The sequence below is a fragment of the Methyloceanibacter sp. genome (assembly GCF_050728395.1).
Classification (GTDB): Bacteria; Pseudomonadota; Alphaproteobacteria; order Rhizobiales; family Methyloligellaceae; genus Methyloceanibacter.
Genome location: NZ_JBOHJB010000002.1, coordinates 1 through 54,494, shown reverse-complemented (window position 1 = coordinate 54,494; position 54,494 = coordinate 1). Strand labels below are relative to the sequence as shown.

Below are 54,494 nucleotides of genomic sequence, written 5' to 3'. Positions count from 1 at the left end.
ACTCATCCCACCTCCCTTGGGCGCTTCGCCACTTTCGCACAGTGACGGGCGCCTAGCTTGCGCGCGGAGCGCCAAGCTCTCGCGACGATCCTTCCCCATCGGCCAGCAGCGATAGGCACTTGCCGTCCGGCGCGCATATCGTTCTGTCCGGCATCCAACTGGTGCTAGCCGGAATTGGCGTTGGGCTGCTGGTAGCGGCGCCCATCGGACCGGTCAATGTCCTTTGCATCCAGCGGGCCGTAACCAATGGATTCTGGGGCGGTCTCGCCGCCGGTATCGGCGCCATGCTTGGCGACGGGCTGCTCGCGGCCATCGCCGCGTTCAGCGTGACGGCGATCTCCGACGTGTTGATCGCCTATTCAGGGCCGATCCAGCTCGTTGGCGGCGTGCTGCTGATCGTCTTCGGCATCGGGCTCCTGTTCGCGCCTCCCATGCTGTTGATCGCGCCAGGGCAAAAGTCCCACCTTTGGGATCATTGGGGCATCATTCCCCAGACCTTCTTTCTCACCATCTCAAATCCAGGCGCCATTCTCGGCATGCTGGCTTTGATCGGCGGCCTCGGTTCGCTGATCGGCGGTCTCGACACCTATCTCGAGGCGCTGCTGCTCGTGGTGTCCGTCATGGGGGGTAGCCTGTTGTGGTGGCTCGGGCTGTCGGAGCTGATTGCCACCATCAGGCACCGGCTGACCGAGAGCAGGCTCAGGCTCATCAACCGCATCGCCGGGACGCTCTTGATCGCCTTCGGCGTCGTGCTCCTAGTCAACGAGCTTGTTCTCGGCTGGGGCTAAAGCCGGCTATTGCGGGGTCCGATTCAGCGTGAACTCGCCGTGCTGGATGCGGCGGGAGAGCCCACCGGTCATCTTGGCCACGGCGTCCTCGCCGTAAGCCGCGACGAGATCGGCGAGTGCCGCGAACAGCGCGGCGTTGGCGAGCATCTCCGGCTCGATGCCGTCATGCAACGCCTCTTCCCACGCATCGAGGATGTATCTCAAAGCCTCTTGGCTCCGAGCCTTGTCCTTTGCGGTCTCTCTTGCACGCTCTGCCGGCTGCAACGGCGTATCCCCTGTTCTTCGCGATCCCTTGTGCTTAAGCCAAAAACTGGCACGGACGCGCGCTAAACGGGGGAAAAAGGCGAACTAACGGTTAATCGGAACGGGTTCGAGGCCCCTTTCGGGGCCATCGCCGAGGGGGCCTACCTGGCCCTGCCGAAGAACGGAATGCCTTGCTGGGTTTCCTCGGGCTTCGCCTGATTGGCAGCCTTGCGCTTTTTCCGCTTGGGCTTCTCCGCGCCGTCGACCTGACCGGGCTCGGGAGCGGCTGTCTGGCCCTGGCTGGCTTCGGTCTGGGGCGTCGCTCCGGTGGCTGCGGGCTTGGTGGCCTCCGCAGGTTTTGTCTCTGGGGTTGACGTGGCGCCATCCGTCGCTGCAGGTGCATTGGCGGCGGGAGCCGGAGAGGCGTCAGTTGCGGTGGTTGCCGACCCCGGTATCGCGTCGTTCGAACCGCGGCTTGCGTAATGCGATGGCTTGGCAAGCGCCGCAGCGATTTGCGCGCCTTCGACCGAGAAGCGGGTGACGGCGAGCGTGGCCGAGGAGGTGCAGGCGCGGTAGGTGCGGCGATAGCCCCGGTAGCCGTCATTGAAGCTGTTCACGAGCTTGGCGCGGCGAACGGCGGTCGAGCCTTCGTTCCTGACGATGTCCTTCATCTGATCGCGCCAGAGTTGGCCTTCCTGGGCACCGCATAGCTCGCGCAGATAGTGGACGGCGCCAAGGATCTCGGCGAGCCGCAGCAGCTTCGCGTCATAGGGCCGGTCGTCCGGCGGGGGCGGCGCCGAGCTTTCCCGCGGAATGATGGGCGGCAGATCATCTGCCGGGGCCTTCGGCTTGGCCGGGCGGGCCTTCTGACGCTTCGGCTGGTCTTGCTGGAAGAATGGTGACCAAAAGAACTGTGCCTCGGCCACTGGCGCCCAGCCGAGCATCGCGACGGCGAGCACGCAGGCCCCGAATCCAAGCGCGGGCGTCCTTCGTTTCATGCAATCTGAGTAACGCGGTTTGGCGGCGAAAGCTAGGCGCGGATGCCTTTGGATTTAGCCCGCGGCAACGCGAATGAGCCCGCTTTTGCAGGCCCTCCGGGGAGGCCGCCAGGCGCCTCGCGGCTTGCTCGCGTTTGGTGCCAGCCCCATCTATCGGCCGATGTGCTCCCGCTACAGCCTCACCTCGCCACCGGAAGCGGTGCGCGCCACCTTCGCCTATCGCGACACGCCAAATTTTCCGGTCCGTTACAATATCGCGCCGACGCAAGACATCGGCGTGGTGTGCGTCGACGCCGACGGTCAGCGGCGCTTCCGCATGATGCGCTGGGGCCTGCTGCCGTCCTTCGTCAGGGATCCCAAGGCCGGTCCTCCCATGATCAACGCGCGGGCCGAAGGCATATCGACCAAATCAGCCTTCCGCCGCGCCTTCGCCGAGCGGCGTTGCCTCGTGCCGGCGGACGGTTTCTACGAATGGACCGGACCGAAGGGCGCGCGTCGCCCGTTTCTGCTCCGCCCGCGCCAAGGCGGCCTGATTGCCTTTGCCGCCATCTGGGAGCGCTGGCGGGATCGCGCCGGCGGCGAGATCGACTCGGTCGCCATCATCACATGCGACGCCAATGCCGCCGTGGCGCCTTTGCACGATCGCATGCCGGTGGTGCTGGGACGTGAGCATTTCGAGGCCTGGCTCGACTGCAAGGCGATGGAGCTCAAGGCCGCCCAAGACATGCTGCGGCCGGCGCCCGGCGATCTCTTGGAGGCGATCGAGATGCATCCGCAGATCAACGATTCGCGCCGCGACGAGCCCGGCATCCAGCAGCCGCAGCAGACGCAGCTTCTGTTGTGAGCGGTACTTGCCCTAAAGCAGCTTGCCTGGGTTGAGGATCCCGTTCGGATCGAAGGCCTGCTTGATCTTGCGCATCATCTCAAGCTCGATCGGCTGCTTCGCGTGGCGTAACAGATCGCGCTTCATCCGCCCGATGCCGTGCTCGGCACTGATCGAGCCACCGAGGTCGAGCACGATCTCATGCACCGCGGCGTTGAGCGCCTCCCAATTGGCGAGGAACACAGCGCGATCCATCGAAGGCGGCTGGCTCACATTGTAGTGAATGTTGCCGTCGCCGAGATGTCCGAAGGGCACCGGCCGGGCGCTTGGGATCATCAACTCGACGAGCTGATTGGCGCGGGCGATGAACTCAGGCACGCGGGCGACCGGCACGGCCACGTCGTGCTTGATGGAGCCGCCCTCTTGGCGTTGCACCTCGCTCATCAGCTCGCGCAGGCGCCAAAGCTCGCGCTCTTGCGCCAGCGATGCGGCGATGACGGCATCGTCGATCTCCTTTGCCTCGACAGCTTCGCCGAGCAGCGCCTCGGTGACGCGGGCGACGTCGTCACCCTCCCGCGGGCTCGAAAGCTCCAACAGCACATACCAAGCGTGGGGGGAGCGAAGCGGATCGCGGGCGTCGCTGCCATGCTTCAGCACGAAGTCGAGGCCAAGGCGCGGCATCAGCTCGAAGGCGGTGAGCGCAGGTCCCGCCAAGGCATAGGCGCGGGAGAAGAAGGCGGTGGCGGATTCAAGGTGAGAAAGCCCGGCGAACGCCGTCACCGTCTCGGCAGGCTTCGGGTAAAGGCGCAGCACGGCAGCGGTGATGATGCCGAGCGTGCCCTCGCAGCCGATGAACAGGTCCTTGAGGTCGTAGCCGCTATTGTCCTTGCGCAAGCGCTTCAGCCCGTTCCACACGCTTCCGTCGGCGAGCACGACTTCGAGACCGAGGGTGAGATCGCGGGCGCTGCCATAGGAAAGCACCGCCATGCCTCCGGCATTGGTGGCGAGCACGCCGCCGATCTGGCAGCTGCCTCCCGAGGCGAGGCTCAAGGGAAATAGCCGCCCGGCACTCGCCGCCACTCCTTGCGCATTGGCGAGCACCAGGCCTGCTTCGACCGTCATGGTGTTGCCTTCGAGGTCGATGTCGCGGACATGGGTCATGCGGCTTAAGCTGACCACCACTTCATGGCCGCTTTCGAATGGGATTTGGCCGCCGACCAGTCCGGTATTGCCGCCTTGCGGCACGATCGCCGTGCGCGTTTCGCTGGCGCGCTTCAAGATCGCCGCCACTTCGGCGGTCGAGCCCGGCTTGAGCACGAGCGCCGCCTTGCCGAAATAGCGGTCGCGCCATTCCACGAGATAGGGCGTCATGGCCTCTGGCTCGCGGACCGCGTGGTCCTCGCCGACGATGCGGACGAGCGCGTCGAGCGTCGCATCGCTCGGCCGCCGAGGTTGAGGATGGTCGCCCGTCATGGAAGATCGGCGCCAGCGGTCAAGGTGGCAGGGATGCGCGCACGCTTGAGCCGGTCGTTGATGGCTTCGCCGAGACCATGATCGGGGATCGGCATGACCGCGATGGTCTCTGCGCCCGTGGCATCGAGCGTCCTGAGCGCGGCGAAAAGATTCGCAGCTGCCTCGGTCAAATCGCCGCGCCGGCTGAGATTGATCGTTGGACCGGCGAAACCGGGCGCGTTCGGGCCGAAGGCGAGAAACGCTTCTCCGTGGCGCGGCTTGCTCGCGTCGAGGCGGAGCGGCGTCGCCGGCGCATAATGGACGGCGAGCTGACCCGGCGAGGTCACGTGGCCGCCAGCGTCGGGCGCGGCAAGTCTATGGCCTAGCACCTTCTCGATCTCCTGCCGCGGAAGCGCGCCCAAGCGAAGCAGAGTCACTTTGTCTCCCTCGACCCCTAACACTGTCGACTCGAGCCCGAGCGTGCACGGGCCCCCATCGAGAATCATGGCCGGCAGGCGCCCAAGCTCGGCCTCGACATGGGCGGCGGTGGTCGGGCTTACGCGGCCGGAGCGGTTGGCGCTCGGTGCGGCGATTGGCAGCTTCGCTGCTTCGAGCAGCGCGCGGGCAACCGGATGACTTGGAGAGCGAAGCGCGATGGTGTCGAGGCCGGCGCTGATGAGATCGGGAATGCCGCAGTCTGATCTCCGCGGCAGCACGAGAGACAGAGGCCCTGGCCAGAAGGCTTTGATGAGCCTTCGCGCGGTTTCGTTGACGACGGCGCAGGCTTGAGCCTCTTCCTCCCCAAGCACATGCACGATCAGAGGATTGAAGCGGGGCCGGTCCTTGGCGGCAAAGACCTTGGCGACCGCCGCCGCGTCGAGCGCATTGGCGCCGAGCCCATAAACCGTCTCGGTGGGAAAGGCGACGATCTCGCCCTTGGCCAGCGCCTCGGCGGCGCGGTCGATTGACTGTTTCGTTGCGGCGACGATCGTCATGGTAAATCTGCTGGGCAACCTTGGTTCCTCAAGTTTGCCCGTATATGATGAAGCGCTATTGCACTCTAGGCCGAAATCCGATGACCCGCAGCGTTACCGTCAAAGCGGCACATGATGCCGAAGCCGGTGTCTGGTATGTCGAAGAGAGCGATCTTTTCGGCTTGAATGCCGAGGCCGACACGCTTGAGGAACTCGTCAACAAGCTTCCGGCGGTCATCTCAGACCTTCTCGAACCCGAAGACGGCGAAGATGCTGAAACTCCGGTTGAGCTTGTGGTCCAAATCAGCACGCGCATCCAGCTCAGTTCCGACGCCGCGTGAAGGACTACGGGAAAGCATTAAGGAAGATACTAGACGAGAATGGCTGTGCGTTCGTTCGCCACGGTCGTGGCGACCATGACGTGTGGGAAAACCCGGCATCCGGGCGCCGCTTTGCGGTGCCGGTCAAGATCAGGTCGCGGCACCTAGCGAACAAGATTCTTAAAGAGGCTGGATTGGAGAAGGCCTTTTGAGCGCGATGCCAGCACGTTGACCAATCGGTGTCGGCGGCTCACGATCCCCCGGAAAATGCCCACCCTGCTCCTCACCCATCCCGACTGCCTGCTGCACGACATGGGCCAAGGTCACCCTGAGCGGCCGGATCGGCTGCGTGCCGTCGACCACGCGCTCGCCGGCCCCGCCTTCGCCGCGCTGAAGCGCGAGCAGGCGCCGCTTGCCGATCTCGCCGTTATCGAGCGGCTGCATCCCTCCCGCTATGTGGAGGCGATCAGGGACGCCATCCCGCGGCAGGGTCTCATCTGGCTCGATCCCGACACCGCAATTTGCCCGAGGAGCTACGATGCGGCCCTTCGGGCGGCCGGCGCCACGGTCTACGCCATGGACCAGGTGATGACGGGCGCCGCCAAGAACGCCTTCTGCGCCGTGCGCCCCCCAGGACACCACGCCGAGCCCTCGCGCGCCATGGGCTTCTGCCTGTTCAACAACGTTGCCGTCGCCGCGCTGCATGCCCGCGCCGCCCATGGCGCCGAGCGCGTGGCGGTGGTCGATTTCGACGTGCATCACGGCAACGGCACGCAGGACGCGTTCTGGTCTGACCGGGATCTGTTCTACGGCTCCACGCACCAGATGCCGCTGTTCCCCGGCACCGGAGCGTTGAGCGAGACCGGAGCCGGCAACATCTTCAATGCGCCGCTCAGCCCGCTCGACGGCAGTGCGCGCTTTCGCGAGGCGTTCTTGAGCCGCATCCTGCCGGCGCTGCACGATTTCGCTCCGGACGTGCTGCTGATCTCGGCGGGGTTCGACGCCCATCGCGACGACCCGCTTGCCCAGATCGAGCTCACCGAGGAGGATTTCGCCTGGGTGACCGAGAAGCTCATGGAGATGGCCGAGAAGCATGCCGGCGGCCGGGTCGTCTCCGCGCTCGAGGGCGGCTACGATCTTCAGGCGCTCGGGCGCTCAACCGCCGTCCACGTGCTGGCCCTGATGCAGGCTTCCTCTTGAGGATTACCCGCTTCTCGGTTCGCGATTAGCGCCAGAAATACTGTGTCCAACAACGATAGCGGTCGCACAGGTTTTGATAGTTGAGGCGCGGGTAGTACTGTCCGATATAGGTTCGGCTGTAGGGTGAGCCGCGCCACGGTTGATAGCTTGGAACAGGACGATAAGTGTATGAGGTCTGGGCTGCCGCCGGATCGGAGGCGACAATGGCGCCCGACAGGGCGGTGAGGACGAGCACAGAGCCAAGGATCAATCTCTTCATGAGAGGTCTCCTTTCAAGGTTTGCCTGGTCTTAAGGATCATTGGACCGAAGCACATCGACGCTATCCCCACTGCGTTCTGGAAGGCTGTGGGAATTGGCACACCGAGGGACCGGGGGTGGCTGTTCGATGGCTTCGGGTGCTAAGGGAAGCGCCTTCCTCTTGAACCTTGCCGTCCCGAAGGGCTAAAGGCTCAGCATGGCCGAAACATCAGAACATGCCGACATCAAGGATATGAGCTTCGAGCAGGCGCTGAAGGAGCTCGAAGCCATCGTCGACCGCCTGGAGAAGGGCGATGTGGAGCTTGAGGCCTCGATCCTGATCTATGAGCGGGGCGAGGCGCTGAAGGCGCATTGCGACGCGCTTCTGCGCAAAGCTGAAGCCAAGGTCGAGAAGATCTCGCTCAATTCGAACAATCAGCCCACCGGCACCGAGCCGCTCGATGTCGAGGACTAGCTCGCTTTCCAGCTCGCCTCGGTGACGAGCTGGCGCAGCCAATCGGCTTCAGCCCCGAACCTTTCAAGATGCGACAGGCTTCTTGCTTGAAACTCCGACGCCTTGCGCCTCGCACCTTCCACTCCGAACAGATCGATGGCAGTGCATTTGCCGGCATCCTTGCCCCGCTCCTTGCCGACTTCCGCCACGCCGGCAACGACATCGGCGACATCGTCGAGGAATTGGTAGGCGTAGCCGAGATCGACGCCGGCAGCCTGCAGGCTCGCGGCATCTTCATCGTCGGCGCCGGTCAGGATGCCACCCATCTTGGCCGCGGCCCCATAGAGCGCCGCGCTCTTCAGCCGGTAACAGGTGAGCAGGCGCGCTTCTTCGCAAGTGCCGCCATCCAGGTCCTGACGCATGTCGTGCACCTGGCCTTCGATCATCATCATCCCAGCCTCGCTCAGCTCGAGCGCAGCCTTAATGCGCGCGGGCGCAGGGACAGCGGGGATGTCGAGACTGATCCGATAGGCGAGCGTCACCAGGAACACCGGCGTCATGTCGGCAGCCCAGGCCGGGAAGGCGCGATGCGTGCAGGGCTTTCCCCTCCTGACGGTCGCGTCATCCATGCTCGGCAGATCGTCGAGGACAAGGGACGCCACGTGCGCTAGCTCCACGCCGCAGGCCGCTGGCAGGACGCGTTGCAGCGCATCGTCGCGAAAGATCTTGCCCGCGGCAACGGCAACAAGGGCGCGCCAGCGATGCCCGCCGCCAAGCACCGCGTAGCCGGCGGCGCGGGCGACATCGGTATCTGGAGCCTTGGCAAAAAGCTGGGCGAGGAAATCTTCCACGGCGCGGCGCAATTCCGCCTTGGCGACGTCGAAGTCCTGAACGGCTTCGCTCGGCGTCGACAGAATGGCGCGTGCCATGCGCGTCTCCCCAGACCCGAGGCGAGGTTAGGGGAAAATGCTGGACGGCGCGAAGCTATTTCTCGCCAAAGAGCTAATGCAGCATGGTCACCTTGAGCTTTAGCCCCCGCTTGGGCCGCAGCGTGATGCGGGCGAGCGGCACCGGAACCTCGCCTGCGGGAAGCTCAAAACGGGCCCCGGCAAGGAAGGTTGCGAGCATGGCCTTGGTCTCGAGCATGGAGAAGGCTCCGCCGATACAGCTTCGCGGGCCGGTACCGAAGGGCATATAGGCGCAACGGTGGCGCCCGGCGCGTGCTTCCGGGGCAAACCGGGACGGGTCGAAACGAAGCGGATCAGACCACAGAAGCCGGTGCCGGTGAACGACGTAGATCGGAATGACCACGGTGGCGCCGGACGCTAGCTCGACCTCGCCAAGTTTGACCGGCCTTCGCGTAATCCGCATCAGGCTCGGAGCCGGCGGATAGAGTCGCATCGCTTCGAGGAACACTGCCTCCAACAGCCCAAGCTGCTCGAGCTGGTTCGCGCTCAAAGGTCCGGCGCCCAAAGGCCCGGCTCCCATGACGTGACGCACCTCCTCGCGAACCTTGTCCTGCCACTCTGGAAAAAACGCGAGCACATAGAGGGCCCAGGTGAGGGCCTGCGCCGTCGTCTCCTGCCCGACCATCAGGAAGGTGACGACATTGTCGATGATCAGGCTGTCGGACATCTTGGCGCCGGTTGCTTGATCACGCGCCGCCACCAATCTCGACAGCAAGTCGGCGCCGTCGCCACGGCCCAGCCGGCGGTTGGCGAGCACGCGCGCGGCCACTTCACGGAGATTGTCGCCAGCCCGCCGCATGGAACTGCTTCCAGGATGCGGGGTCCATGCCGGCAATTTCAACGCGGCATAGGCGATCTTCCACGTCGTCGAGCTGAGAAAGGCTGTACCCGCCTCCGACACCATCTTGCGGTCTTGCGTGCGAAGATCGGCGCCCAAGATGGTGTCCTGCAGCGCCTGCATGGCCGCTTCGGTCATATCTTTGCCGATGATTTGCAGCGAGCCCGGTCCCGCCTTGCGCCAGCGAGCAAGCACGGGTTCGCAAGAAGCGGCGAAGGCTGGCGCATAGGAGAGGAGCGCCTCGGCGCGGAACAGCGGCGCGGCGATGCGCCTTTGCCAGCGCCAGTCGTCGCCCTCGGCGATGAGCAGCCCCTTGCCACCGGCGCGGCCGAGGACATTGTCGTAGAGCGGGCTCTTGGTGAAGGCGTCGCTGTCGTCCAGCAAAATTTGCTGGGTCAGCTCCGGATCGGTGACGAAAACGGTCTCGAGGCCAAAGTCGCGGTAGACCACGATCGGCTCGTCGTAGAAATCTTCGCCCCAGCTCGCCACCGGGTTGCTCACAAGACGCGCGAGCAGGCGGAGGAACGGCAGCCGCCCGGCCGGCGGTTTCGGCACTTCGACTATGGTCGCATCCAACGCCATGGCTCCATGACACAATTCGGACGGCCTGCTAGGCTAGTTGAAACCCGAGGCCTGGGTCGATAAAGGTCCTGTCACAAAAAAGAGAACTTCAAGCCATTTCCTTGTGTTCCGGGGAGCTGATGAGCGCCGAACATCCAACGCCGCTGCTTGACCGGGTGCGCACCCCAGAAGATGTGCGCGCCTTGGACGACTCCGACCTGCCGCAGCTTGCGGCTGAGCTTCGCCAGGAGACTATCGACGCGGTGTCGGTGACTGGCGGGCATCTTGGCGCGGGCCTCGGCGTGGTCGAGCTCACCATCGCGCTGCACAAGGTGTTCGACACGCCGCGCGACAAGCTCGTGTGGGATGTGGGCCACCAGACCTATCCGCACAAGATCCTGACCGGAAGGCGCGACCACATCCGCTCCTTGCGCATGGGCGGAGGCCTGTCAGGCTTCTGCAAGCGCGATGAGAGCGAATACGACACCTTCGGCGCCGGCCACTCCTCGACCTCGATCTCGGCAGGACTCGGCATGGCGGTGGCGCGCGATCTCAGCCGCAGGAAGCAGAACGTGGTCTGTGTCATCGGCGACGGCGCCATGAGCGCCGGCATGGCCTATGAGGCGATGAACAACGCCGGCGCCATGGATTCCCGGCTGATCGTGATCCTCAACGACAACGACATGTCGATCGCCCCTCCGGTGGGCGCCATGAGCGCCTACCTCGCGCGCCTGATCTCAGGCGAGACTTACCGGCAGTTACGCAATTGGGCGAAGCAGCTCGCCAAGATCCTGCCCAAGGCGTGGGAGCGCCGGGCGGCGCGCGCCGAGGAATACACGCGTGGCTTCTGGACCGGCGGCACGCTGTTCGAGGAGCTCGGCTTCTATTACGTGGGCCCGATCGACGGACATAATTTCGATCATCTGCTCCCGGTGTTGCGCAATGTGCGCGACACGCAGAACGGCCCGATCCTGATCCACGTGGTCACGCAGAAGGGCAAAGGCTACGAGCCCGCGGAGATTTCCGCCGACAAGTTCCACGGCGTCAACCGCTTCAACGTCATTACCGGAGCGCAGGAAGCGGCAAGCAGCGGCGCGCCGAGCTATACCAAGGTATTCGCCAACGCGCTGATCGAGGAGGCGAGGGCGGATGAGAAGATCGTCGCCATCACCGCGGCGATGCCCTCCGGCACGGGGCTCGACCGCTTCGCCGAAGCCTTCCCCGACCGCGCATTCGACGTTGGCATCGCCGAGCAGCACGCGGTGACTTTTGCCGCAGGGCTCGCGGTCGAGGGCTACAAGCCTTTCGCCGCCATCTATTCGACCTTCCTGCAGCGCGCCTACGACCAGGTCGTGCACGACGTCGCCATCCAGAGCCTGCCGGTCCGCTTCGCCATCGACCGTGCCGGATTCGTCGGCGCCGACGGCCCGACCCATGCCGGAGCCTTCGACGTCACCTATCTCTCCTGCCTGCCCGGATTCGTGGTGATGGCGGCGAGCGACGAGGCCGAGCTCATGCATATGGTGGCCACGGCAGCCACCATCGGCGACCGGCCGTCGGCCTTCCGCTATCCCCGCGGCGAAGGTACCGGCGTGGCTTTGCCGAAACGGGGCGAGGTCCTCCCTCTGGGCAAGGGGCGAACCCTGCGCGAGGGCTCTGCCGTCGCCATCCTCTCCTTCGGGGCCAGGCTCGGCGATGCGCTCAAGGCCGGCGACCAGTTGGCTTCCTTCGGACTCTCGACCACGGTTGCCGATGCGCGCTTCGCCAAGCCACTCGATGAGGACTTGGTGCGGCAGCTCGCATCCCACCACGAGGTGCTGATCACCATCGAGGAAGGTGCGATCGGCGGCTTCGGGTCGCAGGTGCTGCATTATCTTGCGCGCGAGGGCCTGCTCGATCGGGGGCTGAAGGTGCGGACCCTGACGCTCCCCGACAGCTTCATCGAGCACGACAAGCCGCAAGCCATGTACGCACGCGCCGGCCTCGACGCTTCCGGCATCGTCGCCGCGGTGTTGGCGGCGCTTGGCAAGGATCTCGGCGCCGCCGAGGCGGCGCGCCTCGCTTGAGGCTATTCGAGCTTGCAGTTCTCGACGAATTTGCCGACCGACTCAGCCCTGCCCACCTCCGACATGGTGGCGCTCGCCTCGCCCATCTTGATGGTCAGCGGGCCGGAATCGCGCAGCACTTCGAGCACCGGCTTCACGTTGATATCGCTCGCTTCGCCGAAGGTCTTGCCGGTCGTCTCGTTTTTCCCAACCTCGCCGTCGACCGGCGATTGAGCCTTGGCAGAAGACAGCTCGATGGTGAGGGGGTCGCCGGGCTTTGCGTCGGGGATCTCCTTATGCACGTCGAGCACGACGATATTCATGCCGCTGAAGCAGGACAGCATGAAGAGCGGATTTTGCGCCGGATCGAGCGGACCATAGGCAAGCGTGGTCAATCCGCCGCCGGTTTTCTCCGTCCACATCAGGACTTGCTCGCCGGCGCCCGCGAGCGGCAGGGTCGCGAGCATGGCGACGACCGCCAGAAATAGACGCGGGCCTAAGCGCGCCATCGACGTAAAATGCTTCGGCATCGGCTTGCGGTCACCTGAGCAAAAACAGATGCGGGCGGCCGGATAAGGTCCGTCGCCCGCGCCTTGCTAGTCGATGCCGCGGGGCTTGGCAAATATGTCCGGTTTCGGGGGGCGCTTTAGGGCCGCGTGCCTTCTCCCTGCCGGAAGTGGCCAGCCTGCATGGCCGAAATCGCCAGGTCGATTGCCCTCTCTCCGAAACCACGGAAGGCCGGATCGAACTCGAAATAGTTGCAGGTGATCTCCTCGCCGGCGGCGATGTCGACGATGGCATAGCCCGTGTCGAAGACCCGGAAATCGGTGTTCGGCCGCTCTTTGTGGTTCATGAACTTGCCGTCATCGCAGTCGATGATGCGCACGCCGTCGATTTCCAGATGTGGATAGCTGTAGCGCGCGACATAATCCTGCATGTGCGCCGGCAGCACGGCGATCTCGTGCGTGTAGACGAAGATGTCGAACTTCGGGTTCAGCACCCAAAGCTGGCTGCCGCTCGGAATGAATTCGCCGGCAAAGATGCCGAGGCCCTGAATTTCGCTTGGCGCGACATAACTACGGACGAGCATCATGTCCGTTCTCTCCGCTTGGCTCTCAGTTGGGTTGATGATCAGAGGTTGGATGCTGGCTCATGCGAGATTGCCGTTCGCGCCGTGCACGAGCGCGAGAGCGGCCCGCTTGCGTACCCGCCGGCGCGGGGATTGCTCGGCTTGCAGGGCGGCGATGCGGCGCTGCAGATAGGGCGAGAAATGGCCGGCATAGCGCTTCCACAACGAGGGATCGCGCCAATCGTTGCCGGTTACGCGACCGCGGCAATGCGAAGAGCCGCAGGCGCAGTCGAACTCGTCGTAAGGCGAGCCGTCGCACATGGCATAGTCGATGGTGACCTCGTCGCCAGGCTGGATCGCGTGCATGGCGACGATGGTGATCTGTCCGTTAAGGCCGGCATTCGGTTCGCAGCTATGGTTGATGTAGTCCGGCGCCTCGTCGGGGTTAAGCGAAGCGAGGTAAAGACCCTCCTCGACCTGCGCGGTGTGACGGCGGATGTCTTCGGAGAGGTCGTCGAGCTCCTCGGCGGAGACCAAGCGCCCACTCCACACAGCAATGACCTCGCCGGGCTCGATCAGTTCCCGAGCGAATACGGCCTTGCCACCGGCCACGTCACGATTTCGGACTTCGCACTTTTCGGTGAGGTAAGCCGTCGTACTTTGGCTCACGAGACCTCCGCGAGGGCGCGCCGAGCGGTGCGCTTCGCAGTATATAGTTGGCGGTGCCGTCCGCTCCCGGTTCGTCATCCGCGCGCGAGACTCCCCCACGCGGGCGGAAGCATATGAGAAGCCCATATGAGCATCTACAAAAAAATGCGGCTCGACCGAATTTTGGTGGACAGGGGTCTGGCCGTCACCCGCTCGCGCGCTGCCGACCTGATCCGCCTCGGGGCGGTGAGCGTGGACGGCCAGCCTGCGCTGAAGCCCGGGGCGCTGATCGAGCCCGGCGCGCGCCTCATCGTCGACGGGCAGGCCTCTCCCTTCGTCTCGCGCGGGGGGCTCAAGCTCGCCGCCGCGCTCGATGCCTTCGGCCTCAACCCCAAGGGCCTCGTCGCGCTCGATATCGGCGCTTCGACGGGCGGCTTCACCGAGGTGCTTTTGCAGCGCGGAGCGACCTGCGTCTACGCCGTCGATGTCGGGCGCGACCAGCTGCATGCCAAGCTTCGCGACGACCCCCGCGTGGTGGCGCTGGAGGCAACCGACGCAAGGGCCCTCGGCACGGAAGTCATCGAAGGCCCGGTCGGCGCCATCGTCGCCGATGTCAGTTTCATCAGCCTGACCAAGGCCTTGCCGGCGGCCCTCAACCTCGCGGCGCCAGGCGCCTGGCTCGTCGCCTTGGTCAAGCCGCAGTTCGAGGTGGGGCGCAAGGCCGTGGGCAAAGGTGGCATCGTGCGCGACGCTCAGGCCAGGGCGAGAGCGGTGGCGGAGGTGCGGGCCTTCATCGACTCTGCGCCAGGCTGGAAAGTGTTTGCCGAGATGCCCTCTCCTATTCCGGGCGGAAGCGGCAACGAGGAAGTGCTGATCGGCGCCAGCCATGGAGCTTGAGGTCAGGATCGAGCGGCTCGGCGCTCAGGGCGACGGCGTGGCACAGGGCCCTGACGGGCCGCTATTCGTGCCCTTCACGCTTCCCGGCGAACTGGTGAAGGTGGAGGCCGAGCCAGGTGAAGCCCGCGCCGAGGCGCTTGCCATCCTCAAGCCGAGCCCTGAGCGCATCGCCCCGGTCTGCCGATATTTCGGCAACTGCGGCGGCTGCGCCCTCCAGCACATGGAGGGCCATGCCTATCTCGCCTGGAAGCGCGAGCAGGTGATCGCGGCGCTCGCCTCTCGCGGGCTTGAGGCGCCGGTCGAGGAGGTGCGCGCCGTGCCGCTCGCAAGCCGGAGGCGGGCGGCCTTCACGCTTGGCCGCACGGCGCAAGGCATCGCCTTCGGCTATCGCGCCGCGCGTTCGCAGACAATCGTCGACATTGCCGCCTGCCCGGTGCTCAGCCCCAACTTCGCCGGACGGCTGCCCAAGCTCAAATCCGCGCTCGCGACGCTGCTTGGCGGGAGGCGTGAAGCGCGCGTCACCGTGACGGAAGCCGATCAGGGTCTCGATCTCGTGGTCGAAGGCCTACGCCCCTCGCCTTCGCTGTTCGCCAAGCTCGCCGCGGCGGGCGCGAGACTCGGGGCCGCCCGCATCACGGTCGACGGCGAGAGCGTCATTCTCGCCAGCGAACCCTCCGTTTCTCTTTCGGGCACGCAGGTGAGGCTGCCACCGGGAGCCTTCCTGCAAGCCTCGCGCGAGTCGGAGGCGGCGCTGGTCGCTCTGGTCAAGGAAGGCGTGGGCCGGTCAAAGCGCGTGGCAGATTTGTTCGCCGGCATCGGCACTTTCACTTTCGCGCTCGCTGCAAGCGCCGAAGTCGACGCCTATGAGCAGGATGAAGCGGCTGTTGCGGCGCTTGGCCAGGCGGCGCGGGGGACGCCGAAGCTCAAACCAGTGCGGACGCACACGAGAGACCTGTTCCGCGTGCCGCTCGGGGCGCGCGAGCTTGCCCGCTACGACGCTGTGGTGCTCGACCCGCCGCGCGCCGGCGCCAAGGCCCAGGCCGAGACGCTCGCGGCGTCGTCGGTGCCGAAGGTGGTCATGGTCTCGTGCAATCCAGGCACTTGCGCCCGCGACCTGCGCATCCTCGTCGGCGGCGGCTACCGCATCGCGCGCGTGGTCCCCGTCGACCAGTTCCTGTTCTCGCCGCATGTCGAACTTGTGGCGGTTCTTGAGCGCTGAAGCCAAGTGCCAATTGGCTTGTGACACCGCCGCCTCAACAGGCGTCACCCCGGCGAAAGCCGGGGTCCAGTTTTGACTAGCGCTTCGCGCGCTGGATACAGGCTTGCGCCGGTATGACGAACACGCTAGCCGGCGAGCAGCCGATCGACGTAAGTAGGCACGATCCCCGTCGCCGGGCCTTCGAGCCGCTCAAGGAAGAGGTCGGCGCCGTCGGAAGGCTCGAGATTGAGCTCGACGGCATGGGCGCCTGCGGCGCGGGCCTCCATCACGAAACCTGCCGCCGGATAGACGGTGCCGCTCGTGCCGATGGAGACGAACAGGTCGCAGGCCCCGAGCGCCTCATAGATGCGCTCCATCTCCCGCGGCATCTCGCCGAACCACACAACGTCCGGGCGCATGGCGGCTTCGCCGCACCTCGCGCAGAGCGTTTCGATGGACAGATCCTCTTTCCACGGCGCACTTGTTCCGCAGGCGGCACAGAGCGCTCGCTCGAGCTCGCCATGCATATGAATGAGGTTCTTCGTGCCGGCCGCCTCGTGCAGGGCGTCGATGTTCTGGGTGACGGCAAGAACGTTGCCGCCATGCTCGCGCTCGAGCCTGGCAAGGGCAAGATGGGCGGCGTTGGGCAGCGCCTGCTTATGCCAGGAGCGGCGAAGATTGTAGAACTCATGGACGCGGACGGGATCGCGGGCAAAGGCCTCAGGCGTCGCCACGTCCTCGATCCTGAAATTCTCCCAAAGTCCGCCAGGCCCTCGGAAGGTGCCGAGCCCGCTCTCGGCCGAGAGCCCAGCCCCGGTCAGGATGACGATGTTGTGGTACGCGCTCATTCCGCTTAGCCGCCCTCCAGCTCCCCCTCACCCTTTCCGCCAAAGCGACTTGCTGCGCAAGTCGGGCGGAAAGCCCTCTCCCCACAGGGGAGAGGAAGCAGTGACGCCGCCGCAAGTTCCAACCCTCTCCCCAGCGGGGAGAGGTCGGTGCGCCTCAGGCGCGCCGGGTGAGGGGGATCAGAACTAGAAGTTTGTGCGCTCGTCAGCCTTTGCCGGTCTGGCCGCGGTGGCGGAGGTAGTGGTCGGCAAGCACGATCGCCATCATCGCCTCGCCGATCGGCACGGCGCGGATGCCGACGCAAGGATCATGGCGCCCTTTGGTCGACACCTCGGTCTCGTTGCCGGCGGCGTCGATGGTGCGGCGTGGCGTGAGGATCGACGAGGTCGGCTTCACCGCGAAGCGCGCCACGATGGGCTGGCCGGTGGAAATGCCGCCAAGAATGCCGCCGGCATTGTTGGTGAGGAACTCAGGGGCGCCGTCCCGCCCGATTCGCATCTCGTCGGCGTTCTCTTCGCCCGAGAGCGCCGCCGCGGCGAAGCCCGCGCCGATCTCCACGCCCTTCACCGCATTGATGCTCATGAGCCCGCTGGCGATGTCCTGGTCGAGCTTGCCGTAGACCGGCGCGCCGAGGCCTGCCGGCACGCCTTCGGCCACGATCTCGATGATGGCGCCGCAAGAGGAACCTGCTTTGCGCACCTGGTCGAGAAACTCACCCCATTTCTTCACCGCCTTGGCGTCGGGAGAGAAGAACGGGTTGCGCTCGACTTCTGACCAATCCCAAGTGCGGCGGTCGATGGCGTGAGGGCCCACCTGCACCAGCGCGCCGCGCACGCGCATGCCAGGCACCACTTTGCGGGCGATGGCGCCTGCCGCCACGCGGCTCGCGGTCTCCCGCGCGCTGGCCCGGCCAGAGCCACGCCAATCGCGAACGCCGTATTTGACGAGATAGGTGTAGTCGGCGTGACCGGGGCGGAACTTGTCCTTGATGTCACCGTAGTCTTTCGACCGCGCATCCATGTTCTCGATCTCGAGCGCGATCGGGGTGCCGGTGGTCACCTGCTCTCCGCTCGCCTCGTCGGTGAACACGCCGGAGAGGATGCGCACCTGGTCGGGCTCCTGGCGCTGGGTGGTGTAGCGCGATTGGCCTGGCCGCCGCTTGTCGAGATAGGTCTGGATGTCGGCAACTTCGAGCTGGATGCCGGGCGGGCAGCCGTCGACCACGCAGCCGATCGCCGGCCCGTGGCTCTCGCCCCAGGTGGTGATGCGGAATAGATGGCCGAAGCTGTTGTGCGACATGGATTGAACGTAGCCAGCTTCTAGTTAAGGCCAGGGAAAGGGTCAAACGGCAGCAAGGACGCCAGCCCACCGAAAGGGTGTGCGTGAGAATAATTCAACTTATGGTAACATACGCCTCGCGCTGGTTGTGCATCCCATCGCGCAGGATGCGTACTCCGGGGAGGTGCAAATGTTGCCAACGACCTTACGCGATGGCGCCTATCTTCCGAAGCGAGTGAAGGAGGAAATCGATTTCGATGGACCGATCGAACGCGGCGCCAAGAAGATGCGCGCGCAGCGGGTCCAGGAATTCCTCACCTTGAACGGCTTCGCCGTCTCGGTCGACGGCGATTTCGGCCCGGCAACCGAGAAGCGGGTGCGCGACTTTCAGACCGCGCGCGGGCTGCCTGCGACCGGCGTCGTCGACATAAAGACGCATGAGGAGCTCGTCGCGCCCATCGTGAAGGCCCTCAATCCCATTGCGGCTGGGGGTAAGAGCCTTTCTACCCTCGCGGCAGCCTACGCCAAGCAACACATCAAGAGCCATCCAATGGAGGCTGGCGGCGACAATCGAGGCCCCTGGGTCAGGAGCTATCTCGATTGGGACGGAAAAGACGCAAGATGGTGCGCGGGCTTCGTCTGCTTTGCGCTCGAGCAAGCCGCGCACACGCTCGGCGGCCAGCTTCCCATCGACTCCTCATCGTCCTGCGATGTGTTGGCGATGGAGGCCAAGACCGCCGGTAAGTTCGTTCCCGAATCGCGCGTGAAGTCGGGAGCCTTCGCCAAGAAAGATCTTGTGCCCGGTAGTTTCTTTCTTGTCCGCAAGGTTCCCGGCGACTGGGTGCATGTCGGCATCGTGACCGCGCCCAGCAAGGAATCGTTCGACACCGCCGAGGGGAACACGGATAGCGGCGGCAGCTCGAACGGCTTCGAAGCGGCCGAGCGGGCGAGAGATTACCGGAGCAAGGACTTTATCGTTTGGTAGCAGGCGCGTGTGGGAGACGGCGTGGCCCGTTACCACCCTACAGACGTGCATATTCACCGCCGCGGCGCGATGAGGCGTCCGGCTCATGTCAAAGAGCATTCCCCCTGATTGGGGGCGGCGCGCCGAAAGGCGCAATCCGTTTGGTGTCCGCCTCCGTTGCGGAAGGCGGCGGGCGCTTTTCGGCGCGCCGGTAGCGGCGTCTTGTCGACGGCGGGCCGCGCTTTCCGCTTTAGACGTTCCGCCAACTCGGCAAGAAGCCGGTAGCGGCCGTCGAAACGTCAGCCAGCTCCTGGCGGGGACTCCTATTGGTTCCGGGCGGAGCCCCGCCGCCGCCCGAGTGCCTTGTGGCGACAAGGCCCGCAGGCGCCGCACTTCGTCCCGCCATAACGAACGCCTCGCGATGACGCCCCATGCGGACGAAGTGTGTGCATGATTGGATGAGCGCAGAGCGGCGGGGATATTTTTTTTCTACCCCCTCTATTGGTAGGTCGCATCGACATACTGCTGCCCGCTAGGCGTCAAGTCCGGGAATCTGGCAACTCGATACCGAGGAAGGCATTGGCACATTCATAGTGCCAATTCGTCCTCGTGGTCGTGCGAAACCTCTTCAAGACGCACCCGGGCGCCTCGGGGGCATGCTGCGAGTTGTAGAAGACCAACCGTTCTGAACGCAGACCGTTCGTCAACTTGCAAAACAACGGCACGTAATCCCTGCCCCCAAAAAAGACGATGGGCTCCGTGACATCGTCAGGGAGTAGACACAAATCGCGATAGATGTCCCTTTGTCGTCTACGCGCGTGGGGCGCGCCGCTCACACTGAAAGTAATATCGTAGGCGGGCGTCAAGTACGAGGCGCCGACCAAGCCCCAACCCGCAGAAAGAACGTATGTCTTGCTGAGCCCAAAGCGGTGCACCAGCCGGCGATAGGTCGGATTCTCATAGAGCTCGAAGGCTCGGCACAGTCCGAGCGGGTTATCGCCCGGGGCGGCGTTGTATTGCTTCAGGCGCTCGCGCCACGTTGGGCCTGTGTCGGAAGGATCATCCGGGCGGGCATACGCGTCGCTCTCGTCTGAAGGCGCTTTGGAGGGATCGGCCACGAAAAGAATCGACTTGCCCTGCTCTGTTCTCAGACGCCCGGCGTCGGATCGTTTGCGACCTGCGCACTGAATGATGAGGATCATGTCGCCGTTTCCGCGTGGCGGGTCAATGTTTCTATCCTGTCTAGAAAGGCGGGATCATAGTCCTCCTCGACGTGATTTGAATTCCAGAGGCCTGACATGCGCACACGTTCGCGATCGCAGTGATGTCCAAGCCATTCAGATGATTGCGCGTCGAGAGGCGGCTTCTTGAAATTGCTAAGTAGGGCAATTGCATTGCGCTCGACATATCCGCGCAGACTTCCTGCACCCGGCTCGTCGTCGATATCAAGCCAAAGGAAAGGCATCGCTCCAATGACTTTACTCACCTCGCATTCAAGACGAAATTCGTCCGCACGAACTTCTCTCGGTGCCGTGTTCCCCACGCCCCATGTCGAATATTCATAACCTCGCTGCCGGATCAAAGCCGAGCCGACTATCAGTCGAAAGATTGAACCTCGATGATTGCCTCCGCCGGATTTGTGCTGACCCCGGTGTTGAGCCAGGCGCGTCGAAAGCTGTGTTGTGGAACCGGGCTTGAGGGCATGAGTGCCAACGCGCACGATTCGCGGCCCAGCTCCACTGTCAGTGCGACTCTCGCCTTCTTCCATAAAAAAGTAGACGCCCCTTCGCGGCCAGTCCAGCCGACCCACGCACTCACCGAGGGTCCGTGCAGCTTGATGTTCCCGCAGCGAGTTCAGAACTGAATAGAATCTCTCTAGGTGAGCTAGGCGTTTTTTGGGCATCAGGATGCAAGCAACCGAGCTGTCCTTGTCGTCCTTAAGCCCTACTCCTTCACCACCGAGATATCAGGGGCGTCCTCGTTCTTCATGCCGACCACGTGGTATCCGGCGTCGATATGCAGGATCTCGCCGGTGACCCCGCGGCCCAAATCCGACAGGAGATAGAGCGCGCCGCCGCCGACGTCTTCGATCGACACGGTGCGGCGGAGCGGCGAATTGTACTCGTTCCATTTGAGGATATAGCGGAAGTCGGCGATGCCTGAGGCCGCGAGCGTCTTGATGGGCCCGGCGGAGATGGCGTTGACGCGGATATTCTCCTTGCCGAGATCGGCCGCGAGATAGCGCACGCTTGCTTCAAGCGCCGCCTTGGCCACGCCCATCACATTGTAATGGGGCATCACTTTCTCGGCGCCGTAATAACTGAGCGTGAGGAGGGAGCCGCCATTCGGCATCAGCTTCTCGGCGCGTCTGGCGAGCTGGGTGAAGGAGTAGCAGGAGACGAGCAGGGTCTGGGTGAAATTGTCCTTGCTCGTGTCGACGTAGCGGCCGTCGAGCTCTTCCTTGTCGGAGAAGGCGACGGCATGGACGAGAAAATCGATGGTGCCCCAGGCGCCGGCCAATGCGTTGAACACCGCCTCGACGCTTCGCTCGTCGGTCACGTCGCAAGGGAGCACGAGCTTGGAGCCGATTTCGGCCGCAAGCGGCTCGACCCGCTTCTTGATGGCGTCGCCCTGGTAGGTAAGCGCGATCTCAGCGCCATGGTCGCGGCAAGCCTTGGTGATGCCCCAGGCGATCGAGCGGTTGTTGGCGACGCCGAACACGACGCCGCGCTTGCCCGCCATCAATTTGGCAGCTTCGGCCATTGACCCTCCGGCTTGGAAAATGACGGCGCTTTATAATGCGCCGGTTCCCGGGCTGGAAGGCTTTTCGCTTGGGGATTTTGAGGCCATCGGCGTGGCACGCGGTCCTTCTGCTAATCGTCATCGCCATCGACCGACCGGCCGACGTGTTAGAGTCGCCCCTTGGCCGCTCAGAAAGGAGCCATGCCGCAGTAACCCCGCGCAAGCGGAAATTGTCATGAGTCGACTCAGATCGACTACGGCAGCCCTGTGCCTTGGTCGCGAGCGATGCAGGAGGCGCAAACAGATGACCACCAGACGACACTTCATGATGTCCGTTCCTGCTGCAGCGGCGGCCTTCGCCCTGGCGGACAGTTTTGTCCTAGACGCGAGCCCGGCGCGCGCTCAACAAATCGACCCCTTGCAAGGACATTTCCATCCTAAGGGGAAGGCGCCGTCAAAGTTCACGCTCGAGGTGTTGGAGAAGGCGAAGGCGACTCTGCCGTTCGCCGACAAAAGAGATTTCGAGGAGCAGAAGAAGGGTCTCATTGCTCCTATGAAAGACCTCAAGATCATGGCGGACGCCGGCCATGTCGCCTGGGACATGGAGCGGTTTCAGTTTCTGGATGAACAAGAGGAGTTCGACAGCATCCACGCCTCGCTGCTCCGTCAATCCAAGTTGAATAACAATTACGGGCTGTACGAGGTGATCCCGGGCATCTACCAGGTCCGCGGATTCGACCTGTCCGACATCTCGTTCGTCCGGGGCAAGACCGGCTGGATCGTGTTTGATCCATTGGTGACCGCTGAAGTGGTTCGCGCAGCGTGGAAGCTGTTCCAGGAGCACGTTGGCGAGGGCCTTCCCGTCTCGGCCTTAATCTATTCGCACACTCATGGCGACCACTGGGGCGGTGTGCGCGGCCTTGTGGACGAAGCGGATGTTAGGTCGGGGAAGATTCCCGTCATCGCTCCCGTCGACTTCATGGACTTCACAGTCTCGGAGAACGTCTACGCCGGCAACGCCATGAACCGGCGGCTGTTCTACCAGTACGGCCTGCTGCTGCCTGCCAGTCCGCATGGCTATGTCGGCCAGGGCCTGGGCCAAGCCGTCTCAGCCGGCGCGGTCGGCCTTGTTGCACCCACTCGGTACGTGGAAAAGGCCATCGAGGAATTCGAGGTCGATGGCGTCAAAATGGTCTTTCAAAACACTCCGAATACGGAGGCCCCGAGGGAGATGAATACGTACATCCCCGGAATGAAGGCGCTGTGGATGGCCGAGAATGTCATCGCCTCGCTGCACAACATCTACACGCTGCGCGGCGCGCCGGTGCGCGATCCGTTGCGCTGGTCGAAATACATCGGCGAGGCGCTCTACCGGTTCGGCCTGGATGCCGAGGTAATGTTCGCCTCGCACCATTGGCCGCGCTGGGGGAATGAGCGCATCCAGGAGGTGCTGCGCGGTCAGCGCGACCTCTATGCGAACATGAACAACCAGGTTCTGCATCTGGCCAACCAAGGCGTGACCATCAACCAGATCCACAACGTCTACGAGGTCCCCAAGGGCCTGCAGGAAAAGTGGTTCTGCCGCGGCTACCACGGCTCGCCGCAACACAACAGCCGCGGTGTCATCCAACGCTATCTCGGGTTCTGGGATTGCAACCCGACAACGCTCATTCCGCTCTCGCCGGGCGAGTCCGCGCCTCTCTACGTGGAGATGATGGGCGGCGCGGCGAAAATCCTAGCCCGCGGACGGGAGCTGCATGACGAGGGGAAGTACCTGCTCGCCACGGAAATCGTGAACAAGCTGATCCAGGCCGAGCCGGACAACGAGGCCGCCAAAGACCTGCTAGCCGACATCTTCGAGCAGATCGGCTACCAGCAGGAGAACCCAGGACTCCGCAACAGCTTCCTTGCCGGCGCATACGAGCTCAGGACAGGGATACCGCAGGGCGAAACCGCCAACTCGAGCAGCCCCGATGTGATCCGGGCGATGTCCACCGAGCTGTTTCTTAACTTCCTCGGCATTCGCATGGACAGCCGCAAGGCCGAGGGCATGCGGTTCACGATCAACCTGATCACGCCTGATAACGGCGAGAAGTTCCTGATCGAGCTGGAGAACGCCACGCTCACGAATATTGCAGGCTTCCAGGCCGACAACCCCGACCTGACCCTCACCATCAACCGGTCCGATCTTGAGCAAACGATGATGGGGGCGAAAACCCTTGAGGCTCAGATTGCCAATGGAACGGCGAAAGTTGAGGGCGACGCAGGATTGCTGACACGGCTCGCGTCGACCATGGTCGACTTCGACCCACGCTTCGAGATTATGCCCGGCACAAAGGCCCGGGAACCTGAAGCAACTGGATACGTGGAATCCGGCATCCTAGGAAACACAGATCCTTACGAGGCTATTCCGCGCCAGACGATTGCGGAATAACGGACGCGAGGGTAGGAGGTGCCCATCTGCCGACAAGCGCCCGTCACCCAATCGCGCGCGTCTTCCCGCCGTTGAAAAATATCAATCAGCCTTGGAGCGACCAGGCGCCGCCCTCTTCGCGGCAGGCGATGCCCTCGACCTCGCGCACAAAGGTGCCGAGCGACAGCGAATACGTGAGGTGCCGGCACACCCTGCCCTCGTCGTCGCGAAACGCCGAGACCGGCTTGATCACGCCGGTCAGCGCGCGCGACGGCCTCTTCCAAATAAGGGTGCCCCCGTCGCCAAGCTCGGTCAGCGCCACCTGAAGAGCATTGAGCGCAACGGCCCGGTCGGTGCCGTCAAGCTTGGCGCGGAGCTCGGCGAAGGCCGCCGGCTGCTTAGCGCCCCCGGTGCTTTCGGTGTCGATGACCACCGAACCGGTATAGGCCGGTTCCTCGGCGAAGAGAGAAAGAGAGGCGGGGGCGATAACGAGAAGTGCAAGTGCCCCCGCCCCAATGATGATAGGAGCGTTGCGATGGACCGTACGCATAACCGATCGTCCCCCCAAACTGGTGCCTCAGCACCAACTATCAACGGGGATGAGGGTGCAGTATCAGAGTGAGGAAATCGTAAACGTCCGTTTCGCCGCGGGACGGCGGCAGCGACAAGAAGCGAACGGCCAAGAGAGAGCTATGACCAAGTTCGGCGAGCAGGCCCCCGACTTCACCCAAGCTACCGATCCCTTGGCGCTGTTCGCCTTCTGGTTGGCTGAGGCGGTGAGAGCCGAGCCCGAGGACCCGAACGCCATGGCGCTCGCCACGGTCGATGCCGATGGGCTGCCCAATGTGCGCATGATCCTGCTCAAAGGCTCAGACGAGCGCGGCTTCGTCTTCTACACCAATTGCCAAAGCGCCAAGGGGCTCGAGCTTATTGCGGCGCCCAAGGCGGCCCTCCTCCTCTATTGGAAGAGCTTGCACCGTCAGATTCGCGCGCGCGGACCGATCGAGAAGGTGAGCGACGCCGAAGCCGACGCCTATTTTGCCACCCGCTCGCGGGAAAGCCGCATCGGCGCCTGGGCCTCGCAGCAATCCCGGCCGCTTGCGAGCCGCGGAGATCTCGATGAAGCGGTGGCAAAGCGAATATCGGAGTTCGAGGGTAAGGACGTGCCGCGGCCAGGCTATTGGCGCGGCTACCGGGTGATCCCGCTCGAAATCGAATTCTGGCACCACCGGCCGCACCGGCTGCATGACCGCATCGCGTTCCGGCGCGCTTCCCCCGACGCGCCATGGGTCAAGACGCGGCTCTATCCGTAGTCCCGTTCAGGACCTATCCTGCCGGTCATGGCGCAGATCCCCAATGAAGAGCGCAAGACGCTGATCCTCACCGGCGCTTCCCGGGGGATCGGCCATGCCACGGTAAAGCGCTTCTCCTCGGCAGGCTGGCGGGTGATCACCTGCTCGCGCCATGGCTTTCCCGAAGACTGCCCCTGGGAGGCCGGGCCGGAGGACCATATCCAGGTCGACCTCGCCAATCCCGACAATACGCTGGAAGCCATCGCCGTGATGAAGGAGCGGCTGAAAGCGCAAGGCGGCAGGCTGAACGCGCTGGTCAACAATGCGGCAATCTCGCCAAAGGGCGAGGGGGGTGCGAGGCTCGGCAGCATCGAGACCGATCGCCGGGACTGGATGACGGTGTTCCAGGTGAATTTCTTTGCCCCCATCATGCTCGCCCGCGGGCTGATCGAGGAACTCCACGCTGGGTCAGGCGCCGTGGTCAATCTCAGCTCGATCGCTGGCGCCCGCGTGCACCCCTTCGCCGGCTCCGCCTATGCCACCTCAAAGGCGGCGCTCGCCGCGCTCACCCGCGAGATGGCGGCAGACTTCGCCCCGCTCGGAATTCGCGTCAACGCCATCTCGCCTGGCGAGATCGACACCGCGATCCTGTCGCCTGGCACCGAGAGACTGATCGCCGATATCCCGATGCGGCGCCTCGGGCAGCCTGAGGAGGTGGCCAAGGCCATCTATTTCCTGTGCACCGAGCAATCGAGCTACATCAACGGCGCCGAGCTTTCCGTCGACGGAGGGCAGCATGTGTGACGATCCTCCCGAGTACATAGAGACGCTCGCCAAGCTAAGAGCAGAGATTCAGCTCGGCATCGACGAGCTTGATGCCGGTCTCGGAGAGACGCTCGACATCGAACGCTTTCTCGCTGAACTCCGAACCCCTCACCCGTCGCGGACCTGAAGGTCCGCGCCACCCTCTCCCACAAGGGGAGAGGGGGTGAGTCCGCTGCACCGCGCAGCACAAATCCCTTTCCTCCTCGTGCGGCTAACGAATCCGTAGAGGCAATGCCACAGCCTCCCCCTCTCCCCTCGTGGGAGAGGGTGCCTAACGCCGGACAAGTTCGGCGTTAGGCGGGGAAGGGGCACGATAAGCAAGTGTGGACCTAAGTTAAGTCAGCCTTTACCCTTAGGCCCTCAGCATGGCCCTGCCCTCGCCTTGTCCGGCAAAGGCAGTCGTTTTCCTAGTTTTGCGTAACCGAGTGGTGGCATGGGTGTGGGTGGGACGCGGGGGCGAAGGCTCCCGCTCGACGAGGTCATTGTCGGCGACTGCATCGAGGAGCTGGCCAAACTCCCCGAGCAATGCGTCGATCTCGTGTTCGCCGACCCGCCTTACAATCTCCAGATCAACAACGAGCTGCTCAGGCCGAACAACACCAAGGTCGACGGCGTCGATGACGATTGGGACAAGTTCGGCAGCTTCGCGGCCTATGACGACTTCACCTGCGCCTGGCTCAGGGCCTGCCGCCGGGTGCTGAAGCCGGAAGGCTCGCTGTGGGTGATCGGCAGCTACCACAACATCTTCCGCGTCGGCACCATTCTCCAGGACCTCGGCTTCTGGGTGCTGAACGACGTGGTGTGGCGCAAGACCAACCCGATGCCGAATTTCAGAGGCCGCCGCTTCACCAATGCGCACGAGACCTTGGTCTGGGTCTCCATGGGACCGAAGGCCCGCTACACCTTCAACTACGAAGCGATGAAGGCATTGAACGACGAGCTGCAGATGCGCTCTGACTGGCTGTTCCCGATCTGCTCGGGCCCTGAGCGCCTGAAGCAGAACTGCGGCCGCAAAACCCATCCGACGCAAAAGCCGGAGGCGCTGCTCCACCGCATCATCCTCGCCTCCAGCAACAAGGGCGAGGTCGTCCTCGATCCTTTCCTCGGCTCAGGCACCACGGCGGCGGTGGCCAAGCGCCTTGGCCGCAAGTTCATCGGCATCGAGCGCGAGCAGGCTTACGCGGAAGCTGCGCGGGCGCGACTCGAAGCCGTGACGCCGCTCAAAGTTGCCTCAGTCGAGACCGTCCGCAGCAAGCGGGCTGAGGCGCGCATCCCCTTCGGCGCGTTGGTCGAGATCGGGCTGATCTCTCCCGGCACCGTGCTCTATGACGCCCGCGCCCGCCACGAGGCCGAGGTTCGCGCCGACGGCAGCATCGCCTCGGCCGGCGCCCAAGGCTCTATCCACAAGATCGGGGCGCATGTGCAAGGCGCTTCGGCCTGCAACGGCTGGACCTTCTGGCACTATGAGGCGAACGGTACGCTCAAGCCGATCGACGCCTTGCGCGAAGTGGCGCGGCGGCAGCTCGAGCCAGAGGCTTAGCCTCCAAAGCGTGGGCGAGCACTTTCCGCATCACGCTTGGCAACGCCGCGCGGTGCAGATCGCGGAGCTGGACCCAGCGGCAACGCTCCGGCTGCGCGGCGTTGGCGGGCTTCGCGTCCGATGCGACCTCTGCCAGATAGACGGCAAGCTCCAGATGAAAATGGGTGAAAATATGCTCGACGAGCCCCGGCACCTCGCGCCATGACGCTGTGAGCGGCGCGTGGTCAAGATCGAGTTCGCTCCAACTACCCTCCATCCAAGGGGAGGATGGAGCCTCCAACATGCCGCCGAGCAGTCCTTTCAGCGGCCGCTCCCGTAAGAGCACCGCATTGTCATCGCGGAGCGCGACGAAGGCGTGGCCTCGTCGCGTCGGCCGCTCCGCCTTCTCTTCGCGATAAGGCAGACCCTCGGCCAAGCCTTGGGCATGGCCGGCGCAGCCTGAAACGAGCGGGCAGAGGCCGCAGGCCGGGCGGCGCAGGCTGCACAGCGTCGCGCCCAAATCCATCAGGCCTTGCGCAAAGTCTCCGGCGCGCTTTGCCGGCGTCAGTCTCAAGGCAAGCGCTCTGATCTCGGCCTTGGCCGCAGGCAGCTTCGTGGTGACCGCGAACAGCCGCGCCACCACGCGCTCGATATTGCCGTCGATGGGCGTGGCCTGTGCGCCGAAGGCGATAGCCGCGATCGCCGCAGCGGTGTAGTCGCCGATGCCGGGAAGCGTGCGGAGCTCGGCTTCGGTCTTCGGGAAACTACCGCCGAGCCGCTCCACCACCTCGCGGGCGCAGGCATGAAGGTTCCGCGCCCTGGCGTAGTAGCCAAGCCCGGCCCAGGACGCGAGAACGTCGCCAAGCTCGGCTGCTGCCAGCGCCCTCACGTCAGGCCAACGTCGCAGGACGTCGGCGTAGCGCGGCAGCACGGCCTTGACCGTGGTCTGTTGCAGCATGATCTCGCTGAGCCAAACCCGGTAAGGGTCGGGGGTCACGCCGGGCGCGGCGCGCCAGGGCAGGATCCGCCGCTCGCGGTCGTACCAGGCGAGCAGCGCGGATGCATAATCTTCGCTGTGCAAATCAGGCGCTCCGGCGGCATGCCTCGCTTCGCCCCATGGTGTAGGATCGAGCGAGGCGAAAGCAAGGAAGCGCTTCCGCCGTCCACCGCTAAGCGGGACACGCGATGCCGAACAACGAGCGGAAAACCTGGGTTAGGGCGACGGGCGGGGCGCGCGCCATCGGCGCCTATGTGGCGAACATGCTCGACCCTATCGCCCGGGCGCGCGGCTTCGCCATCACGTCGCTGTTGAGCGAATGGCCCGCGGTGGTGGGCGAGGAGCTTGCCCGTTTCACGGCGCCGGAGAAAGTCCTGTGGCCACGGCGGACCGAAGATGGGGAGACTGCCTCCCCGCAAAGGGCCTGGCGAACCGATGGCGCGATTCTCGTGCTCAAGGTCGACGGCCCCCGCGCCATCGAGGTGCAGCACCGCGCCGAGCAGATTTTGGAGCGGGTGAACGTCTATTTCGGCTACCGGGCCATCGCCCAGCTCCGCTTCCTCCAGGCGCCCCTGCCCAAGGCCAAGACCGAGGCCCCGGCGCCGGCGCCGGCAAGCGTCGAGGAGCCCTCCCCTCCAGCTGGCCTTACCGATACCGGGCTTGCGAGGGCCCTTGGACGGCTCGCAGCCGGCGTCCGCGGCAAGACCCCGGGACCTTGAGACGGCGCTCGACACGGCATCTTAATCAAGCCGGAGCTTTCGTCGCTCCTCGCTGGAGGCATTCCAGCGTCGGTTTGGTCAGCGACCCCTCAGTTGGCGGTGCGGGACCAAACCTCGACCGAGCCCCTTTATCTCGACAAAGCGAGAAGTGGCGCGGCGTGCAATCTTGCGGGCTCTTTCCATCTTGGTCATTGCACCGCCATGACCAAGCAATTTGGATGGCCCTGCGACTTGAGTTGCGTGCAGAGCCTGAGAGCAGTCTCTTTGTCCGAGACCGGTCCGATGCGGAGCCGATACCAAATGCCCTTCGCGCCGAGGTCAGCTTTCTGCACCATAGGTCGGTATGGCGCGAGTAGCGTTGGATATTTCTGTGCCATATCAGCAAATGCGAGAAGCGCCTGGGTCTGGCTCTCCTTTGAGTCGACCTGGATCACATAACCTGCGACCGCCTCTGCTTGCGTTGACGGAGGCTGAGCTTGCAAGGGGGCAGAGTTTGGTCCCCCGGATGCATCGGCAATTGGCCAGCCACAAGCTTGGCTCAAGGGCTTTAATGCGTTTTCGAGGCCCGCGATGACGAACTCCCCATTTACGGGACTTTCATTGTAGGGCGTTGCTCTAATGAATAGGCGTTCTCCTCCGACTAGGCTCCTTAAGAACGGGATCGCATTGCCACCGCCCCAAAGACCAAGACCTTCATGATTATTGGATTCGTCGAATTCTTTCGTCTGCGCCTGTCTCTTATCGATCCTGTAGGTAATTTTGCCCCCGCCTTCCAATGAACTCATAAATTCACCGGCAAAACGAAAGAAAAGGTCCGTCTTGTTTTCGCGGCATGCGATGTAAAATTCCATCGGGCCCTTCTCGCCAAACCGGCCCACAATCGGCTCTGTAGAGTCCAGGCTCAGAAAGACATTTGTCGAATCGTCGATTTTTGAAACATCAGTTGTCATCTTCCATTGTCCAGTTCCGGACAGTATCGTGTTGACCGGGGGCGCAGGGGCATTGTCAGCAGCCAATGCATCGAAGCACGCCACCCGCTTTACGCTGTCCTCGATGCGCGAGCACTCGCGTAACTGCTGTTGCATGTCACCGGCTGACGAAGGAGTCGGCTGGCCAACAGCAACCCCACCGGCTAGCAACGCCCCGGTCAGAGAAAATCTGGCCGCAAACTTGCGGTACGAAACACGTTGTTTCATGGGGGCCCCCGCCCTGTGGTTGTAGTCTACAAAGTGAAGGGTGGGAGAGTCTCGAACTTATTGTTCCGGGCTCTTTGAGCTACGTCAGCCTTAGTTGGCACGTGCTCCCAAGCGAAGCTAGTGCCACAGGGGCCCACAAGGGAGAAAGCTTTGACTAAGCCCGTTGTACATATGCCGCACATCGGACGCCAAAATCACCCGCGAGACATTGTGGCTATCGTGGTTCCGCCATAAAGAACTGGCCAGAGAACGGGAAACGACCGGAAAGCAAGCGAGCGGAGAAAGCCAAGTGACCGAGACCGAAAAAGCTGCCCCCAACAGGACCCTGTATATCGTGCTCGGCCTCGTGCTGGCGGTGGCCGTCGCCGCTGGCGTCTATTACTGGCGGGGAGGCTTCGACCAGAGCGGCGCCAGAGTGGCGGACAAGGACAAGGTCGACCCTGATGTGGCCGTGCTCCTGGAGCCAGGACCGCTCCCCGACATCGTCGTCGGCTCCGCCGACGCGCCCAACTCCATCGTCGAATACGCCTCAATGACCTGCCCGCATTGCGCGCAGTTCCAGACCGTGGTGTTTCCGCAGTTGAAGACCAAATATATCGATACCGGCAAGGTCCGCTACATGCTGCGCGAGTTCCCGCTCGACAACCTCGCCGCCGCCGCTTTCATGCTCGCGCGCTGCTCCGGCAACGACCGCTATTACCCGATGGTCGACGCCATGTTCTCGACGCAAGAGAGTTGGGCGGCTCCGGGCGTCGACGCCAAGGAGAAGCTGCTGCAGATCGCCCGCCAGGCCGGCATCTCCAAGGATGAGTTCGACAAGTGCCTGGCCGACAAGGAGCTGTTCGACAAGCTCTTGAAGACTCGCGAGATCGCCAATGAAAAATTTCAGGTCGACTCGACGCCGACCTTCTTCGTCAACGGCAAGCGGCTCAAGGGCGACCACCAGCTCAAGGATTTCGACGTGGCGCTGGGCGAGGCTCCCGCCGACGCCGACGCCGACGCCGACGCCGACAAAGGGAAGACCGAAGGCTCGACCCCGCCCCCGTCAGGGCAATAAGCATCGCGGAACAGGCGCCAGGATGAGACGGCCAGCGATCTTGCTCCTCTTTGCCGTCGGGGTCGCGCTTTCAGGGTGCGGCGGAGGCGTGGGTCCTACCGCAGACGCCGCCGCCGACAAGGCGCTCAATGTGCCTCCGGTCGCGGAGCTGATGGCCGACGGGCCGCTCGGCGAGCGGGCACTCGGCAGTCCCAACGCTCCCATCACCGTCATCGAGTACGCCTCGCTCACCTGCCCCCATTGCGCCCATTTCCAGAAGGAGGTGTTTCCCCGGGTGAAGAAGGAGCTGATCGATACCGGCAAGATCCGCTTCATCGTGCGGGAGTTCCCCATCGGTCACACCTCAGGGGCCGCCGCCATCATCAATCGCTGCGCGCCGGAGGACAAATATTTCTCGTTGTTCAACGCTTTCCTGCTCCGCCAGCCTGAATGGGTGAGCCAGGAGGTGCGCCCGGACGCCATCTATTCGGTGGCCAAATCGAGCGGCATGTCGCGTGAGACGTTTGACAAATGCCTCACGAATCAAACCATTATCGACGGGCTCACGGAGGTGAAGCAGCGGGGGCGGAAATTTGGCGTGGTCGGCACGCCCACCTTCTTTGCCAATGGCCGCAAGGCGCAAGGCTTCATCACCTTCGAAGAGTTCAAGGCTCTGCTTGGCCCGCAGTCGTCGACGTGATCCTGCGGTGCTGAGATGCGTTGAATCGCGCGTCGCTTCCCATGTCCTAAGGCAACACGCAATTGAAGATCACCCGTCTTCGCCTTCTCGGCTTCAAGTCCTTCGTCGAGCCGACCGAGATCCTGATCGAGCCGGGGCTCACCGGCGTGGTCGGGCCGAATGGCTGCGGCAAGTCGAACCTGCTCGAGGCGCTGCGCTGGGCCATGGGCGAGACCTCCTATAAGAGCATGCGCGGCTCGGCCATGGACGACGTGATCTTCGGCGGCTCGCAATATCGTCCGGCGCGCAATACCGCCGAGGTGACGCTGTTCATCGACAATAACGCGCGCACCGCACCGGCGGAGTTCAACGACGCCGACGATTTGGAGGTGACCAGGCGCATCGAGCGCGAAGTTGGCTCGGCCTACCGGGTCAACGGCAAGGATGCGCGCGCCCGCGACATTCGCCTCCTGTTCGAGGACGCCGCGACCGGTGCGCGTTCTCCCGCGCTGGTGCGCCAAGGCCGGATCGGGGAGATCGTCAATTCCGCGCCGCAGGAGCGCCGACGCGTGCTAGAAGATGCGGCCGGCATTGCCGGCTTGCACAGCCGGCGCCACGAAGCCGAGCTTCGCCTCAAGGCCACCGAAGCCAATCTCGAGCGCCTCGGCGATCTTATCGGCGAGCTCACTACGCAATTGCAGGCGCTGAAGCGCCAGGCCCGCCAGGCCCAGCGCTACCGCGAGATTTCCGGAAAAATCCGCGAGACCGAGGCTTTGCAGCATCATCTGCACTGGGTTTCGGCCTGCGCCCATGTTGAACAGGAAGAGGCAGCGTTTCAGGCCGCCCTCGGCATGGTCGCCCAGGAAACCAAGGCTGAAGGCGAGGCGTTGCGCCAGCAGGCCGAAGCCGCCGAGGAACTTCAGCCCTTGCGCGACGAGGAAGCGGCGCGCGCCGCGGTGCTGCATCGCTTGAGCGTCGAGCGCGATGCGCTCGAGCGCGAGGAGGCGCGAGCCAAGGCGCGCCAGGCGGAGTTGGAGACGCGGCTGGCGCAGGCCTCGCGCGACCTCGCCCGCGAGGAAGAGCACATCGCCGAGGCTGAAAACATGTTGCGCGGACTTGGCGAGGAGGGGCGTCGCCTTGAGGCGGCAAGCTCTCGCGACCGTCAAGAGCCGCTATTGCGCGAGGCCGCGGCAAGGGCCGGAGAGACGCTTGCTGCCGCCGAGCAGGTGTTGAGCCAGGCGACCACCGGGCTCGTCAAGGCTCGCGCCGAGGGTGGTCGTCTTGAGAGTGAGAAAACCAAGATCGAGGAGCGCTTGGCCCAGCTGGAAGCCCAAGCGAGCGAGCTCGGACAGAACCTCGCCCAGCTCGAATCCGAAGCTGGAAGCGACACAAAGCTCGCCGAGCTCAATGCCGAGCTCGCCAGGCTTTCGACTCTCGTCGAAGGGATCGAGGCTGAGCTTGCCACCGCCGAATCCGATGAGGATGCCGCGCGGTTCCATGAAGCAAAGATGCGCGCTCTGGCCGCTTCCGCCAAGCTTGTTAGCCAGGAAGTAGAGACCGAGCTTGCCACGCTGATCAAGCTGCTCGCGCCGGTTCATGACGGCGAATGGATTCCGATCGTCGATGAGATCAAAGTTGATTCCGGTTACGAGCAGGCGCTTGGGGCGGCCCTTGGCGACGATCTCGACGCCGCTGACAATGAGACGGCGCCGGCCCATTGGCGGTTCGCGGTAGCACGCGCAGGCGATCCAGCGCTCCCTGAGGGCGCAACCCCGCTCAGCCAGTTCGTCCAAGCGCCAAGGGCTCTGGCACGCCGCCTCGCCCAGATCGGCGTCGTCGCGGCAGAGCGAGGGCGGGATTTGCAAACAGAGCTTGCCCCTGGGCAGCGGCTCGTGTCCAGGGAGGGCGATCTCTGGCGCTGGGACGGCTATAGCATCAGGTCCGGTGCAGCGAGCGCGGCCGGGGCACGGCTCGTCGAGCGGAGCCGGCTCGAGGCGCTCAAAGACGAAAGAGCCAAGGCTGAGGCCCATGCAAGCGCCGCTGAGGCTGAACTCGCCGAGGCCACGGGCAAAGCCGAGAGTGCCGGGCAGAAGACCAAGACTCTTCGCCACAGGGCCAAGGAGGCGCACGGCGAGCTTGACCGCACGCGCGACGCAATCGCCGCCGCCGAGCATGCGGCCCAGTCCAACAGTAAGCAGCTCGGCGCCCTCGCCGAAGCGATCGCGCGAACCCGCGCTGCACTTGACGAAGCGCGCCAACAGGGCGAGCAGGTCAAGACCGCCTTGCTTGGTCTTGTCCCGCTCTCTTTTCTCGAAGCTTCACTCGAGAGCGCGCAAGCGAAGGCCGCTGCGAGCCGCTCGCAAGCGGCCAGGGCAGAGGCGGCATTGGAAGGCTTCGAACGGGAAGCGCGGCTGAGGCAGGAGCGGCTCGAGGCGATCGCGGCCGAGCAGGAGCTCTGGCAGAACCGCATCGCCAAAGCGCGCGAGCAGATCGAAACCTTGCGCGCGCGCGAGGCCGAGACGCGTGCCGACCTTACCGCGCTCGCCAATCTCCCGGCAGAAATCGAGCAGCGGCGCGGGCGCCTGCTCGATGCCATCAATGCTGCCGAGCGCGAGCGGAGCAAGGCCGCCGACGATTTGGCGATCGCCGAGACCGAGCTCAAGCGCCGCGAGAAGGCCTTGCGCGAGGTGCAGGAGAAGCTCGCGGGCGCGCGCGAGGCGCGGGCGCGCAGCCAGGCGCTGCTTGAGTCGGCGCGCGAGCGCCGCAGCGAGGTCGCCCACGCCATTCGCGAGCAGCTCGATTGCGCGCCGGAAGCATGCCTTGCGCTTGCCGCCATGAAGCCCGGCGCTCCCCTTCCCGCCCTTGCCGAGGTCGAGGGGCGGCTTTTGAAGCTCAGAGGCGATCGTGAGCGGCTTGGCGGCGTCAATCTGCGCGCCGAGGAGGAAGAGGCCGACATTGCCACCCGGCTTGAGGAGATGGAGCGCGAGCGCGCCGATGTGGAACAGGCGATCGCCCGCCTCCGCCAGGGCATCTCCAATCTGAACCGCGAAGGCCGCAAGCGGCTGCTTGAGGCCTTCGACAGCGTGAACGAACACTTCCAGCGCCTGTTCCAGACCTTGTTCGGCGGCGGTACCGCCGAATTGCAGCTCGTCGATTCCGACGATCCCTTGGAGTCGGGGCTTGAGATCCTCGCCTGCCCGCCTGGCAAGCGCGCGCAAGTGCTGACGCTCCTGTCTGGCGGCGAAAAAGCGCTCACCGCGCTCGCGCTGATCTTCGCCGTGTTCCTCACCAACCCCTCGCCGATCTGCGTGCTCGACGAGGTTGACGCCCCGCTCGACGACGCCAATGTCGAGAGGTTCTGCCTGCTCATGGAGGAGATGGCCAAGGAGACCGACACGCGGTTCCTCATCATCACCCACCACCCACTCACCATGTCGCGCATGAGCAGGCTGTTCGGCGTCACCATGGCCGAGAGGGGCGTGAGCCAGCTCGTCTCCGTCGATCTCGAAACGGCGGAGCGCCTCCGCGACGCGAGCTAGCGCATTCCCTGGCCTCACCCTTCGAGATGGGCCTTCGGCCCTCCTCAGGGTGAGGTGTAGCGCCTCATGCTGAGGAGCCGCTGAAAGCGGCGTCTCGAAGCGCAAGGCCACAGCCGAAACCCCAAGCTTTCAGGCCTCGCAAGACCCCTTTTCCCGTCCTTGACAGCGCCAAAGGCCAAACTTTAAGGTGCCGCCGAAGCTTGGGCCGGCCGGCCCTTTAAGCCGTTCCCAAAGATCGAGCAGCGATATGGCGGGAGCCGTTGAGAAGCCCGGACGCGGCCACAGGGACCGCGAAACTGAGGCCATTAAGCGGCGCTTGCACGATCTGGAAGGCAAGGTTCGCGACGCGCGTTCGCGTCATGAACCTGCATCTTCCGCAAGCCAAGATCGGGGCTCGGCCATGGGGGAGGCGCTCAAGCTTTCGACCGAGATGATCGCCGGCGTCGCCGTCGGTGGCTTCATCGGCTGGGCGCTCGATCGCTTGTTCGGGACTGCCCCGATCCTGATGGTGGTGTTCCTGATCCTTGGAGCCGCCGCCGGGATCTTGAACGTGGTACGGAGCGCGCAAAGGCGGCAGGCCGCGGCGGGACCCCTGCCAGGCAATGATTTGCCTGCTGACGATGACGACGACTAGGAGCGTGAGACATTGGCTGCTGAGCCGCCCGGACTGGAGAATGTGGAGCCCACGGCGCACGGTGCAGGGAGCGGGCTGCCCAACCCCATGCATCAGTTCGAGATCGAGCGGATCATTCCGCTCAAATTGTTCGGCTTCGACGCCTCCTTCACCAACTCCGCCCTGTTCATGGTGATCGCCGCCGGCCTCATCACGCTCTTTACCCTCTACGCTATGCGCTCGCGCGCGCTCGTCCCATCGCGGCTCCAGTCGGTGGCTGAAATGTCCTACGAGTTCGTGGCAAGCATGGTGCGCGACAATGTCGGCACCGACGGCATGAAATATTTCCCCTTCGTGTTCACGCTGTTCATGTTCGTGCTCACGCTGAACATGCTCGGCATGGTGCCCTATTCCTTCACCGTGACCAGCCACATCATCGTCACCTTCGCGCTTGCCGCCTTCATCTTCATCGGCGTCACGCTGATCGGCTTCTGGAAGCACGGTGCGCATTTCCTAAAATTTTTCGTGCCGGACGGCGTGCCCTTCGTCATGCTGCCGCTGCTCGTGGTCATCGAGGTGATCTCCTATCTCACCCGACCTTTAAGCCTGTCGGTGCGGCTGTTCGCCAACATGATGGCCGGCCACACCATGCTGAAAGTGTTCGGCGCCTTCGTGGTGGCGCTCGGCTTTCTCGGCGGCTGGGCTGCGCTCGGCTTCATGGTGGCCTTCACCGGGCTTGAAATCCTGGTCGCGTTCCTCCAGGCCTATGTGTTCGCCATCCTCACTTGCATCTACCTCAACGATGCCCTGCACATGCATCATTGAGCGACGAATTCACCTTTAACTTCAATCCTCAAGGGGAGAGTAGACATGGATCCTTCAGCAGCGAAATTGATCGGCGCAGGACTTGCCTCGATCGCGCTGGTCGGCGCTGGCGTCGGCATCGGCACGATCTTCGGCAACTATCTGCAAGGCGCCCTGCGCAATCCCTCCGCCGCACCCGGGCAGTTCGCCAATCTTCTGCTCGGCTTTGCTTTGGCCGAGGCCACCGGCCTGTTCGGCCTCGTGGTGGCGCTGATCATCCTGTTCGTGTTCTAGCGTTACCCCGCCGGGTAACCGAGAGGCACAGGCCCATGCCGCAGCTCAACCCACTCGACTGGGCGCCGCAGCTCATCTGGCTCGTCATCACCTTCGGCGTTCTCTACCTGCTGATGAAGCGGGTGGCGTTGCCGAAGATAGGCAGCGTGATCGAGATGCGGCAAGGGCGTATCTCGGGCGATCTCGCAGAGGCCGACAAGCTCAGGCACGAAACCCAGGAAGCCATCGCCGCCTACGAGCAGGCGCTGGCCGAGGCCAAGGCGCGGTCCCATGCAATCGCGCAAGAGGGCCGCAACAGGCTGAAGGACGAGGTCGCGGCCGAGCGCTCCGCGCTCGAGCGGGACCTTGCCGCCAAATCGGCGGAGGCCGAAGCGCGCATCCTTGAGGCCAAGGACTCGGCGCTTAAGGACGTCAATGCCGTGGCCTCGGAGACCGCGGCGGAGATCGTGCGACGGCTGATCGGCGTGGCACCATCGCAGACCGAAGTCGCCGCGGCGGTTGCCGGCGCGCGCAAGGAGTGACCATGGAATTCATCACCGAGCCTGAGTTCTGGGTCGCCGTATCGTTTTTCATCTTCTTGGGCGTGCTGTTCTATTTCGGCGTGCACAAGAAGCTTGCCAGCGTGCTCGATGCGCGCGCGGCTGAGATCGGCAAGGAGTTGGATGAAGCGCGCCGCTTGCGCAACGAGGCCGAGAAGGTTCTCGCCGATTACCGCCGCAAGGAAGGCGAGGCGGCAAACGAAGCCGGTAGCATCGTCGCGCTTGCCGCCAAGGAGGCGGAAATATTCGCCGCCGAGACCCGGAAATCGGTGAAGGAGCATTTCGACCGCCGCATGAAGCTTGCCGAGGAGAAGATCGCGCGGGCCGAAGCCGACGCGATACGCGAGGTGAGAAGCGTGGCGGTGGATGCCGCGATCGCCGCGGCGCAGACCCTGATCGCCGAGAAGCTGACGCCGGACCGGGCGGAGAAGCTCGTCTCGGAGAGCATCGACACGCTCAAATCGAAGCTGAACTAGCGGCCGCCTCCGATTTGTCCGATACCCTTTCGGATGCCACTTTCTCTGTTCGTACACACGAAGAACAGAGTTGGGACTACGGGGCGAAGCAAGCGCCAGATCCAAGCGGGCAGACCGGAGACCAGTCGAGGCAAACCGGTATTTTCCTTTTCAACTGCGAGGCGTATGGCTCGTAGCGTGACATCCTCGGCCTGAAAGCCCTGCAGTTGAAGCAGGCGAAGAATCTCTTGGCGCGACAACGGGTACCATTCGTACTTGTCGGCTTTTCGGGTCAATCGCAAATAGCTATGGGCCAGATGCCTCGGCAGCCAACCCAGTAAGGGGAGTCGATAGTGGGCATCGATGAGACCCCAGCGGTTCGGAACGGCAATATAGAGCTTGCCACCGTCGCGCAGGCAGCGGCCGATCTCAGCCAAATGCGTGTGCTGCTCTCGACCCGCAAAATGCTTGATGACATGGTTGGAAATAATGAAGTCGAAGCGCCCGTCTGGAAACGGGAGTTCGGTCCCGCGTATATCGGTGAACTGATACCCCGAACTGACTCGTTCTGAATCGACGACACCGACGGCGAAAGTACCGGCCTCCCCGAAGCCCAGCTTGGAGAAATAGGCTGGAATGTAATCGGAGCCCGACCCGAAATAGAGCATTGTGGCACCGGGCGACGGTCGGACGATTCCGGACAGCATCGCGATCTTTTGCGCTTTCGCGGTGCGCGACCTCTCGTCGAGCTTGGCGCGAGAGCGCGGCGGCCCCATGCTATGACTCCCAGCTGACAAAACCGCTTCTCCCTCGGCGGCAGCCAATGCCGAAGGGTGAAAAACGAGCTCAGGAAATCGCTCTCCAATGCGAGCGGACTTGGACACGATAGTCAATCACAGTCGAATGATGCTTTTGAAGGCTGTATTCGGGGGTGCCTCTTACAACGCACGAAGCGCCTCGTTGCCAGGGCCGTCAAACTGGCCCAGGATTGTGCGTCAAAGAGTGATTTGGCCGCCAGTCGCCGTCGGTGCACGTGCAAGAGACATCCGAAGATCAGCCAGCATCCGCCGCTCAAACGCCGGCGCCCGGCCAGCGGCCGCTGCTGATCTATGACGGCGATTGCGGGTTCTGCGTCTATTGGGCGCGCTACTGGCAGAAGCTTACCGGCGACCGTGTCGACTACCGGCCCTACCAAGACGTCGCGCCGCAATATCCCGACATCCCGCAGGCCGAGTTTCAGCGCGCGGTGCAATACATCGCGCCTGACGGACGCCGCGCCAGCGCCGCCGAGGCGAGTTTCCTCACCCTGAGCAACGCGCGCGGCAAGGCGTTCTGGCTCTGGCTCTACCGACATGTGCCCGGCTTTGCGCCCGTCTCGGAATGGGCTTACGCCTTCACCGCCGCGCACCGCCCGGCTTTCTTCCGCATCAGCCTGTTGTTGTGGGGCAGAAACCACGAGCCGCCGCGCTACGACCTCGTCTCCTTCCTGTTCCTGCGACTGCTCGGCCTCGTCTACCTCGCAGCCTTCGTCTCCTTCGCCGTGCAGGCGCAAGGGCTGATCGGCAGCCACGGCATCCTGCCGCTCGCCGAATTCGTCAACAACGTCGCTGCGCGTTTCGGACCTGAGCGCTTCTACCTCGTGCCGATGGTGTTCTGGCTGAACGACAGCGACGCCGCCATTGCTGCCGTGTGCTGGGCGGGCGCCGGGCTGTCTTTGCTGCTCGTCGTGAACGTTCTGCCGCGCCTCACCCTGTTTCTGCTCTTTGCACTCTACCTTTCGCTCACCTATGCCGGGCAAACCTTCATGACCTACCAGTGGGAGGCGTTCCTGCTGGAGACCGGGTTTGCCGCTCTTCTGATGAGCTTCGCCACGATTCCGGGCATCTGGCTGTTACGCTGGCTGCTGTTCCGCTTCATGTTCATGTCGGGCGTGGTCAAGCTGTTGAGCCTCGATCCGAGCTGGTGGGACTTATCGGCGCTCTCCTATCACTTTTTTTCCCAGCCGCTGCCCACGACGATCGCGTGGCACGCCGCGCAGTTGCCGCCGGGCCTGTTGAAATTCGCTACCGGCACGATGTTCGTCATCGAGCTCGTTCTGCCGTTCCTGATCTTCGCCCCGCGGCGGCTTCGGTTCTTCGCGGCCTTCGGCTTCCTGCTGCTCGAATTTTCCATTCTCATCACCGGGAATTACAACTGGTTCAATTTTCAGACCATGTTGCTCTGCCTGCCGCTGTTCGATGACGCGGCGTTGCGCAGCCTATTGCCGTCTCGCCTGCCCCGGCTGCTGCAGCCAAGACCTCATGCCCCGCGGACGGCGGTGACGGCGGTGGTCGGCGCCGTGGCTTTGTTGCTGGTATTTTGCAGCCTGGTGCGGATGGATCTGCGTTTCGGCGGCAGCCCGCCGGACTTTGCGCGGACGGTGGACGGCTGGTTCAGCCCGCTGCAGATGGTCAGCGCCTACGGACTGTTTTCGATCATGACCACGCAGCGGCGCGAGATCGTGATCGAGGGCTCTTATGACGGCGTCGATTGGCACGAATACGAATTCCGTTACAAGCCGGGCGATGTCGCGCGCGCGCCGCCCTGGAACATCCCGCATCAGCCGCGCCTCGACTGGCAGATGTGGTTCGCAGCGCTCGACAATCCGCAGCGCCTTCGCTGGTTTTGGCGGTTCCTCGAGCGGTTGCTGGAGAATGAGCCGACCGTGACGGCGCTGCTTGCGAGCAATCCCTTTGCCGACAAGCCTCCCACTTATGTGCGCGCGCAGTTCTACGACTACACTTTTTCCGGCAGCGATCAGAAGGCGGCCGGCCAATGGTGGGACCGGCGCTTGTTGGGACAGTACTTTCCGGCGGTGCATCTGAAAGTGCGACCCGGCCAATAAGGCGCGCAAACTCCAGCGTTGCGTGATAGGTCCATATTGGCGTCAAGTCTTGCCATTTTGCCTCACCGCGGACTTCTTTTGTTAGTCCTTATCAAGCTTGGATGGTCCCGCTTCGGCTTGTCAGCTCCAAGAAACGAATTGCCCGGATCAGTTGGGGTTCCGCACATACCGCTCGGCGCGGGCGTCCTGGCGCCGGCCCTCTCGTGAGAAATAGCAGTAGCGGGTAACGGGGTCGCTGTGGCGGCAAGACTGAGGAAGCTCTATCACTCGAACGTCGTCACCGCCGTGGGGAGTGCGTTCGCCGAGTTTTATATTCGTCTCGTTGTTCGTACGAGCCGCGTGTTGCGCGACCCTCCAGACACAGACGAGAAGCTTTTCTCCCAGCACCCGCAGATCTTCGCCATGTGGCATGGGCAATTCATGATGGTGCCAGCGATCAGGCCCCAAGCGGACACCGACATCGCCATAATCGTCTCGCGCCACGGCGACGCGGAGATCCTGGCAAATACGATCCAGCGCTTTGGCATGCGCGTGGTCAGAGGCGCCGGCGCCGGCAGGCGGCGGAAGGACCGTGGCGGCGCCGCGGCGCTCAGAGGCGCGCTCCGCGCGCTGAAAAATGGCGCGACATTCGCGCTGACGGCAGATGCTCCGCCTGGCCCTGCCCGCAAGGCTGGCATCGGCATTGCGCTGCTTGCCAAGCTTTCGGGACGGCCCATCGTGCCGTGCGCCATGGCGACCAACCGCTATGTCGCGCTCAATAGCTGGAGCGCGTTTACGCTCAATCTGCCCTTTTCCAAGCTTGCAATCGTCGTTGGCGATCCGATCGTGGTACCGGAGGGCGCGGGCTCGATCGAATTGGAAGCCACGCGGCTCGCCGTCGAGCAGGGCCTAAACGAGGTGACGCAGCGGGCCTATGGCTTGGCAGGCGGGAAGGATCCTCTCGCCTTCCCATTCAGCTTGGAGAAGGCCTAAGCGATCTGACGCAGTGATGGCCCCGGCAGGGCCGATTACCCCGCCCCTGCCTGGCTGCGCTCGAAGGCGACGAACACCTTATAGTCCTCAGGCCGCGTGCCCATGGTGACGGCGAAGCTAATTTCCTTGACTATCGAGAAATAGCCGACCGGATTTTCCGAGGGGACGATGGTCGTGACGCTCGCCGTGTCTTTCGCCAGCACCTTGCGGTCGGCGTCGGCGACCTTGATGTTCACGGGAAGCGTCACCTGCCCCGGCGTGCCCTTTGGTCCAAGCAGCACGCGCCCGGCAAAGCCATATTTCACCACCACGCGGTCGGCATAGATCTGGCACTGACGCGCAAGCCTGGTGATCTCGCCGCGATGCATGATCGCCTGCGCGTCGCCAACCCGGCCGTCGGCGTAAATCGTCAACAGCCGGTCATGCGGCCAAGCCACGATTTGCGGACAATGCAGGTTGTCGCCGGTGAGCTGCGCCATTTGGGGGGCGTCGGCTTTGGCCTCGGCGAGCATCCCATCCTGGCTGACCGGCAGCGGCGCGTCGCCCGATTTGAAGGGATTGGAGAAGCCGGACACGGCGCAAGCAGACAGGAGCAGCGCGGCCAGCAGCACGCTCCCCGCCCGGCAAATCGGCATGAGCCAAAGAGCGCAAGAACGCCTCAACTTGTCCCCGTCCTCAGCTTGACACGCCGGGCCTCCCCGCCTGATATGCCGCGGGGCGAGACCCGCGAAGGCTCGAATGAGGTCTTGGCAGCCGGTTTCCCCGAAATTGGCTGTCAAACTATCCCCAGTCCGGAAGCCCGACAAGGGCCGACTTGGGCGCCTTTTCAGCCCTTTAGCACCGTTCCCGGGACGAAGATGACTGGCATTCGCGACGAGATCAGGCCGCAAGCAGGCCTTCTTCCGCTGACCATCTATGTCGCGGCGCCGCGCGGCTTCTGCGCCGGCGTCGACCGCGCCATCCAGATCGTCGAGCTTGCGCTCGCCAAATACGGCGCGCCCGTCTATGTGCGTCATGAGATCGTCCACAACCGCCACGTGGTGGAAACGCTGAAGGCCAAGGGCGCCATCTTCGTCGAGGAATTGGACGAAATCCCGGCTACCCAAGCGCCGGTCATCTTCTCGGCTCACGGCGTGCCGAAATCGGTGCCGGAGGCTGCGCAAGCGCGCAACCTGTTCTATCTCGACGCCACCTGCCCGCTCGTCTCAAAGGTGCATATCGAGGCCGAGCGCCACCATGAAGCTGGCCGCGAGGTGCTCCTGATCGGCCATGCCGGCCACCCGGAAGTACTCGGCACCATGGGCCAGTTACCGGAAGGCTCCGTCCATCTCATCGAGACCGTCGCCGACGCCCGCGCCTTCACCCCGAAGGACCCCGAGGCGCTCGCCTACACCACCCAGACCACGCTTTCCGTCGACGACACCCGCGCCATCGCCGAGGTGCTCAGGGAGCGGTTTCCACGCATGGTCGGCCCGCACAAGGACGATATTTGCTATGCCACGACCAACCGCCAGGAGGCGGTGAAGCGCATCGCGCCGCTTTGCGACCGCCTGATCGTGGTCGGCTCGCCCAACAGCTCCAACTCGCTGCGACTGGTGGAAGTGGCCGAACGGGCGGGCTGCCCCCGCGCCATGCTGGTGCAAAGCGCAGCCGAGATCGATTGGGGCGATTTCGCAGGGATCAGCAGCCTCGGCGTTACCGCCGGAGCCTCGGCGCCGGAGGTGCTGGTCGAGGCGATCGTCGAGGCCTTCAAGGCCCGCTTTGCCGCTCACGTGGAAAGCGTGGTCACCGCAGAGGAGGACATCGCCTTCAAGCTGCCGCGCCAGCTTCGAGACGGGCCTTCGCGCTAGCATGGCAGTCTATACCGAGGTCGCCGACGAAGAGCTTGACGCCTTCATCGAGAGCTACGACATCGGCGCTCTCACCTCCTGCAAGGGGATCGCCGAGGGGGTCGAGAACTCGAACTATCTCGTGCAGACCGAAGCCGGGCGCTACATCCTGACGCTCTACGAGAAGCGCGTGGCGCCCAAGGACCTTCCCTATTTCCTCGCGCTCATGGAGCACCTTGCCGCTCGCGGCATACGCTGCCCGCTCCCGGTGCATGACCGTGAGGGGCGGAATTTGCGCAAGCTCGCCGGGCGTCCGGCGGCGCTCATCAATTTTCTCGACGGCATCTCGGTGCGGCGCGCTTCGATCGAGCAATGCGCGAGCCTCGGCAAGGCGCTAGGGCGCTTGCACGTGGCGGGCGAAAGCTTTGCGCAAACCCGCGCCAACAGCCTGTCGCTGTCGGGCTGGGAAGCGCTCGTCAACGCCATTGGCGATCGCGCCGACACCGTCATTCGTGGGCTTAAGGCCGAGATTGCCAAGGAGCTCGCCCATCTCGAAAAGGCTTGGCCGCGCGACTTGCCGCAAGGCGTGATCCACGCCGACCTCTTTCCCGACAACGTGTTCTTCCTCGGGCAGGAGGTGTCGGGCCTGATCGACTTCTACTTCGCCTGCAACGACCTGCTCGCCTACGACATCGCCATCTGCCTCAACGCCTGGTGCTTCGAATCCGACGCGAGTTTCAACATCACCAAGGCGCGCGCCTTCCTCCAGGCCTATGAGGGCGTGCGGCCTCTCGCGGCGAACGAGCTTGCGGCGCTGCCAACGCTTGCGCGCGGTGCGGCGCTGCGCTTCCTGCTCACCCGCTCCTATGACTGGCTCAACACCGACGGCGAGGCCCTGGTCAAGCGCAGGGACCCGAACGAATATCTGCGCAAGCTGCGATTCCATCGAAAGGTGAGGTCGTATCGCGACTACGGACTCGGGGAGCACTGAGGATTTGAGCGAAAAGCCAAATGTAGTGATCCATACCGACGGGGCCTGCTCGGGAAATCCGGGTCCCGGCGGCTGGGGTGTCATTCTTCAGTCAGGCCAGCACCGCAAGGAGCTGAAGGGCGGCGAACAGCTCACCACCAACAACCGCATGGAGCTGATGGCTGCCATCTCAGCACTCGAGGCGCTGAAGGCGCCGTCCGATGTCGATCTCTATACCGACTCGAACTATCTCCGCGGCGGCATCACGAGCTGGATCAAGGGCTGGAAGAAGAACGGCTGGCGCACGGCCGACAAGAAGGCGGTGCGCAATATCGAGCTGTGGCAGAGGCTGGAGCAGGCGGCTGAGCGGCACCACGTAAGCTGGCACTGGGTCAAGGGCCATGACGGCCATGACGAGAACGAGCGCGCCGACGAGCTCGCCCGCGAGGGCATGGCGCCTTATCTCGCGCACCGCAAGCGTAAGACGGACGAGGATTGATTGTCCCGAAACTCGCTCTCCCCTCCCCCCTTGAGGGGGAGGGATAGGGAGGGGGGTTCGAAAGAAGACTCGCTCACTGTCACCCCTCACCCTTCCCGCCATGCGACTTGCGCAAAGCGTCGCTCGCGCAAGATCGCGGCGGAAAGCCCTCTCCCTCAAGGGGAGAGGGGAACTGGCCTGGCTCAGCTTTGCGCAGCCTAGTGATGATGGGCGGAAACGCTCTTGGCCCATTCCGACAGGAGCTCGGTCGACGCCGAACTGCTGAGATCGCCAAGGCTGAGAATGCCGACCAGACGCTTGCTCTTGTTGATCACCGGCAACCTGCGGATCTTCAGCGTCTCCATGTGCTTCACCGCCTTGGCGAGGTCATCGTCCTCCCGGCAGCAATGAATGCCCTCGCTCATGACATCGCGCGCCGTCGCCCGGCGCGCATCGAAGCCATTTTGCGCCAACCCTTTGCACACGATGTCGCGGTCGGTCACCATGCCGATCAGCTTGTCGTCCTCTCCGATGGGAATGGAGCCCACGTCGTGCTGACGCATCAGTTTCGCGATCTCGGTGATGGGCGTTTCGGGGCCGACCCAATCGACGCCCTTGTGCATCACTTCTTTGACTTTCATGGCGGAGCCTCCGTTGTTGTTCGCATGCACTCGTCAATGCGAGCGAGGTCCCCCGTCCCTTGCTCGCTACTATACAACGGATTGGTTGACGTGGCACGAGGCCAGCGGTCGCGCTAAACCTTGGCGAGAAGCTTTTCCGCGGTGCTCACATCGGCGACTCCGGGAGACTCTTCCACGTTGAGCACCGTGACCACGCCGTCGTCGACCAGCATGGCGTAGCGCATCGAGCGGGTGCCGAGACCAATGCCGCTGCCGTCGAAGTCCATGCCGATGGCTTTGGTGAACTCGCCGTTACCGTCGGAGAGAAACAACACCTTGCCTTTGCCGCCGGCGGCCTTGGACCAGGCATCGAGCACGAAGGGATCGTTCACGGCGACGCAAGCAATCGTGTGCACGCCCTTCTTCTTGAAGGCATCGGCATGGTCGAGAAAGCCAGGAAGATGCTTGAGATGACAGGTCGGCGTAAAGGCGCCTGGCACCGCGAACAGCACCACTTTCTTGCCGGCGAACACGTCCTTCGTGGTCAGCTTGTCGATTCCCTCCGACCCGAGCACGCGGAAGGTGGCTTCGGGCAGACGGTCTCCGATACCGATACTCATGGTTACCTCCGGGAGGCTTCTGGTGAATTTCGCGGGGACCATACCGGTTTAAGCGGCAACGGCCAAGGCAGCTTGTTGGGTCGAACGGTACTACTCGACCGTGACGCTCGCTTCGCGGGCGCCTTCGTCCGACACGAAGGTGAGCGTTAGAGGCTTGCCCCTGATCGCAGCCGCCTCTTCAGGCGAAGCGAAGCTGACCACGAAGCGCTGCTTGCCGTCTTGCACCGGGCCGAGAGGCTTCGGCACCGGAACGAACGCTCCGCCGGGCGCCTCGACGAAGAGATCGGTGCCGGTGGCATCGTCAGCGAAATTCGCGTCGATGACGAGCTCAGGCTTGGTGCTATCGAGTTTCGCTTCGATGCCGCCTAGGGCCGGCAGCTTGCCCGTCTCGGCAGGCCTTGGCACGAGGTCGACGAAGCGCTTGAGCAAGGGATCGTCCGCCTTCCCTGCCGTGTGCGCGGGAAGCTCGATGCTGAGGTTAGCCTGGTTCGGGATGCACAGCGTCTTGCACAGGCCATAGTCGACATTGAGCTTGAGCTCGACCGGCTCGTCCGGGCGTTCCGGCGTGACCATCACCGGGAACACCACTTCGTCCACATAGCCGATTTCCGTTCCGCTCGCGTCGGTAAAGCGGCGCGGCGCCGGATAGAGCACCTCTGCGCTCCGCAAATTCTTCGATCCGGACCAGTCGAAGCTCGGAGGCACGCCGGAATCGCCGGGCATGCGCCAATAGGTCTTCCAGCCTGGCTCGAGGCGAATCTGGACACCGGCGATCATGCGGTCGCCGCTCATGCCGGCAACGCTGCCGCTCACCAGCCGCACCTTAGAATAGGTCTCCCGGACCCAAGGGGATTCGCCGGGAGAGGCGGCGTGACTTGCGCCGGCGAACGCCAGGCACAAGGTCATGGCAAGAATGCTTCCGAGCAAGCGAGCGCGCTTCATTAGGAATTCGATCATCATCACCATAAGCTTGAAGAGCCGGAGGCAACTCTAGCGGCAACAATTGTGGCGCGCGACGCAAGCCGCAACACTAAGGCGTCACTCTTTCGTGACCCTTGCGACCAAAGTGGCCGCGCGCGCGTTAATCCACCAATTTTCCTTCACAACGGACCGACCTCGCCTGTAGTCTTGTCAGATGCCGCGTTCCACCGCACAGCAACGTCAGCGCGACGGTTACCTCGACGGCAGCCTGCTCGTCGCCATGCCGGCGATGGGCGATCCGCGCTTTGCCCGCGCCGTGATCTATATGTGCGCCCACTCGGCCGATGGCGCCATGGGCATCATCATCAATCACCGCGCACCCAATATCAGCTTCACCGAGCTTCTCGAACAACTCAACATCGTGCCGCCGAAAGAGCGCATCAGGCTGCCCATGGGACTCGGCGCCATGGCGGTGCATCTCGGCGGACCGGTCGAAACCGGCCGCGGCTTCGTCCTGCACAGCGCCGACTATTTCAAGGCTGAGAGCACGCTGCCCATCGACGAGAGCGTGTGCCTCACCGCCACCATCGACATCTTACGCGATATCGCCAAAGGCACCGGCCCCGACAAGGCGCTGCTGGCGCTCGGCTATGCCGGGTGGGAGCCTGGGCAACTCGAGAGCGAGATCCAGGCCAATGGCTGGCTGCATTGCGCGGCCGACCCGGAGCTGATCTTCGATCCGGAAGTCGATCGCAAATATAATCGCGCGCTCGGCAAGATCGGCATCGACCCCTGGCGTCTGGTCAACGATTCAGGACATGCCTGAGGCCGCTGGCTTCGGCCGCGGCGGTGCCGCTTGCGCCACCGGTCTCGCCACCGGCGCCGGTGCGACATGGCCTCTCGCCGCCGCCTTCGACCGCTCGCGCTGCTGCCGCTTGCGGTGGCTCGCGAGCGCCGACAACAGGTCGGCAACCTCCTTCGGCGTCATCGGCTCCCCGTAATAGAAGCCCTGGCCGAACTCGCAGCCGATCGAGCGGAGATAGGCGGCGTCCTCCGCGGTCTCCACGCCTTCGGCGATCACCTCCTTGCCGAGCTCGTGCGAGAGCGCCACGATCGAGCGCAGGATCATCGGCGTCGAGCCGTTGAGCCCTGAGTCGCGCACGAGCGAGCGGTCGACCTTGATGGTGTCGCAAGGGAAGCGGTGCAGGTAGCTCAGCGAGCAATAGCCGGTGCCGAAATCGTCGAGCGCCAGGCTCGCGCCGAAGGTCTTGAGCCAGGTAAGAATCTCCACGGCCCGCTCGGGGTTCTCCATGACCAGGGACTCGGTGATTTCGAGCTTGAGCGTCCCCTTTGGCACCGCCTCCTTGGCGAGGATCAACCTGATCTCCTGCACCAGATCCTGGCGGAAGAGCTGGCGGCTCGACACGTTGACGCTGACGAAGAGCGGGTCGCGCTCGCGCGGCAGCATTTTGTGCCAGCTTCTTGCTTCCTCCAGGGCCTGCCCCAGCACATAGCTGCCGAGCTCGCTGATCAGCCCGGTCTCCTCGGCGATGGGCACGAACTCGTCGGGGCTGAGCTGGCCGCGCGTCGGATGATCCCAGCGGATCAGCGCCTCGAAACCTGCGAGCTGGTTCGAGGCAAGGCGCGTGATCGGCTGGTAGAGCACGACGATCTGCCGCTTCTCGAGCGCCTTGCGGAGTTCGCTTTCGAGCGGCAGCCGGCTATCGTCCTCGCCGCGCATCGAGGCGGTGAAGATCTCGATGCGGTCGGCGCCGGCGCGCTTCGCCCTGAGCATGGCGATCTCGCCCTCGCGCAACAGATCTTGCGCCGTCGGCTGCACCCCGTCATCGACCACGATGCCGATCGAGGCGGTGAGCACGATCTCCTTGCCGCCGATCTTCATCGGCGTGCGCAGCGCGCGCCGCACGCGCTCGGCAAGGGTGGCCACCTGGCGCGGATCGGTCTCGGAGATCATGAGAATGGCGAACTGGTCGCTGCCGAGACGGGCAAGGGTGTCTTGCGGATTGAGATGGCGGGAGAGCCTGCGCCCAAGGGTCAACAGCATGCTGTCGCCGACGGCGAGGCCGAAGCTCTTATTGACGTTCTTGAAGCGGTCGATGTCGATGATCATCACCGTGGGCCGGTTCATCTGCCCTTCGCGGGCGCGGGTGATGGCGCCTTGCAGTCGATCGAGGAACAGCTCGCGGTTCGGCAGGCTGGTCAGGCTGTCATGCACGGCATCATGCATCAGCCGCTCATGCGAGCGCTTGAGGCTGGTGATGTCGCGCATCAGCCCGACGCAGCGGAGCAGCCGGTTATTGTCGCTCGGCGCCGCGCGGGCGCGGAGCTCGTACCACAGATAGCTGCCGTCCTGGCGCTTCAAGCGGAATTCGGTCTGCAGCTCGCCGCCCTGGTTTTCCTGCAGCGACCACAGCATCAGGCGGAAGCGCTCGCGGTCGGCGGCATGCATGTGCTGGAGGAACCGGTCGACGGTGGTGTCGAGGGTGCCAGGCGGCGCGCCGAGCGCTTCCTCGACCTCCTGGGCGACGGTGATCTGATCCTTGCCGGCGTTCCATTGCCAGACGGCGGCGCCTGAGCCGTCGACGGCGAGCGACTTCATCTGCACCTGGCTTACCGGCCCGAGCTGGAGCGGGCCACCGGTCGAGCGGAAGGCGAACTGGGTCACGGTGAAGCCGAGCAGCACGAGGATGAGAACCAGGCCAGCGGCAAGGCCTGAGACCACGATGTCGCCGGACAGCTTGCCGAGCACGATCATGGCGGCGCCGAACAGCCAGACGAGTAGCAGCATCCAGCTCGGGATGAGCAGAAGCGCGCGATCCTGGCCGCGCAGCGCAAGATAGGCGATGAGGCAGGTGCCGATGGCGGCGATGCCGAGGAGCGAGCTGCGGGCGAGGCCTGAGGCGACCCGCGGATCGACGACGGCAAAGAGGACGAGGCCGAACTGGGCGGCGATCCAGCACCAGAACAAGGTCTTGATCCAGCCATGCCACATGCCGATGCGCAGAAAAGCGTAGAGGAAGAGCACGAGGCTCGCCGCCACCGCTGCCTCGGCCGCGGCGCGATAGACCGCCACATGATCGGCATTGACCGGGAACAGCTTGCTCCAAAAGCCGAAGTCCACGCAGAAATAGGCGAGAGCCGCCCAGGCCACGAGCGCGGTCGCCGGGAAGATGGCGCGGTGGTTGGCGGCGAAGATCGCCGTCAGGAAGATGGCGAGCAGTCCGGTGATGCCGAGCAGCACGCCGTTGAACAGCATGCGGTCCTGCTGCTTCGCCTGATAGATTTCTGGATCCCACAGCATGAGCCGCGGCACCTGGCGCGAGCTCAGCTCGGCGGCGAAGGTAATGGTCTGCCCAGGATCGAGGCTCAAGCGGAACATGTCGGCGCGGTCGCTCTTCATGCGCTCGGGCCTGAAGCCCAGTGACGGCGTGATGGCGGCGATCCGGCCGGCGTCGAGATCGGGCGAGAGCACGCGCGAATTGGCGAGCGTATAGCGCGGCGCGGCAAGCCATCGCGTGATGCGTTCGGTGGTCGGGTTGGTGAGCGCGAAGACGAGCCAGCCTGGACTGGTGCCTGCCGTGGTCGCCTGCACCGCCATGCGGCCGACATAGCCGTCCTGGCCCGGCGCGGTCTCGATCTGCAGCTTGTCGCCGCGCCCCTCATAGAGCTCGCCGAGCGACGTGATGTCGAGTTTCTCCTGCTCGGGCTTGACCACGATGGGCTCGACGGCGAAGGCCGACCCGCGCGGCAACGGCATGAGGGTGAGGCCAAAAGCGAGCAGGAGCGCGACAAGACACGCCAAGCGTCCTCTCCTTGCTCCCTGGCCCACTTCCGTCACCTTGCCGTCTATCAATGGCGCTCCCGATCGGCTCCTAACGGCGTTTGTCGCCTTCAAGCAGCGCGTACAGCAGATGGTCTTGCCACACGCCGTTGATCTTCAGATAGCGGCGCGCCATTCCCTCGCGTGTGAAGCCGGTCCTCTCCAGAAGCTTGACGGAGGCGACATTGGCGGGCAGGCAGGCCGCTTCGAGCCGGTGCAGCTCGAGCGAATCGAACACGAAAGGGATAACAGCGCGGACGGCAGCCGTCATATAACCCTTTTGGGCATGCTGGGCGCCGATCCAGTAGCCGAGCGTGCAGGCCTGGGTGACCCCACGGCGCACGTTGCAAAGGGTGAGGCCGCCGACCAGAGAACCGCTTGCCGCCGAGAAGATGAACAGCGCATAGCCCATGTCCTCGCGAAGGTCGCGCAGATAGTGGCGGACCCGGCGGCGGAAGGAGGCGCGGGTCAGTTCGTCGGCGGCCCAGAGCGGCTCCCAGGGCGTGAGGAACTCGCGGCTCGCGGCGCGAAGCTCGGTCCAGTCGGGGTAGTCCGACATTTGCGGCGTGCGCAGGAGCACGCGATCCGATTGGATCACCGGCCCCAGATCGCTAGAGGTGGCGGTACGCAGCAACGCCATGGTCTCAATGCTCCTCAGGCGGCCTCGCTCGAGACATTCGTGAATTTTGCCGCCAGGCTATCGAATCTTGCAACATGAAGAATGGGCCCGACGGTGGCGAGGCTGACGGCTGAGGCAAGCAGGTTCCCTGCCATCCTTTGCACGTCGGCCTGGGTCACGGCCTCGACCTTCTCGATCAGCTCCTGCGTAGTAAGCGGCCGCCCGTGAATGAGAATCTGGCGGGCGAGCTGCTCGGCCCTGGCGCCGCTGCTTTCGAGCCCGGCAAGAAGCCCCATCTTGAGCTGGGCCTTGACCCGCCCGACTTCTTCCTCGCTGAAGCCGCTCTCGGCGGCGCGGTGGAGCTCGTCGCGCAGCACGGCGAGAAGCTCGGCAGCGCGGTCAGGCCCGCAAGCCGCGTAGATCGCGAACATGCCGGTATCGGAAAGGCCGGAGGCGAAAGCGTGGATGGCATAACAGAGCCCGCGGCGCTCGCGCACCTCCTGGAACAGGCGCGAGGACATGCCTCCGCCAAGCGCGCCGGCGCAGACTTGCGCGGCGAAATAATCGGCATGGCGGTAGGGAGGCGCCTCGAAGGCGAGCACCAAATGGGTCTGCTCGAAGGACTTCTCGTTGCGCGCCACGCCGCCGCGGTAAAGCGCTGGCGCGGGCTCCGGCGTCGTGCCCGAATTAAGCGGCGCGAGCAGGCGCTCAGCCTCGGCGAGCAGCCTCTCGTGATCGACGGCGCCGGCGGCGGCGAGCACCATGTTCGGCGCCTGATAATGGGTGGAGAGATAGCTCTTGAGATGGGTGGACTTGAATCCCTTGACGCTGTCGGCGGTGCCGAGGATCGGCCTCCCCGCCGGCTGATCGGGAAAGGCCGTGGTCTGTACCAAGTCGAACACCATGTCCTCAGGGGAATCCTGCGCAGAGGCGATCTCCTGGAGGATCACATCGCGCTCGCGGGAAAGCTCGGTGCGGTCGAAGCGCGGGGCAAGAATGATGTCGCTCAAGATATCCAGCGCAAGTCCGAAATCCTGGCGCAGAACCCGTGCGTAATAGGCGGTCGAGTCGACACCGGTGGCGGCATTGAGCTCGCCCCCCACCGCCTCGATCTCCTCGGCGATGGCTTGCGCGCTGCGGCGGTCGGTGCCCTTGAAGGCCATGTGCTCGAGAAAATGGGCGACGCCGTGCTCTGGCGGGCTCTCGCTGCGGCTGCCGGCGCCGACCCAGAGGCCGAGCGAGACAGTCTCCACATCGGGCCTCGCATGGCTCACCACGGTAAGGCCATTGGCCAGCCTGGACACGACGACACTCACGCGCCGACCCCGGTCGGAGCCTTGTTCGCGGCCTTGCGGCCGTCAGTCTTGGCGCGCGCATGGCTCACGATGAATTGGGCGATGGAGGCATAGTCGTTGGCAAGCACGGTCAGGCGCTCCTCCTGGCCGAGCTTTGCCTTGAGCCGCTCCGGCTGCTCCGGCAGACGGCCGAGCGCTCGCTCGATGGCTTGCGGAAATTTCGCCGCGTGCGCCGTCGACAACACGATCATGGGCGTGTCGACACGCTCGGTCCGCGCGGCAGCGAGCCCCACGGCGGTATGCGGGTCGATCATCACGCCAGTCTCGGCGAAGAGGCCACGGATGGTCATCTCGGTCTCGTGCTCACCGATCGAATGGGCGGCGAAGAGAGCGCGCATCTCGGCGATCTCGCCCTCCTCCAGATGGAAGGCGCCGTGTGCGCGAAGCTCGTCCATGCGCGCGCTGACCTGTGCGTCGTCACGGCCCACGAGCTCGAACAGAAGCCGCTCGAAATTGCTCGCAAGCTGAATGTCCATGCTCGGGCTGGAGGTGGCGATCACGCCCCTTGGCTCGTAAATCCCCGTCGACAGAGCGCGGGCGAGACTGTCGTTGAGGTTCGTGGCAATAACGAGGCGCTTGACCGGCAAGCCCATGCTTCTCGCCGCGTAACCCGCGAAAATATCACCGAAATTTCCGGTGGGCACGGCGAAGGAGACCTCGCGGTGGGGGCTGCCGAGCGCCACGGCCGCGGTGAAGTAGTAGACGATCTGGGCAAGGATGCGGGCGAAGTTGATCGAGTTCACGCCGGTGAGCGAAAGCTCCTCGCGCAAGGGAGCGTCGTTGAACAGCGCCTTCAGAATCCCTTGGCAGTCGTCGAAGGTGCCTTCAACCGCGATGTTGTGCACGTTCGGCTCATGCGCGCTCGTCATCTGCCGGCGCTGCACTTCGGTCACCCGCCCCTTCGGGTGCAGGATGAAGATG

The 54,494-nt window shown here is 64.1% G+C and carries 58 protein-coding genes (1 of these 58 running past the window's edge); 30 read left to right on the top strand and 28 right to left on the bottom strand.

Annotated features, from left to right (window positions below; genetic code table 11):
• A protein-coding gene (locus ACREC7_RS01060) for a hypothetical protein (RefSeq protein ID WP_431553831.1) crosses the window boundary here: on the bottom strand, positions 1-6 show its 5' end (the start). The gene continues 735 nt to the left of window position 1, outside the view; only the first 6 of its 741 coding nucleotides appear in the window; the start codon lies at positions 4-6; its stop codon lies off the left edge, out of view.
• 113 nt (positions 7-119) lie between these two features.
• Here ACREC7_RS01060 and ACREC7_RS01055 point away from each other — a divergent pair, with 113 nt between their 5' ends.
• Positions 120-788 (top strand): LysE family translocator, encoded by a 669-nt coding sequence (locus ACREC7_RS01055; protein ID WP_431553830.1) that lies wholly within the window; start codon positions 120-122, stop codon positions 786-788.
• A gap of 6 nt (positions 789-794) precedes the next feature.
• Here the strand turns inward: ACREC7_RS01055 and ACREC7_RS01050 are convergent, their stop codons facing one another.
• Entirely contained in the window at positions 795-1,052 is a 258-nt protein-coding gene (locus tag ACREC7_RS01050; protein WP_431553829.1) for a hypothetical protein, read from the bottom strand.
• A 140-nt stretch (positions 1,053-1,192) separates the two neighbouring features.
• The gene (locus ACREC7_RS01045) at positions 1,193-2,029 is read right to left on the bottom strand and encodes a TIGR02301 family protein (RefSeq protein WP_431553828.1); all 837 of its coding nucleotides are present in this window, start codon (positions 2,027-2,029) and stop codon (positions 1,193-1,195) included.
• A 124-nt stretch (positions 2,030-2,153) separates the two neighbouring features.
• Here ACREC7_RS01045 and ACREC7_RS01040 point away from each other — a divergent pair, with 124 nt between their 5' ends.
• Positions 2,154-2,873 carry an SOS response-associated peptidase gene (locus ACREC7_RS01040; protein WP_431553827.1) on the top strand — a complete coding sequence of 240 codons (720 nt, stop codon included), beginning with the start codon at positions 2,154-2,156 and terminating at the stop codon, positions 2,871-2,873.
• Positions 2,874-2,885: 12 nt separating this feature from the next.
• On the opposite strand, the gene ACREC7_RS01035 is transcribed toward ACREC7_RS01040, so the two are convergent.
• Positions 2,886-4,325: an FAD-binding oxidoreductase gene (locus tag ACREC7_RS01035; RefSeq protein ID WP_431553826.1), complete on the bottom strand. Its 1,440-nt coding sequence runs from the start codon at positions 4,323-4,325 to the stop codon at positions 2,886-2,888.
• The gene (locus ACREC7_RS01030; RefSeq protein ID WP_431553825.1) at positions 4,322-5,299 is read right to left on the bottom strand and encodes an L-threonylcarbamoyladenylate synthase; all 978 of its coding nucleotides are present in this window, start codon (positions 5,297-5,299) and stop codon (positions 4,322-4,324) included. The genes ACREC7_RS01035 and ACREC7_RS01030 overlap by 4 nt, the downstream gene beginning before the upstream one ends.
• A 44-nt stretch (positions 5,300-5,343) precedes the next feature.
• Here ACREC7_RS01030 and ACREC7_RS01025 point away from each other — a divergent pair, with 44 nt between their 5' ends.
• From ACREC7_RS01025 to ACREC7_RS01015, 3 genes are read left to right on the top strand one after another with little or no spacing between them, the layout of a single operon-like run.
• A complete protein-coding gene (locus ACREC7_RS01025) occupies positions 5,344-5,619 on the top strand; it encodes a DUF1902 domain-containing protein (RefSeq protein ID WP_431553824.1) in 276 nt (91 codons plus the stop codon).
• Positions 5,616-5,810 (top strand): type II toxin-antitoxin system HicA family toxin, encoded by a 195-nt coding sequence (locus ACREC7_RS01020; RefSeq protein WP_431553823.1) that lies wholly within the window; start codon positions 5,616-5,618, stop codon positions 5,808-5,810. The genes ACREC7_RS01025 and ACREC7_RS01020 overlap by 4 nt, the downstream gene beginning before the upstream one ends.
• 55 nt (positions 5,811-5,865) lie before the next feature.
• Positions 5,866-6,798, top strand: a complete 933-nt coding sequence (locus ACREC7_RS01015; RefSeq protein WP_431553822.1) for a histone deacetylase family protein — start codon at positions 5,866-5,868, stop codon at positions 6,796-6,798.
• A gap of 25 nt (positions 6,799-6,823) precedes the next feature.
• On the opposite strand, the gene ACREC7_RS01010 is transcribed toward ACREC7_RS01015, so the two are convergent.
• Complete coding sequence (locus tag ACREC7_RS01010) at positions 6,824-7,057, bottom strand: hypothetical protein (protein WP_431553821.1); 234 nt, start codon at positions 7,055-7,057, stop codon at positions 6,824-6,826.
• Positions 7,058-7,253: 196 nt separating this feature from the next.
• Between ACREC7_RS01010 and ACREC7_RS01005 the strand changes: the two genes are divergently transcribed.
• Positions 7,254-7,511, top strand: a complete 258-nt coding sequence (locus ACREC7_RS01005; RefSeq protein ID WP_431553820.1) for an exodeoxyribonuclease VII small subunit — start codon at positions 7,254-7,256, stop codon at positions 7,509-7,511.
• Here ACREC7_RS01005 and ACREC7_RS01000 read toward each other — a convergent pair.
• Positions 7,508-8,419: a polyprenyl synthetase family protein gene (locus ACREC7_RS01000; RefSeq protein WP_431553819.1), complete on the bottom strand. Its 912-nt coding sequence runs from the start codon at positions 8,417-8,419 to the stop codon at positions 7,508-7,510. The two genes, ACREC7_RS01005 and ACREC7_RS01000, sit on opposite strands and share 4 nt — an antisense overlap.
• Before the next feature lie 73 nt (positions 8,420-8,492).
• The gene (locus ACREC7_RS00995) at positions 8,493-9,872 is read right to left on the bottom strand and encodes a cytochrome P450 (RefSeq protein WP_431553818.1); all 1,380 of its coding nucleotides are present in this window, start codon (positions 9,870-9,872) and stop codon (positions 8,493-8,495) included.
• Positions 9,873-9,997: 125 nt separating this feature from the next.
• Between ACREC7_RS00995 and dxs the strand changes: the two genes are divergently transcribed.
• A complete protein-coding gene (gene dxs, locus ACREC7_RS00990) occupies positions 9,998-11,923 on the top strand; it encodes a 1-deoxy-D-xylulose-5-phosphate synthase (protein WP_431553817.1) in 1,926 nt (641 codons plus the stop codon).
• A gap of 2 nt (positions 11,924-11,925) precedes the next feature.
• Here dxs and ACREC7_RS00985 read toward each other — a convergent pair whose 3' ends face one another.
• The 3 genes from ACREC7_RS00985 to ACREC7_RS00975 all read right to left on the bottom strand — a co-directional run bounded on the left by ACREC7_RS00985 (position 11,926) and on the right by ACREC7_RS00975 (position 13,640).
• Positions 11,926-12,411 (bottom strand): hypothetical protein, encoded by a 486-nt coding sequence (locus ACREC7_RS00985; protein WP_431553816.1) that lies wholly within the window; start codon positions 12,409-12,411, stop codon positions 11,926-11,928.
• Positions 12,412-12,548: 137 nt separating this feature from the next.
• Complete coding sequence (locus ACREC7_RS00980) at positions 12,549-12,995, bottom strand: SET domain-containing protein (RefSeq protein ID WP_431553815.1); 447 nt, start codon at positions 12,993-12,995, stop codon at positions 12,549-12,551.
• Between the two features lie 57 nt (positions 12,996-13,052).
• Entirely contained in the window at positions 13,053-13,640 is a 588-nt protein-coding gene (locus ACREC7_RS00975; RefSeq protein ID WP_431553814.1) for an SET domain-containing protein, read from the bottom strand.
• A gap of 126 nt (positions 13,641-13,766) precedes the next feature.
• Between ACREC7_RS00975 and ACREC7_RS00970 the strand changes: the two genes are divergently transcribed.
• The gene (locus ACREC7_RS00970; RefSeq protein WP_431553813.1) at positions 13,767-14,516 is read left to right on the top strand and encodes a TlyA family RNA methyltransferase; all 750 of its coding nucleotides are present in this window, start codon (positions 13,767-13,769) and stop codon (positions 14,514-14,516) included.
• A complete protein-coding gene (locus tag ACREC7_RS00965) occupies positions 14,506-15,735 on the top strand; it encodes a class I SAM-dependent RNA methyltransferase (protein WP_431553812.1) in 1,230 nt (409 codons plus the stop codon). Before ACREC7_RS00970 ends, ACREC7_RS00965 begins: the two co-directional genes overlap by 11 nt.
• A gap of 125 nt (positions 15,736-15,860) precedes the next feature.
• Here ACREC7_RS00965 and ACREC7_RS00960 read toward each other — a convergent pair whose 3' ends face one another.
• A complete protein-coding gene (locus tag ACREC7_RS00960) occupies positions 15,861-16,562 on the bottom strand; it encodes an NAD-dependent deacylase (RefSeq protein WP_431553811.1) in 702 nt (233 codons plus the stop codon).
• Between the two features lie 202 nt (positions 16,563-16,764).
• The gene (gene aroC, locus ACREC7_RS00955; RefSeq protein WP_431553810.1) at positions 16,765-17,859 is read right to left on the bottom strand and encodes a chorismate synthase; all 1,095 of its coding nucleotides are present in this window, start codon (positions 17,857-17,859) and stop codon (positions 16,765-16,767) included.
• A gap of 169 nt (positions 17,860-18,028) precedes the next feature.
• Here aroC and ACREC7_RS00950 point away from each other — a divergent pair, with 169 nt between their 5' ends.
• Positions 18,029-18,823 carry a peptidoglycan-binding domain-containing protein gene (locus ACREC7_RS00950; RefSeq protein WP_431553809.1) on the top strand — a complete coding sequence of 265 codons (795 nt, stop codon included), beginning with the start codon at positions 18,029-18,031 and terminating at the stop codon, positions 18,821-18,823.
• 518 nt (positions 18,824-19,341) lie between these two features.
• Here the strand turns inward: ACREC7_RS00950 and ACREC7_RS00945 are convergent.
• The 3 genes from ACREC7_RS00945 to fabI form a co-directional block, all read right to left on the bottom strand.
• Entirely contained in the window at positions 19,342-20,004 is a 663-nt protein-coding gene (locus tag ACREC7_RS00945; RefSeq protein WP_431553808.1) for a hypothetical protein, read from the bottom strand.
• Entirely contained in the window at positions 20,001-20,570 is a 570-nt protein-coding gene (locus ACREC7_RS00940) for a hypothetical protein (RefSeq protein ID WP_431553807.1), read from the bottom strand. The genes ACREC7_RS00945 and ACREC7_RS00940 overlap by 4 nt, the downstream gene beginning before the upstream one ends.
• Before the next feature lie 176 nt (positions 20,571-20,746).
• Positions 20,747-21,565 carry an enoyl-ACP reductase FabI gene (gene fabI / locus ACREC7_RS00935; RefSeq protein WP_431553806.1) on the bottom strand — a complete coding sequence of 273 codons (819 nt, stop codon included), beginning with the start codon at positions 21,563-21,565 and terminating at the stop codon, positions 20,747-20,749.
• A 283-nt stretch (positions 21,566-21,848) separates the two neighbouring features.
• Here fabI and ACREC7_RS00930 point away from each other — a divergent pair, with 283 nt between their 5' ends.
• Complete coding sequence (locus ACREC7_RS00930) at positions 21,849-23,978, top strand: alkyl/aryl-sulfatase (protein WP_431553805.1); 2,130 nt, start codon at positions 21,849-21,851, stop codon at positions 23,976-23,978.
• Positions 23,979-24,063: 85 nt separating this feature from the next.
• Here ACREC7_RS00930 and ACREC7_RS00925 read toward each other — a convergent pair whose 3' ends face one another.
• Entirely contained in the window at positions 24,064-24,507 is a 444-nt protein-coding gene (locus ACREC7_RS00925) for an RT0821/Lpp0805 family surface protein (RefSeq protein ID WP_431553804.1), read from the bottom strand.
• Between the two features lie 142 nt (positions 24,508-24,649).
• Here ACREC7_RS00925 and pdxH point away from each other — a divergent pair, with 142 nt between their 5' ends.
• The 4 genes from pdxH to ACREC7_RS00905 all read left to right on the top strand — a co-directional run bounded on the left by pdxH (position 24,650) and on the right by ACREC7_RS00905 (position 27,614).
• Positions 24,650-25,270 carry a pyridoxamine 5'-phosphate oxidase gene (gene pdxH, locus ACREC7_RS00920; protein WP_431553803.1) on the top strand — a complete coding sequence of 207 codons (621 nt, stop codon included), beginning with the start codon at positions 24,650-24,652 and terminating at the stop codon, positions 25,268-25,270.
• 27 nt (positions 25,271-25,297) lie between these two features.
• The gene (locus ACREC7_RS00915; RefSeq protein WP_431553802.1) at positions 25,298-26,053 is read left to right on the top strand and encodes an SDR family NAD(P)-dependent oxidoreductase; all 756 of its coding nucleotides are present in this window, start codon (positions 25,298-25,300) and stop codon (positions 26,051-26,053) included.
• Positions 26,046-26,201, top strand: a complete 156-nt coding sequence (locus tag ACREC7_RS00910; RefSeq protein WP_431553801.1) for a hypothetical protein — start codon at positions 26,046-26,048, stop codon at positions 26,199-26,201. The genes ACREC7_RS00915 and ACREC7_RS00910 overlap by 8 nt, the downstream gene beginning before the upstream one ends.
• A gap of 306 nt (positions 26,202-26,507) precedes the next feature.
• Positions 26,508-27,614 (top strand): site-specific DNA-methyltransferase, encoded by a 1,107-nt coding sequence (locus ACREC7_RS00905; protein ID WP_431553800.1) that lies wholly within the window; start codon positions 26,508-26,510, stop codon positions 27,612-27,614.
• Here the strand turns inward: ACREC7_RS00905 and ACREC7_RS00900 are convergent.
• On the bottom strand, positions 27,556-28,674 hold the full coding sequence (locus ACREC7_RS00900; protein ID WP_431553799.1) for an A/G-specific adenine glycosylase: 1,119 nt from the start codon (positions 28,672-28,674) through the stop codon (positions 27,556-27,558). The genes ACREC7_RS00905 and ACREC7_RS00900 overlap by 59 nt on opposite strands.
• Before the next feature lie 104 nt (positions 28,675-28,778).
• On the opposite strand from ACREC7_RS00900, the gene ACREC7_RS00895 reads away from it, so the two are divergent.
• A complete protein-coding gene (locus ACREC7_RS00895; protein WP_431553798.1) occupies positions 28,779-29,309 on the top strand; it encodes a DUF721 domain-containing protein in 531 nt (176 codons plus the stop codon).
• Positions 29,310-29,497: 188 nt separating this feature from the next.
• Here the strand turns inward: ACREC7_RS00895 and ACREC7_RS00890 are convergent, their stop codons facing one another.
• Complete coding sequence (locus ACREC7_RS00890) at positions 29,498-30,505, bottom strand: type VI secretion system-associated protein TagO (RefSeq protein WP_431553797.1); 1,008 nt, start codon at positions 30,503-30,505, stop codon at positions 29,498-29,500.
• Positions 30,506-30,794: 289 nt separating this feature from the next.
• Between ACREC7_RS00890 and ACREC7_RS00885 the strand changes: the two genes are divergently transcribed.
• The 8 genes from ACREC7_RS00885 to ACREC7_RS00850 all read left to right on the top strand — a co-directional run bounded on the left by ACREC7_RS00885 (position 30,795) and on the right by ACREC7_RS00850 (position 38,485).
• A complete protein-coding gene (locus ACREC7_RS00885) occupies positions 30,795-31,562 on the top strand; it encodes a DsbA family protein (protein ID WP_431553796.1) in 768 nt (255 codons plus the stop codon).
• 88 nt (positions 31,563-31,650) lie between these two features.
• Positions 31,651-32,241 carry a DsbA family protein gene (locus ACREC7_RS00880; RefSeq protein WP_431553795.1) on the top strand — a complete coding sequence of 197 codons (591 nt, stop codon included), beginning with the start codon at positions 31,651-31,653 and terminating at the stop codon, positions 32,239-32,241.
• Positions 32,242-32,303: 62 nt separating this feature from the next.
• Positions 32,304-35,759 carry a chromosome segregation protein SMC gene (gene smc / locus ACREC7_RS00875; RefSeq protein ID WP_431553794.1) on the top strand — a complete coding sequence of 1,152 codons (3,456 nt, stop codon included), beginning with the start codon at positions 32,304-32,306 and terminating at the stop codon, positions 35,757-35,759.
• A gap of 247 nt (positions 35,760-36,006) precedes the next feature.
• On the top strand, positions 36,007-36,393 hold the full coding sequence (locus ACREC7_RS00870) for an AtpZ/AtpI family protein (RefSeq protein WP_431553793.1): 387 nt from the start codon (positions 36,007-36,009) through the stop codon (positions 36,391-36,393).
• An 87-nt stretch (positions 36,394-36,480) separates the two neighbouring features.
• Positions 36,481-37,197: a F0F1 ATP synthase subunit A gene (locus tag ACREC7_RS00865; RefSeq protein WP_431553851.1), complete on the top strand. Its 717-nt coding sequence runs from the start codon at positions 36,481-36,483 to the stop codon at positions 37,195-37,197.
• A 45-nt stretch (positions 37,198-37,242) separates the two neighbouring features.
• Positions 37,243-37,470: a F0F1 ATP synthase subunit C gene (locus ACREC7_RS00860; protein ID WP_431553792.1), complete on the top strand. Its 228-nt coding sequence runs from the start codon at positions 37,243-37,245 to the stop codon at positions 37,468-37,470.
• A gap of 35 nt (positions 37,471-37,505) precedes the next feature.
• A complete protein-coding gene (locus ACREC7_RS00855; protein WP_431553791.1) occupies positions 37,506-37,991 on the top strand; it encodes a F0F1 ATP synthase subunit B in 486 nt (161 codons plus the stop codon).
• 2 nt (positions 37,992-37,993) lie between these two features.
• Positions 37,994-38,485: a F0F1 ATP synthase subunit B gene (locus ACREC7_RS00850; protein WP_431553790.1), complete on the top strand. Its 492-nt coding sequence runs from the start codon at positions 37,994-37,996 to the stop codon at positions 38,483-38,485.
• Here ACREC7_RS00850 and ACREC7_RS00845 read toward each other — a convergent pair.
• On the bottom strand, positions 38,482-39,240 hold the full coding sequence (locus ACREC7_RS00845) for a class I SAM-dependent methyltransferase (RefSeq protein ID WP_431553789.1): 759 nt from the start codon (positions 39,238-39,240) through the stop codon (positions 38,482-38,484). The two genes, ACREC7_RS00850 and ACREC7_RS00845, sit on opposite strands and share 4 nt — an antisense overlap.
• 257 nt (positions 39,241-39,497) lie before the next feature.
• Here ACREC7_RS00845 and ACREC7_RS00840 point away from each other — a divergent pair, with 257 nt between their 5' ends.
• Together ACREC7_RS00840 and ACREC7_RS00835 are read left to right on the top strand one after the other, a co-directional pair.
• The gene (locus tag ACREC7_RS00840) at positions 39,498-41,348 is read left to right on the top strand and encodes a lipase maturation factor family protein (protein WP_431553788.1); all 1,851 of its coding nucleotides are present in this window, start codon (positions 39,498-39,500) and stop codon (positions 41,346-41,348) included.
• A 237-nt stretch (positions 41,349-41,585) separates the two neighbouring features.
• Positions 41,586-42,320 carry a lysophospholipid acyltransferase family protein gene (locus tag ACREC7_RS00835; RefSeq protein WP_431553787.1) on the top strand — a complete coding sequence of 245 codons (735 nt, stop codon included), beginning with the start codon at positions 41,586-41,588 and terminating at the stop codon, positions 42,318-42,320.
• A 35-nt stretch (positions 42,321-42,355) separates the two neighbouring features.
• Here ACREC7_RS00835 and ACREC7_RS00830 read toward each other — a convergent pair whose 3' ends face one another.
• Entirely contained in the window at positions 42,356-42,931 is a 576-nt protein-coding gene (locus tag ACREC7_RS00830; protein WP_431553786.1) for a hypothetical protein, read from the bottom strand.
• Positions 42,932-43,177: 246 nt separating this feature from the next.
• Between ACREC7_RS00830 and ispH the strand changes: the two genes are divergently transcribed.
• The 3 genes from ispH to rnhA are packed head-to-tail and all read left to right on the top strand — an operon-like array spanning position 43,178 to position 45,618.
• The gene (ispH, locus tag ACREC7_RS00825) at positions 43,178-44,170 is read left to right on the top strand and encodes a 4-hydroxy-3-methylbut-2-enyl diphosphate reductase (protein WP_431553785.1); all 993 of its coding nucleotides are present in this window, start codon (positions 43,178-43,180) and stop codon (positions 44,168-44,170) included.
• A 1-nt stretch (position 44,171) separates the two neighbouring features.
• The gene (gene thrB, locus ACREC7_RS00820; protein WP_431553784.1) at positions 44,172-45,140 is read left to right on the top strand and encodes a homoserine kinase; all 969 of its coding nucleotides are present in this window, start codon (positions 44,172-44,174) and stop codon (positions 45,138-45,140) included.
• Positions 45,141-45,144: 4 nt separating this feature from the next.
• On the top strand, positions 45,145-45,618 hold the full coding sequence (rnhA, locus tag ACREC7_RS00815; protein ID WP_431553783.1) for a ribonuclease HI: 474 nt from the start codon (positions 45,145-45,147) through the stop codon (positions 45,616-45,618).
• 197 nt (positions 45,619-45,815) lie between these two features.
• Here rnhA and ACREC7_RS00810 read toward each other — a convergent pair whose 3' ends face one another.
• From ACREC7_RS00810 to ACREC7_RS00800, 3 genes are all read right to left on the bottom strand, one after another.
• On the bottom strand, positions 45,816-46,238 hold the full coding sequence (locus tag ACREC7_RS00810) for a CBS domain-containing protein (RefSeq protein WP_431553782.1): 423 nt from the start codon (positions 46,236-46,238) through the stop codon (positions 45,816-45,818).
• A gap of 113 nt (positions 46,239-46,351) precedes the next feature.
• A complete protein-coding gene (locus ACREC7_RS00805; RefSeq protein WP_431553781.1) occupies positions 46,352-46,837 on the bottom strand; it encodes a peroxiredoxin in 486 nt (161 codons plus the stop codon).
• A gap of 90 nt (positions 46,838-46,927) precedes the next feature.
• Positions 46,928-47,743, bottom strand: a complete 816-nt coding sequence (locus tag ACREC7_RS00800; protein WP_431553780.1) for a protein-disulfide reductase DsbD domain-containing protein — start codon at positions 47,741-47,743, stop codon at positions 46,928-46,930.
• Positions 47,744-47,972: 229 nt separating this feature from the next.
• Here ACREC7_RS00800 and ACREC7_RS00795 point away from each other — a divergent pair, with 229 nt between their 5' ends.
• Positions 47,973-48,584 carry a YqgE/AlgH family protein gene (locus tag ACREC7_RS00795; RefSeq protein ID WP_431553779.1) on the top strand — a complete coding sequence of 204 codons (612 nt, stop codon included), beginning with the start codon at positions 47,973-47,975 and terminating at the stop codon, positions 48,582-48,584.
• Here ACREC7_RS00795 and ACREC7_RS00790 read toward each other — a convergent pair.
• The 4 genes from ACREC7_RS00790 to thrC form a co-directional block, all read right to left on the bottom strand.
• Complete coding sequence (locus ACREC7_RS00790) at positions 48,570-51,581, bottom strand: EAL domain-containing protein (protein WP_431553778.1); 3,012 nt, start codon at positions 51,579-51,581, stop codon at positions 48,570-48,572. The two genes, ACREC7_RS00795 and ACREC7_RS00790, sit on opposite strands and share 15 nt — an antisense overlap.
• A gap of 70 nt (positions 51,582-51,651) precedes the next feature.
• A complete protein-coding gene (locus tag ACREC7_RS00785; protein WP_431553777.1) occupies positions 51,652-52,239 on the bottom strand; it encodes a GNAT family N-acetyltransferase in 588 nt (195 codons plus the stop codon).
• Between the two features lie 14 nt (positions 52,240-52,253).
• Positions 52,254-53,534 (bottom strand): M16 family metallopeptidase, encoded by a 1,281-nt coding sequence (locus ACREC7_RS00780; protein WP_431553776.1) that lies wholly within the window; start codon positions 53,532-53,534, stop codon positions 52,254-52,256.
• A partial coding sequence (thrC, locus tag ACREC7_RS00775; RefSeq protein ID WP_431553775.1) for a threonine synthase occupies positions 53,531-54,494 on the bottom strand: 964 nt, incomplete at its 5' end. The genes thrC and ACREC7_RS00780, both read right to left, overlap by 4 nt.

What these genes read in the sequence shown, in the direction of transcription:
- ACREC7_RS01045 (WP_431553828.1), bottom strand. Translation starts at nt 2,029, where the DNA reads ATGAAACGAAGGACGCCCGCGCTTGGATTCGGGGCCTGCGTGCTCGCC.
- ACREC7_RS01035 (WP_431553826.1), bottom strand. Translation starts at nt 4,325, where the DNA reads ATGACGGGCGACCATCCTCAACCTCGGCGGCCGAGCGATGCGACGCTC.
- ACREC7_RS01030 (WP_431553825.1), bottom strand. Translation starts at nt 5,299, where the DNA reads ATGACGATCGTCGCCGCAACGAAACAGTCAATCGACCGCGCCGCCGAG.
- ACREC7_RS01025 (WP_431553824.1), top strand. Translation starts at nt 5,344, where the DNA reads ATGATGAAGCGCTATTGCACTCTAGGCCGAAATCCGATGACCCGCAGC.
- ACREC7_RS01015 (WP_431553822.1), top strand. Translation starts at nt 5,866, where the DNA reads ATGCCCACCCTGCTCCTCACCCATCCCGACTGCCTGCTGCACGACATG.
- ACREC7_RS01010 (WP_431553821.1), bottom strand. Translation starts at nt 7,057, where the DNA reads ATGAAGAGATTGATCCTTGGCTCTGTGCTCGTCCTCACCGCCCTGTCG.
- ACREC7_RS01005 (WP_431553820.1), top strand. Translation starts at nt 7,254, where the DNA reads ATGGCCGAAACATCAGAACATGCCGACATCAAGGATATGAGCTTCGAG.
- ACREC7_RS01000 (WP_431553819.1), bottom strand. Translation starts at nt 8,419, where the DNA reads ATGGCACGCGCCATTCTGTCGACGCCGAGCGAAGCCGTTCAGGACTTC.
- dxs (WP_431553817.1), top strand. Translation starts at nt 9,998, where the DNA reads ATGAGCGCCGAACATCCAACGCCGCTGCTTGACCGGGTGCGCACCCCA.
- ACREC7_RS00985 (WP_431553816.1), bottom strand. Translation starts at nt 12,411, where the DNA reads ATGGCGCGCTTAGGCCCGCGTCTATTTCTGGCGGTCGTCGCCATGCTC.
- ACREC7_RS00980 (WP_431553815.1), bottom strand. Translation starts at nt 12,995, where the DNA reads ATGATGCTCGTCCGTAGTTATGTCGCGCCAAGCGAAATTCAGGGCCTC.
- ACREC7_RS00970 (WP_431553813.1), top strand. Translation starts at nt 13,767, where the DNA reads ATGAGCATCTACAAAAAAATGCGGCTCGACCGAATTTTGGTGGACAGG.
- ACREC7_RS00965 (WP_431553812.1), top strand. Translation starts at nt 14,506, where the DNA reads ATGGAGCTTGAGGTCAGGATCGAGCGGCTCGGCGCTCAGGGCGACGGC.
- ACREC7_RS00960 (WP_431553811.1), bottom strand. Translation starts at nt 16,562, where the DNA reads ATGAGCGCGTACCACAACATCGTCATCCTGACCGGGGCTGGGCTCTCG.
- aroC (WP_431553810.1), bottom strand. Translation starts at nt 17,859, where the DNA reads ATGTCGCACAACAGCTTCGGCCATCTATTCCGCATCACCACCTGGGGC.
- ACREC7_RS00950 (WP_431553809.1), top strand. Translation starts at nt 18,029, where the DNA reads ATGTTGCCAACGACCTTACGCGATGGCGCCTATCTTCCGAAGCGAGTG.
- ACREC7_RS00945 (WP_431553808.1), bottom strand. Translation starts at nt 20,004, where the DNA reads ATGATCCTCATCATTCAGTGCGCAGGTCGCAAACGATCCGACGCCGGG.
- ACREC7_RS00940 (WP_431553807.1), bottom strand. Translation starts at nt 20,570, where the DNA reads ATGGAAGAAGGCGAGAGTCGCACTGACAGTGGAGCTGGGCCGCGAATC.
- fabI (WP_431553806.1), bottom strand. Translation starts at nt 21,565, where the DNA reads ATGGCCGAAGCTGCCAAATTGATGGCGGGCAAGCGCGGCGTCGTGTTC.
- ACREC7_RS00930 (WP_431553805.1), top strand. Translation starts at nt 21,849, where the DNA reads ATGACCACCAGACGACACTTCATGATGTCCGTTCCTGCTGCAGCGGCG.
- ACREC7_RS00925 (WP_431553804.1), bottom strand. Translation starts at nt 24,507, where the DNA reads ATGCGTACGGTCCATCGCAACGCTCCTATCATCATTGGGGCGGGGGCA.
- pdxH (WP_431553803.1), top strand. Translation starts at nt 24,650, where the DNA reads ATGACCAAGTTCGGCGAGCAGGCCCCCGACTTCACCCAAGCTACCGAT.
- ACREC7_RS00915 (WP_431553802.1), top strand. Translation starts at nt 25,298, where the DNA reads ATGGCGCAGATCCCCAATGAAGAGCGCAAGACGCTGATCCTCACCGGC.
- ACREC7_RS00910 (WP_431553801.1), top strand. Translation starts at nt 26,046, where the DNA reads ATGTGTGACGATCCTCCCGAGTACATAGAGACGCTCGCCAAGCTAAGA.
- ACREC7_RS00905 (WP_431553800.1), top strand. Translation starts at nt 26,508, where the DNA reads ATGGGTGTGGGTGGGACGCGGGGGCGAAGGCTCCCGCTCGACGAGGTC.
- ACREC7_RS00895 (WP_431553798.1), top strand. Translation starts at nt 28,779, where the DNA reads ATGCCGAACAACGAGCGGAAAACCTGGGTTAGGGCGACGGGCGGGGCG.
- ACREC7_RS00890 (WP_431553797.1), bottom strand. Translation starts at nt 30,505, where the DNA reads ATGAAACAACGTGTTTCGTACCGCAAGTTTGCGGCCAGATTTTCTCTG.
- ACREC7_RS00870 (WP_431553793.1), top strand. Translation starts at nt 36,007, where the DNA reads ATGGCGGGAGCCGTTGAGAAGCCCGGACGCGGCCACAGGGACCGCGAA.
- ACREC7_RS00865 (WP_431553851.1), top strand. Translation starts at nt 36,481, where the DNA reads ATGCATCAGTTCGAGATCGAGCGGATCATTCCGCTCAAATTGTTCGGC.
- ACREC7_RS00860 (WP_431553792.1), top strand. Translation starts at nt 37,243, where the DNA reads ATGGATCCTTCAGCAGCGAAATTGATCGGCGCAGGACTTGCCTCGATC.
- ACREC7_RS00855 (WP_431553791.1), top strand. Translation starts at nt 37,506, where the DNA reads ATGCCGCAGCTCAACCCACTCGACTGGGCGCCGCAGCTCATCTGGCTC.
- ACREC7_RS00850 (WP_431553790.1), top strand. Translation starts at nt 37,994, where the DNA reads ATGGAATTCATCACCGAGCCTGAGTTCTGGGTCGCCGTATCGTTTTTC.
- ACREC7_RS00845 (WP_431553789.1), bottom strand. Translation starts at nt 39,240, where the DNA reads ATGGGGCCGCCGCGCTCTCGCGCCAAGCTCGACGAGAGGTCGCGCACC.
- ispH (WP_431553785.1), top strand. Translation starts at nt 43,178, where the DNA reads ATGACTGGCATTCGCGACGAGATCAGGCCGCAAGCAGGCCTTCTTCCG.
- thrB (WP_431553784.1), top strand. Translation starts at nt 44,172, where the DNA reads ATGGCAGTCTATACCGAGGTCGCCGACGAAGAGCTTGACGCCTTCATC.
- ACREC7_RS00810 (WP_431553782.1), bottom strand. Translation starts at nt 46,238, where the DNA reads ATGAAAGTCAAAGAAGTGATGCACAAGGGCGTCGATTGGGTCGGCCCC.
- ACREC7_RS00805 (WP_431553781.1), bottom strand. Translation starts at nt 46,837, where the DNA reads ATGAGTATCGGTATCGGAGACCGTCTGCCCGAAGCCACCTTCCGCGTG.
- ACREC7_RS00800 (WP_431553780.1), bottom strand. Translation starts at nt 47,743, where the DNA reads ATGACCTTGTGCCTGGCGTTCGCCGGCGCAAGTCACGCCGCCTCTCCC.
- ACREC7_RS00795 (WP_431553779.1), top strand. Translation starts at nt 47,973, where the DNA reads ATGCCGCGTTCCACCGCACAGCAACGTCAGCGCGACGGTTACCTCGAC.
- ACREC7_RS00785 (WP_431553777.1), bottom strand. Translation starts at nt 52,239, where the DNA reads ATGGCGTTGCTGCGTACCGCCACCTCTAGCGATCTGGGGCCGGTGATC.